A 56,571-nucleotide genomic window follows, 5' to 3' on the forward strand; every position below is an offset into this window, starting at 1 on the left:
TGGAGCGCAAAAAACCGTCGGGAGGAAAGCCAGAGGCTGACCTCTTTAATCGTTTCCGACGATTCGATTGGAGCGCGGAGACTATGTGGAGCCTTCCGCGAAAGCAAGGAGTTTTTGAACTCCTCGTTTCCTCCTGGTCCGTGGCGACTTGCGTCTCCGCGGCCCCGGTGGCCGGCCCGTCTCCGAGCGAGGGGGCGATATACGGAGGCCTCACTTCGTCCGCAAGCGGCATTTTCATGGCGGTCGAAGATTCCCGCCGGCACCCCTTCGGTCACCCGCCTCAGCCGGCCGCGATATAGGTCCTCAGACTCTCCGCCTCCTGTGTTGCCTCTGCGATCTGGCACTTCACCACATCCCCGATGGAGATCACGCCCACCAGGCGACCGTCGTTCAGAACGGGAAGATGCCGTATCCGGCGATCGGTCATCCGCCCCATCAGGGTGGCGACCGTCTCGCCCGGGTCGGCAAAGATCACATCCTTCGTCATGTAGCGGGACACAGGTCTATCCAGCCCCGACGCACCGTCGGACGTTACGGCCTTCACCAGATCGCGTTCGGAGAAGACCCCGACCACCCGGTCACCGTCGCAAACGATCAGCGCTCCGATCTTGCGGCGGTCCAGCTCGCTGCAGGCATTGGCCAGGGTCGTGTCGGGGGTGATGCCGAAGACATCGCCACCCTTCGACTTGAGGATTTCTGCAACCAGCACGGCGCGGCTCCTTCCCTTGAGGTTTCTGGAGACGGCCGTGGGCCCGAAGGACGCAAGGCCGCTTCAGGCGGGAGGATCACCCGGGCGGGCCGACGAATCAAACCTTTCGTCCGGCCGGGCGAATAATCGCGCCGCCGGGCCGATCGCCAGAATGCCGAACAGGAAGCCAAAGGCATGGGCTTCCCAGGCGACTCGCGCGCCTTCCACACCGGGCGCGAACCCGATCAGGCCAAGCACCCCATTCACCGCCATCCAGGCGATCGACATGGTGATAACGGCCCGGTCGGTCAGGGGAAGCACCCGCCCTCCCCCGCCCAGCAGTCGCGTCGCCGCCCCGATCAGGCCGAACACCGCGCCGGATGCGCCGACCAGGGGATCCATGCTGCCCCAGTGGACCAGTCCGTATCCCAGCGTCGCAACGACGCCCGACACAATATACAGGGCCAGAAAAACGAAGACTCCTACGGTGCCCCTGAACAGGCGCGCGACCGGCGTGCCGAATGTCAGCGCCGCCACTGCATTCATCATCGCGTGTGCCCATCCGCCGTGCACGAACATCGATGTCACCAGCCCCGCATACCGCCCCTGGCTCAGGTCGACCGGCGCGAACGCCAGCTCCAGCCAGTAGGTGTGGGCGCGGCTCTGAAAGAAATAGAGCCCGGGCATGGATGCAGCCAACAGCACAGCCAGCAGCGGTGCCTTGAAGACGGGTTCTTTCCGGCGTGGGCCGTCGAATCGGCCGAGGAGTGGCTCCATCCGGATCAAATGCGCGGCGTCGTCCGCGATCTCAAGTGGTTCTTAATAACCAAGTCCCACTTTGGAACGCGGATCGCGCCTGGCGATCCGCTGTCTGGTTCGCGTGGGATCTGCCGAAATGACCCGGAAAAGGATGCTCGCTGCGCTCATTCCCCTCGGAATCGTCGCTGTCGGCCTGCCCGCCGCCGCCCAGACCGCAGGGTCCGGCGGCCTGTCGTCGTTTCAGAACGGCTATGGCGGCGCGCGCCAGTCGGTCACGACGGCCCAGACCGGCTCGAGCCGGGACCAGAACGGCAATCGCCTGATCGTCGACGGCATCATCCAGGCCGGGGCCTCCGCCTATTCCGCCCAGTCCGGGGGCGTCTCGCAGACCTATTCAGGCTCTGGCAGCAGCGGTGGTGGCTCGGCCATCGGCGGCTCGACGGCCATCGGCAACAATCTGAATGTGGTGGTCCAGGGCAACCACAACACGGTCATAGTCAACTCACGTCAGACCAACACGGGGAATGTGTCCGCCCGGACCGATCTGACCGGCACCCTGACAGGCTTCTGATGACGACCACTGCCCTCACCCGTCGGCTGAAGGTCGGCGGCGTCGCCCTCGCCGTCATGGCCATGCTCGGCGCCTGCGTGAGCCCGTCGGCCGGGCCGAACGGCATGTATGCGACGCCGATCGGCAATGCGCCGGTGACATCGAACCCGACGCCCTATTCCACGGCCCTGTATTGCCTGGCCGACTATGCCCGCCGCTACAACCTGCCCTCGCCGCGCATGGCCGTGGGCCGGATCAGCGACTACACCGGCACGGTCTCGTCCGACGGGGGACGTCAGGTCACGGGCGGAGCCTCCCTGATGGCCTTCAGCGCCCTGGCCAAGGCCGGGGCCCAGATGGTCGAGCGCTACGACACCTCCATCTCCGAAATGGAGTTGCGCTACGCCAACAACCGGCTGATCGGCGACCAGGGCGGCACAGCCGATGATCCCAACTATCGCCGCATCCTGGCGGGCCAGGTGCCGGGCTCGGACTTCTACCTTGTCGGCGGCATCACCGAGGTGAACTACAATATCCGCTCGGCCGGCTTCGACGCCGGGCAGGGCGAGACCGACAGCGCCCGGCCGGGCTCCACCATCGTCCAGGGCAAGGTGTTCGTCATGAACATCGCCATCGACCTGCGCCTGGTCCAGACCACCACGCTCGAGGTCGTTGACGTCGTCTCCTACCAGAAGCAGATCATCGGCCGCGAAATCTCCGCCGGAGTGTTCGACTTCCTGGACGGCAACGTCCTGGATATCTCGGCCGGAACCGGCGGGATGGAGCCGGTGCAGCTGGCCGTCCGGGCCGTGATCGAGCGGGCGACGGTCGAGTTCATGGCCAATCTGTATGGCGCACCGGGTCCGGAAGTTTGCCTGGACGCCTCCAACGACCCGCTCAACACGGTGGGCCCGACCGGGGGCTACTACCCCGCCTACGACAACACGGGAACGAACAATGGCCAGACCCGCGCCGATCCGGACCGCTGGAACGATCGCCGCGACGGCGCTGTTCGTGGCAGCCGCTACTAGCGCTTTCGGACAGACCCAGGATGGCGTCATCGTCCTGAACAACCAGCTGCAGCTGGGCGACGTCATCGCCGGCCAGACCCTGAACGTCGAAGGGGCCTCGGACGAGGTGGGTGCCGACACGGCGGCCCAGGGCAACAACCTGTCCGGCACGGCCCAGGACCGCGACCTCCAGCTGACCTCGACCCAGACGTCCAGGGGAGACGTCCGCTCGACCACCACCCTGAGCGTGGACGGCGACCTGGAAGGCCCGGTCAACGCCACCACCCAGTCGCGCGGCAACTATCTGGCCGCTGCCGCCTATGGGGGCGACGTCGCCATCGAGGCGACCCAGGACGTAGGCCCGACGGAAGTCACCGCCGCCTCGAGCCTGAACGGCCCTTCCGTCCGGATGCTCGGCGGTGCCTCGGTCGGCGTCACCGCCATCGCCAACACCACCTCGATGGCCGCCAGCGCCTCACACGTGTCCGGCATCGTGATCCAGCGTTCCGAGGCCGGCGTTCGGGCCGAAAACTTCGCCGAGACGCGATACATCCCCGCAACTGCCGAGTTCCTCAGCCAGTCGATTGCCAATGCGACTGCCCTGAACTCCGGTCTCGCCTCCAGTCAGGACCTGATCATTCGCCAGCGCTCGGCCGGCGATGCCGTCACCGCATCGACCAGCGCCAATGCCGCCAACGCCTGGGATCTGGCCGGGCGCGCCCGCGCCACCGCCAACCAGACCCTGCTCTACAACGATGGCGGCTCGGTCGTGGCGACGACGGACCAGTCCAACCTGTCCCAGGTCCGCGCCTCGGCCACCGTGACCAGCTACGACTGGGGCGCAGCCGCTGCCGCCGCAGCCGGAACCGGCAACGAGGTCGTCGCCGGCAACAACGACGTCTATCTGGAGATCGACAACAGCCAGGTGAACTCCGGCGGGGTCGAGGTCAGCGCCGATTTCGCGGGAACCAATGGCTATGACGCCTATGTCTCGGCGGACGCGGTCGGCAACTCGGTCACCGGCTATGTCTGCTCGACCTGCCAGGGCAATCTGATCGCCACAAACAATCAGACCAACTCCGGTCCCGTCTCGGCCACAGCGAACACCACCGTCAATGGCACAGGCCGCGCGATCGCTTCGAGCGCCAGCGCTGTTGGCAATACCGCGACCTTCTACGTCTCGCGGCCGGGTCCGTGATCTGCGAGCGAAGGCCCGCCTAACGTAAAGTTCACTTTACGGCTACCAGAGATTGAGGAAGGCTTGTGTCGGGGCAACCGTTGCCTCTGTCCAACCACATCCGGGATGCCAGTGCGGCGCCCCCGACTTCGCCTGGAGCCTTCATGACCCCTCGCAGCCTTCTGCTTGCCGCCGTCTCCGGCCTCGCCTTGCTGACTGGCCCCCTGTCCGGTGCCGCCATGGCCCAGACGACGACCGCCGCACAGCCCTCGGACCCCTGGCCCCAGGCCAACAGCGACATTCCGGCCGATCCCGCGGTCCGGTTCGGACAGCTTCCGAACGGCATGCGCTATGCGATCCTGCGCAACGCCACCCCGCCGGGCCAGGCGTCCCTGAGGCTGCGGATCGACGCGGGGTCGCTGATGGAGAACGAGGATCAGCTGGGTCTGGCCCACTTCATGGAGCACATGGCCTTCAACGGCACGACCAACATCCCGGAAAACGAGCTGTTGCGCATTCTCGAGCGCCTGGGTCTGGCCTTCGGAGCGGATACGAATGCCGCCACCAGCTGGGACCAGACCTTCTACCAGCTGGAACTGCCCCGCACCAACGACGAGACGGTCGACACCGGCCTTCGGATCATGCGCGAACAGGTGTCCGAAGCCCTGATGGAGGCCGACGACATCGATGCCGAGCGCGGCGTGATCGAGGGCGAGGAACGCACCCGCAATACGCCCGGCCTGCGCTCGGCCAAGGCCCAGTTCGCCTTGCTGGCCCCGAGTCAGCGCGTGTCGGAGCGGTTCCCGATCGGAGACCTGGATGTCATCCGAACCGCGCCGCGCCAGCGGTTCGTCGATTTCTACCACGCCTACTACCGGCCTTCCCGCGCGACGATGTTCGCCGTCGGTGACTTCGACGTCGATGTCATGGAGCAGAAGATCCGCTCTGCCTTCGAAAGCTGGCAGCCCAAGGCTCCCGACGGCCCCGAGCCAGATCTCGGCCAGGTCGCACCGCGTCAGGAGGAAACCCGCATCCTGGTCGAACCCGGCGTGCAGTCTTCGGTCCAGCTGAACTGGGTCACCAATCCGGACCGGGACCCTGACACCGTGGCCGAACGACGCTCTCGAATCCTGCGTGGTCTGGGGCTGTCGGTCCTGAACCGTCGCCTTGGCGAGCTCGCCCGTGCGGACAATCCACCCTTCATTGCGGCCGGCGCGGGAAGCAGCACCCTTTTCGACAGCATCGACATCTCGACCCTGACAGCCAACTTCAACCCCGGCGGCCTGCAGCGCGCGCTGGAGACGGCCGAGCAGGAACAGCGTCGCCTGGTTCAGTTCGGCGTCACCGAGGCGGAACTGCAGCGCGAGATCACCGATACCCGGACCAGCCTTGAGAACGCGGTTGCCTCCGCCGCCACTCGCACCACACCGGGACTGGTCAACGGACTGCTGACCGCCACCAATGACGACCGCGTCTTCACCACGCCACAGACCAACCTCGACATCTTCAATGCCGCAGTCGAGGGCCTGACTCCGGCCGAGGTGGATGAGGCGGTCAAGCCGGTGTTCGAAGGCCAGGGCCCGCTCGCCCTGGTCATCACGCCCGAAGCGATCGAAGGCGGTGAAGCCGCGGTCACGGCCATGCTACAGGCGTCGGAAGCGGTCGCCGTCACGGCCCGCGCCGCCCAGGCCGCCGCGGAATGGCCCTATACGAGCTTCGGCACGCCCGCCCGGCCCACAGAGCGCCGCGAGCTGACGGAAGTCGGGGCAACGCAAGTCACCTTCGCCAATGGCACGACCCTGGTGGTCAAGCCCACCACCTTCCGCGACGAACAGATTCTGATCAGCGTCCGCACAGGTATCGGCGAGCTCGGCATGCCAACCGACACCCCCCAGGCCCAATCCCTGGCGGGCTTCACCTTCGCAGCCGGCGGCCTCGGCAAGCTGACAGCCGACGAACTGGCGCGGGTCCTCAGCGGCAAGATCTACGGGGCCAGTTTCTCCACCGACGCCGACGCGTACCAGCTGGCGGGCTCGACCCGACCGCAGGACCTGGCATTGGAGATGCAACTCCTGACCGCCTATCTGACCGACCCCGGCCTGCGTCCAGCCCCGTTCGAACAGATCAAGGCCGTCTTCCCCCAGATCATCGCACAGCAGTCGGCGACACCGGGCGGGGCTTTCGCGATCCAGTCCAGCGGACTTCTCGCCTCGGGCGACGCCCGTCAAACCTTCCCCACCGCCGAACAGGTGGCGGGATTCACCAACGATCAGCTGAAGGCGCAGGTCACCTCGGGCCTGTCGCAGGGCCCGCTCAGCGTGGTGATGGTCGGCGATGTGACGGTGGACGATGCCATCGCCGCCGTCGGTGCGACCCTGGCTGCCCTGCCCGCTCGCCCGGCCGCGCCCGCGCCCCTGCCCGGCTCCGACACGCTTCGCTTCCCCGCAGGTACGCCGACACCCGTGACCCTGACCCACAATGGTCCTCCGGAACAGGCCCTGGGCTATGTCGCCTGGCCCACGACCGACCAGATTGCCGATCGCACCGAAGCTCGTACGGTCGGCATCCTGGCCGATGTCATGGAACTGCGGGTGCTGGATGAAATCCGGGAGCGTCAGGCCCTGGCCTATTCCCCCTCGGTCGATGACAGCGCGTCCGAGGTCTATCCCGGCTACGGTTCGATCTTCGTCACGGCCCAGACGACGCCCCAGAACCTGGGGGCCTATTTCAGCGCCGTGGATGCCATCGCAGCCTCGCTGCGGGACACCCCCATCACGGATGACGAGTTGAACCGCGCGCGGGCCCCGACCGTCGAGGCCCTGCGTCGCAGCCAGGCCGGAAACGAATACTGGCTCGGCCAGCTGGAGGACGTCGCCGCCCACCCTGAAAGCCTGCAGCAGACCCTGACCCACATCAGCGATCTGGAGGCACTGACTCCGGCAGACATCCAGGCAGCGGCCCGGAAATATCTGGTGCCAGACAAGGCCTGGCGCGCTTCGGTGGTCTCTGCCAACGCACCGGCGCAATAGACCGAAAAAAGGCCCCGGGGCTTTCGCTCCGGGGCCTTCAGTCTTCTCAGGATCGTCGGCGATGAACCCGACGATCAATGTCTATCCCACCCGCCAGTCGCACAGGCTGAACGGGCCGTTGTCCGCCATTCAGCCTGGAGACTGATCGGCTGGGATGGAATCGCATCGCGATTTCGCGGATGGCGTAAATCGGGCTCTGGCTCTTCAAGCGGAGCCATCTATCGCTGCATCGCAGCCTGACAGCGCACGTGGTCATGGCGCAGCCACAGAGTGTCTGGCCCATAGCGCCTCCGGGAATGCAGGGCCAACTTGACTGAGTCCTCCACACCGGAATTGAATAACTTGACTGATGGTGCCATTCCATCGAATGCACCAATCTCAAGTAAATCATTTGGTTGGTTGTTGAGGCAACCAGCCAAAAGAGCAGGCATTTTTCTATGCTGGGCCCGAACTGCTGGCACAGGCTGTCATCTCATAAAAAACCGGCCCATTGATGATGAGGTGGTCTTCCACCTCGCCGATAAATCATCCGCTTTCGCGCATGCGCCAAACCGCCCCACGCAGCAACCCTTGGCGCAAACATGACTTACAGCATTTGTCGACAAATGACCAAAAAAACAAATAGCTAGATCGGAAATCGAGAGCGAGACAGGCGACCATTTTCCTGCGAAATCAAGCTCTGCGGTGTGCATTCCAATTCTATCAAACCAGGATGAATGGAATTTATTCACGATAATTGACAGCAGTTTTACAAGTTCTTTTTAGCGTGCCGTTTCTGCTCTGTACCGGGAGGTAATTTGTCAAATCCTTGCCTGAAATGCCCAACAAATCAAAGTTGCTGTCGTGAGCTTAATGGCCTGACGATCAACTACGCTGAATACAATCGACATTTTGAGAACAAAATTACACACCTAACCGTTTCTCGAAAAGGCAAGCTCTTTGAGATATCGTCTCTTGGAAACGGCCCATGTCCAAATTGGGACCAACAGTGCCAAGTCTATGGAAACCGGCCTATGGACTGTGATCTTTATCCCTACACGATGGGCAAGATTTTTGAAGGGGATGGGGAGGTTTATGCGACCTATCACAGCCGCACCGAATGTCCATTGACAAACCAGCTCCTGGGCCCTCGCGAGAACGCAGAGAAGCTGATACGAAATTTTCTTGAAAACACATATGGCGAGCATTGCAAAATCACTGTTCGCTATGATGAAGGGGCAGCAAGAATCTACCATCTGGCACGCCGAGCTGCGTCCAAGGCCAAGAGTCTACTTGTTGGAGATGCGACCTAATCAAAAATCCGGAGGTATATATTATAGCGTGATTTTTTTCCATGTTGCTTGGCTCCAAACCCGATTACCTGCCTTAAGATTTATGGCAAATCATGATTTCGATGCATTCTGGTCGCGTCCGAGCCGGTGATAGGCAAGCTGTTTTGGCTGTCGGATGATCCAATGGAACCAGTCGAGCCGCATTTGTCCAGGAACCAGGTGGGCGCTCGGCGGGTCGATGACCGGGGAATGGTCTCGCGCATCATCCACATACCCAGGATGGGCAGCCGATAGCAGGATCGCCCTGCCGGCTACGGCACGTCCACGACGATCTACAACCGCTTCCACCTCTGGCCACGCGACGGTTCTGGCTGAAGCGGCTGGAAGCACAGGTCGGCTTCAGGGCCGTTCCCGTCAGGCCCGTCCGCATCAACCGAAGGCGCGCGGTCGTCTACGACAAGGCCCGGTACACCGAGCGGCACCGCGTCGAAAACACAGTCTGCCGGATCAAGGCCTATCGCCTTTTCGCCACCCGCCAAGACTAACGCGCGGCCAAGTTACTCTCCGGCGTCGCCGTCGCATTCCGCTTCGCCTGCCGGCCATGAATGAGTCTGGGGCCTAGAACACCCGCCCGCCGACGCCGCCGTCCAGCATGATCGAGGCCCCGGTGATCGCGGCACCCTGCGCCTGGACGACCTCATCGCGGTATTCGGTGTAGATTTCTTCCTTGACCCAGACGAGCACCTTGATGCCCGCGCCGTAGCGGCGAAGCAGCGAGCGCTCGTTGCAGTCGCGCTCCACCAGCTGGGTCTTGCACCGCAGGTCGCCGGAGCTATCGCGCCACAGCGCCTCGCCCTTCTGGCAGGCAAAAGTCTGTCCGCCTTCGAAACTGACCTGACCGGTCCATTCCGACCAGGTCACCTGCAGCCGCGTCCCGGCGATGCAGCGATACAATTCGCCCTCATAGCCGTCATGGATGTCCCGGTCTGGCGTCACCTGGGACGCCGGGTGAGGGATGTCGCGGTCGTCGATACAGAAGGCCTGGATGACGACGCGCTTTTCCCAGCGGCGGCGCGACTCGTAAGGCACGCGGACGACCTGGGTGCCAACCCCGGCCTCGACGGTCAGGCCCTGGATCACGGTCGGATAGGGCTGCTCCACGCTGAAATAGGCACCGCCACCACCGCCGCCGCGGATGTTGCCGTAGCCGTTCACGCGGGCATTGATCCCGGCGCGGGCCCCCGCTGTGGCTCCGGAATTGGCATTCGCATTGATGTTGACGTTCACATTGATGTCGCCACCCCCCGGCGGATAGCTCGGCGGCGGGGGCTGGGTGCAGCAGTCCGGCGGCGGAGGCGGAGGGGGCGGCGGCGGGGGCGGCTGGCACGATCCACACGGCGGAGGCGGCGGCGGCGTACAGCCCGAGCTGCACTGGGCCGAGGCCGGTCCGGCCAGGCTGAGCAAGGCCATGGCACCCGTAAAGGCACCGGCCACCGCCGGCAGCCAGATCTTGATCGCCACCCGCATGGGTCAGGCTCCTGAAGAATCGATCGCCGACCCCAACGAGACGCAGGTCAGTCCAGCGGCCCATCTGCGGGCAAAACCCTTGCGTTTCCGTTGCCAAGGGAATGGCCCGGCCCTTGCGCCGCTGGCTCCGAAAGGGAGACGCATGTTCCATCCCGGCACTCAGACCCTGATCGATCACTGGGCCGCATTGCCCTCTCCGGGCCCTATTCCTCCACGCGCCGGGCTCGATCCTATGCGGCTGGGCCGGCTGGTGCCCCAGTTGTTCACGGCCGACCGCAGCCCTGACGGCGTGAGCTTCCGGCTTGCGGGAGCCTGGATCGAGACCCTGCATGGCCGGCCCATGCGGGGTGTCGGCTGGCTGGACCTGTGGGCTTCCGAAAGCCGGACCCTCGTCGCCGCCGCCGTCGTCCAGACGTTCCGCGAAGCCCGTCCGGTCGTGATGGTGGCCGAGGCGGCGCGCCTGCGTGGCGTGCTGGAAATCGTCATCGCCCCCATGCGCGGCCCCGGCGGCGAGGCCGACCAGCTGCTGGGTCTCTATCAGCCCGCGCTGGATCAGGAGCGGCGTCGCGATGCGGTCGGCCCGCTGACCGCCCGTCTTTCGGTCGGCGTCGGCGTGACCGGACGGCCGCCGCTAACCCTGGCCACCGTTGACGGGCGACGGATCGCCTAACGGAAAAACGGTCGCGCCAGAGCCGACGCCGAGGCAAAGGGCTCGGCTCGCATTAAATACCATGACTGTTGCAGTTCTTGTCCGCCTGCCTATGTTACCGTCTTCGCAATGGCGCTGCGGGACGTCCTGCGGCCGGAGAGACTTCGATGATCGAGCGCAGACCGTTCGACAGCCTGGGTGGTGCCAACCACGGATGGCTGAACGCCAAACACCATTTCTCCTTCGCCGGCTACTACGATCCGGCCCGCATGAGCTGGGGCAATCTGCGCGTCTGGAATGACGATGAGATCGCAGCGGGCTCGGGCTTTCCGCCCCACCCCCACTCGGACATGGAGATCATCACCTACGTGCGCGAAGGCGCGATCACCCACGAGGACAGCCTGGGCAACAAGGGCCGCACCGAGGCCGGCGACGTCCAGGTGATGAGCGCCGGCACCGGTATCCGCCACGCCGAATACAATGCCGAACCGGTGCTGACCCGCATCTTCCAGATCTGGATCGAGCCGACCCGTCGCGGCGAAAAGCCCGCATGGGGGGCCAAGCCCTTCCCCAAGGGCGACCGCGCCGGTCAGTTCGTGGTCCTGGCCTCAGGCTTCGAGGGGGATAGCGATGCCCTGCCGATCCGCACGGACGCCCGCATTGTCGGCGCGACCCTGAAGGCCGGCGAAAGCGCGACCTATCCTCTGGGAGCGACCCGCCGTGGCTATCTGGTGCCCGCCAGGGGCGAGGTCGAGGTCAACGGCGTCCATCTTAATGCCCGCGATGGTGCCGCCATCACCGGCGAGGACACCCTGACCGTGACCGCGGTCAACGATGCCGAGATCGTCCTGGTCGACGCAGCCTAGGTCGCCATGGCGGTCTCCCTCCCCTGCGGGGGAGGGAGACCCCCGGTGGCCGCTAAAGAACCCCGATCATGCTGGCGACCAGGGGGTGACGGACAATGTCGCCCTCCGCCAGGCGCACGACCGAAATTTCCGGCACGGCCTCCAGGCGCGTGGCGATGTCGGCGAGTCCGGACAGGGAAGGCAGCAGGTCCGTCTGGCCCGGATCGCCCGTCACCACCATGTTGGAATGCCATCCCAGCCGCGTCAGCAGCATTTTCAGCTGCACATAGGTGCAGTTCTGGGCCTCGTCGATGACGATGAAGGCGTTGTTCAGGGTGCGCCCGCGCATGTATCCGACCGGCGCGATCTCGATCAGGCCCTCGGCCATCAGGGCTCCCACCCGCTTCATCGACAGCCGGTCCGACAGGGCGTCGTAGAGCGGACGCAGATAGGGAGCCAGCTTGTCTTCCATGGCACCGGGCAGGAAACCGATGGATTCGCCGGCCTCGACGGCGGGGCGGCTCAGCACGATGCGCCCGACCTTGCCGGCCTCCAGTGCCTCGACCGCCTTGGCGACGGCCAGATAGGTCTTGCCGGTGCCTGCGGGACCCAGCGCCAGGGTCAGGTTGGAGGTGTCGATCGCATTCAGCAGTGCCGCCTGCCCCTCGGACTTGGGCTTCAGCGTCTTCAGGTATCCCTGCTCTCGATCGTCGTTCGACGGATGCGGCGACCAGCCCCCCCGGCTCTGGGCGACGGGCAACCGGCGGACCTTGGCGTCCTGGCCATAATCGGGGCCGTCGAAGGCTCCACCTTCACGGGATTGACGCTTCAGGGCGGCGCGCTTGGTCATGGCAGGCTCCGAGACATGAAAAAAGGCGACGCCGGAATGGCATCGCCTCGATCGAGGGTGGGGAGGGAAAAGAAGATGCCGACAGGCCGTCCGGGGTCGGAGATGTATCCCACATCCAGCGGGAAGACCCGCCGCATACCCGAACGCGTCACGCACGCTCTCCAGGGTTCTGACCGGACCGGGGTTGATCCGGCTTCTGATCCGGGGCCGAAATGAAGGCCTCGAATCGCATCAACAGTTTGATGCTAACGTGGTTTCCAAAGGCTTAAAGAGCCTATTTCGTTCAGTCCAGATGAGGGTTTCATGACGATCTATTCGCTTGCGGACAAGAAACCGCGACTGCCGCCGCAGGGTGAATACTGGATCGCCGACAATGCGGTCGTGGTCGGCGACGTGACGCTGAAGTCCGGGGCCAGCGTCTGGTTCGGCGTCACGGTGCGCGGCGACAACGATCCGATCGTGATCGGAGAGAACACCAACATCCAGGACGGCAGCGTCCTGCATTCCGATCCGGGCGAGCCGCTGACGATAGGGGACAATGTCACCGTCGGGCACATGGCCATGCTTCATAGCTGCACGATCGGCGACAACACCCTGATCGGCATCGGGGCGGTGATCCTGGGGCGCGCCGTGATCGGGAAGAACTGCCTGATCGGCGCGAACGCCCTGATCACCGAGGGCAAGGTCATCCCTGACGGCTCTCTGGTCATGGGACAGCCCGGCAAGGTGGTGCGGCAGCTGGACGAGGCCCAGATCGGTGCCCTGACCGCCTCCGCACACCACTATGTGCAGAACTGGAGGCGGTATGCGCAGGCCCTGAAGCCCTCTCCCGCTTAGGGAAAGGGCCAGGTGCCATCATCGACCCAGGTCGTAGGTGCCCGTGATGTCGATGCGGACGGACAGCTCGCCCGCCGCGACGGGCGTTGATGCGCTGTCGGCCATGGCCATGCGTGCCATCATCGGCATGGGTTGCGGGGCCTGATAGCCGCCGCCCTCGTTCAGGGTGCGAATGGACCCGAGCTCGACACCCAGCGCCCGGGCATAAAGGCGCGCCTTGTCCTGCAGTGCGCGCACGGCCAGGATGCGAGCCTCGTCTTCGGCGGCCCCGGGATCCTTCAGACCGAAGGAGATGCCGTCGATCTGGTTGACACCGGCCGAGACCACCGCGTCGGCCGTCGCGCCGACCTTCGTCAGGTCCATGATGTTGACGGTCACCCGGTTTGACGCCTGATAGCCGCGCAGCCGGGGCGGCTCGTTCTGGACATAGTCGTACTGCGCCGACAGGTTCAGACCCGAGGTCTGGATGTCGCGGTCGACGATCCCGGCGCGGCCCAGGGCGGCAAAGACCTCCTGCATCCGGCGGGCGTTGTCGGCCATGGCGGCCTGGGCCGTCGGAGCTTCCGTCGTCACGCCGAAGGTGATGGTGGCCATGTCGGGCGCGACCTTGACCTCGCCATAGGCCGACAGATTCAGCGCAGGCGCTGCGGTCATGGCGTGCATCCCCATCGGAGCCGATTGTGCCAGCGCCGCGGGCGCGGACAGGCCGACGAGGGCGGTGCCCAGCAGGAGGGCGGGAAGGGTGCGGGTCATGGATAGCCTCATCGAGAACGATTCCTGGGACGGCCCTCAGTTCTCCGCGAGGACCGTGGCGGAACCCTGACCCTGAACGCCTGAACGGGGGACAGGTCGCATCCGCAGGAACCGTTCATGTGCATGACATCGACGACAGGAAGCGGACTTTCCCCTGCGCGCCGCCCCTGCTAGGCGATGCCGTTCGGCGGGCGCGTAGCTCAATGGTTAGAGCCGACCGCTCATAACGGTCTGGTTGGGGGTTCGAGTCCCTCCGCGCCTACCACCCTATCGACGGCGGCGTCCGTCGCGCCAGCGGTCCTCTCCGCGGGGCGTCCGCTGGTCCACATACTGTCCCTGGCCGGTGTACCAGCCATAACCTTGCTGGAACCGGTCATAGCCGGTCGGGCTGTAGGCAAAGTCCTCGTAGGGATCGCCGTAGGCACCATCCATCTCGTCCCACCAGTCGCGCGGATAGGCTGAACGCTGGCACTCGTAGCCCTGGCCGCCCTGATCCCAGTAGGGGGCGTAGCGGTCCTGATAGACCGGGCGATAGGTCGGCCGGCATAGACTGTCGGACCAGACGCGGTTGCCGCTGGCGGTCAGCTGTGCGCGGTATTCCTGCTGGAATACCGCGGCAACGCCGACGAAGATATTGTCGGTGACCACCGCCCGCCCGGAGGCGAGACCGACGCCGACGGTGTCGGCGCGGATACGGCTGTTGGTCAGGCTGAGCTCGCCATTGTACAGCACCACACCCTTGTCGGACTGGCAGATCTTGGAACCATCGATCGTAACCGACGCCCCCTCGATGGCCACCCCCTCGACATAGCCGCAGACCTTGGTGTTCGACACCTCGACCCGGCCATAGTCGCGGCGGGAGCGGACCGAGATACCGATCGAGCGGGGACCATAGTTGTTGGGACTCTCAACCCCGACCAGAGTGGTCGAGTCGATGCGCGAGGGATCGCCGGCGCCCGGCGTCAGTTCGATGCCGGACTGGGCACCGGTGACCACCGTCTCCCACGTCGTCAGGGTCGCGCCGTCGGCGATGATGGCCGGCGCTATGGTCCGGGCGTCGATCACCACATCGCGCAGGTCGACCAGACCACCGTCCGACAGGATGGCCGGCTCGTCCCCGGAGTGTCGGATGCCTGACCGGCTCATGATGACCTGACCGCCATAGTTGACGATACAGGCCGCATCGCCTCCGTGGGGAGACGACAGGACCAGGTCGCGGACCTCGAGCCGTACGCCCGAGGCCACGGTGATGCAGGGCAGTCCGTCGGGAGCCTGGAGGCTGGCGGACGGGTTTTCGTTCCAGCGTCGCGGATCGAACCCGCCCTCGCCGATGAGGGTCAGGGGTTTGTCGATGTTCAGCCAGCCGACACAGGCCCCGCCGCGGGCACGGATGACCAGGGTGCCGCCGGGGCGCACGCGCTGGACCGCGGCCTCGACAGCCCCGGTGCCGGGATTGCCGCCGCAGTCGACCAGGACGATCTCTTCGGAGCCGCCGGGCTGGTGGATCGGCGACGGCGCGCCGTTCCAGCCGGGATGGTGATTGCCATAGGACCAGCGGCGATGGGCACCCGAACGGCTGCGCTGGCTGGCAGGAGGATCCAGCAGCAGGCCAAAGTTGGGTCGGGTCTGGCTTTCGACGCGGGCGGCGGTCTGGGCGGACGCTTCGGGTGCCGACGACAGTGTGACGGCCAGGGCGGAGGCGGCGAGGATCAGCGTCTTCATGTGGTCAGCCCCTCCTAACGGCGCTGCGAGCGGGAAACTTGCGACAGGACAGCCTGCAACCGCGAAGCGGAGGGACCGAAACCCGCGAGCGCCGAATCGATACGGGATGCGACGGCCTCGGCCTTGTCCTGATCCGCGACCCCGGCGACGCCGAGCGCGAAATAGGTCGATACGGCGAATTTGGCCTCTGGCGACCCCTGTTTGTCGGCCTGGGAATACCAGTGGAACGCGCGGGCATAGTCGGCGGGGACGCCGATGCCCTCGGAATACATGACGGCCAGAACCAGCTGGGCCTCGGACGAGCCATTGACGGCAGCGAGCTGGATGGCGCGGACCATCTCCAGCCACGACAGGCGCGAGTCCATGTCGTGGCCGAGCATGGCTTCCAGCGTCTGGATCTGCCGGGTGCTGAGGTCGGCCGGTCGGCTTACGACCGTCTCGGTCACGCCGAGGTAGCGCAGGGCACGCCCCACATGGACAAAGGGCAATTCGGTCATGCGGCCCAGCGCATATTCGTAGGCGTCACCGCGCGGGCGGCTCTCGTCCGAGAAGGGCACACCCGAGGCCGGGGCGTCGTTCGGATAGAATTCGAACGGCGGCACCCACTGGCGCGCCTTGGCCTCGACGAAGGACCCGTATTGCGACCGGCCGGGCGAGGACCGCTCGAAGTCCTTCAGCAGGACATAGGATCCGACATCCCCCGTTTGGGTCGCCAGGTAGTTGTAGAGGTAGGCGTCGACATCGTTGCGGGGAAACAGGGACGCCGCCGAATAGAATCCGCCCCGGCCCTGCCCGCCGCTGGCATTGCGTCCGATCGCCTCGCGGGCTTCGCGATTGTCGGAAGGCTCGCCAAAGGGGCCATAGAGGGCGTCATGCAGACGGGCCAGGGTGCGGAACCCCTCGGCGTCCTGGGTGGACAGGACGTAGATCATGCGATCGCGGACGGCGGCCTGTTCGTCGATGGTCATCTGGCCCAGTTGGCGGTTCAGCCTCTGATAGGCGACGTGGCGCTCCCAGGCCCGGCAGTCGTCATAGCGCGAGCCTGAGCGGAACCCGCCCCAACCCGGGCGATTCACGCGATTGATGGGCGCATAGCCCTCGTCATTTGCCAGCGCCAGGCCGGTCCAGACCGCGCTCTCGATCGGATCCTCGATATTCTTGTCGGTGGCGCGGCTGGCCGCATAGCGCGATCCGAGTTCAAGCTGCGCGAAGAAGTCACCCCGGAACGCTTCGCGCCGCAGCAGGCGCAGACCGGCTTCCTGTGCGTTGAACTCCGAGCCCGTGATCGACTGTGGCCGGGGACATTGATTGGCGGCGGCGTTGTCGGCGCGCCGCCAGAAGGCCGCACCGTTGTCACCGCAACTGGCCAAGGCGCCGGCGGTCAGGGCCAGCAGGGCCACGGCCGACACGACCGCAACCGGGCCACCGAGGCGACGACGCGGGCTTTCGTCATGGCTGGCGTCGCGATCGCGCATTCCCCTCATCCCGTTCCCTGCCAGCGGATCCACACTCTGACCGCGTTAACCATTTCCGAAACCGGCGCTCCGGTCCAGTGAAGTTCCGGACATGGTTAACAGCGTTCGACGACAAAGCGTTGCGGCAGGCTGGCGGAAATATGGCGCGGCCAAGCTTCGTCCACAGAAAACAGGGGTTTACCCCTTCCACGCGAACCAGTGTCTCGCGGTCGCGACGTCGGCGATCTATATCCGCGTCGCGATCCCGACCTCAGACGGACCCGATTTGATGAGCTATGTCCCGCGCGCCGACCGCCCGATCGACAAGGCCGAGGCCTATCTTGAAGTCGAATCGGAAATTCTGGCGGTTCTGGAGGGCGAGACGGATCGGGTGGCCCGCATGGCAACGGTCGCATCGATGCTGGCAGACGCCTTCGACGACTATTTCTGGACCGGCTTCTACGTCGTCGATCCGGCCCGGGACCGCGAACTGGTCGTCGGCCCCTATCAGGGCACGCTGGGCTGCCTTCGGATCGCTTTCGGGCGAGGCGTGTGCGGAACGGCAGCGGAGACCCGACAGACCCAGATCGTCCAGGACGTCCACGCCTTTCCGGGCCACATCGCCTGCGACGGGCGTTCGGAGAGCGAGATCGTGGTCCCGGTGTTCGACGCCTCGGGGGTCCTGATCGCGGTATTCGACGTGGACGCGACGACGAAGGCGGCGTTCGACACGATCGATGCGCAGGCGCTGGAGCGGCTGATGGCCAGGGTTTTCGGAGCAGACGCTTGAAGGCCCCGCTGGTCCGCAGTGTCCTTTTTCTGCCGGCGTCAAACCCACGGGCGATCGAGAAGGCGCGCGGGCTGAACTGCGACCTGGTTGTGCTGGATCTGGAAGACGCCGTCGCGCCCGATATGAAGGCCGAGGCCCGCGCGGCAGCCGTCGATGCAGTCCGGGCAGGCGGATTTCGCGGCCAGGTCGGGGTGCGGGTCAATGCGCCCGGCACCGCATGGGGCGAGGCCGATCTGGCGGCGCTGACAGGAGTCACCCTGGACTGGATCGTGGCCCCCAAGGTCGAGGAGGCCGGGACCGTCGATGCCTATGAGGCGCGAATGGCCGAGGGCGTTCGCCTGTGTGCGATGATCGAGACCCCTCGCGCCCTGCTGGACCTGCGCCGGATCGGGGCGGCGGGCGGTCCGCTGGGGGCCTTGATGCTGGGCGTCAACGATCTGGCCAAGGCGCTGGGAACCGGCCAAGCACCGGACCGGGAGCCGCTGAAGCCCTGGCTGGCGGCGACGGTGGCGGCTGCGAAGGCGCATGGGTTGCTGGCCATCGACGGCGTCTTCAACCGGCTGGACGACGCAGAGGGTCTGGCGGCCGAGTGCGCCCAGGGGCGTCTGTTTGGCTTCGACGGCAAGAGCCTGATCCATCCAGAACAGATCGACACCGCACACGCGGCCTTCTCACCCACCCCGGCCGAGGTGGCGGAGGCCCGGGCTGTCGTCGCGGCTTTCGCTGCCCCCGAGGCCGAAGGCAAGGGCGCGATCCGCGTGAATGGGGCGATGGCCGAGCGCCTGCATCTGGTCCAGGCGCAGGCGTTGCTGGACCGCGCGGCAGCGTGTGGGTAGGAACGCGCCTTCGCTCGCGTGTCGCGGCCGATGAACGGGCCAGCCGTCGAAAGTGCCTGAGTTGCAAACACCCCCCCTTCGCCGCGCCTGGGTCTGCTCGCCCGGCATATGGGACGTGCCGTTCCTGAGGACGTTTCTTGACGATCTGTCGCTGCGGGCCAGCCCGCTGGCACCGGTGGAGACCGTTGTCGGTTGGGGTCTGAAGCCATCATCCCGAAGCGGACGCCGGCGCGCGGCACAAACAGGACTGCCCTATCTGGCGCTGGAGGACGGATTTCTGCGCTCCATCGGCCTGGGCGAGACCGGGGCGGCGTCGGTCAGTCTGGTCGTCGACGACCTCGGTATCTACTACGACGCGACGCGGCCCTCGCGGCTGGAGCGGTGGATCGAGACGGCGGATGACTGGTGCGACGCCGCCATGCGGATACGGGCACGGGCGCTGATCGACCGGATCGTCGAGACGGGAATTTCCAAGACCAACATGGGCGGGCCGCTGGACCGTTCGATCCTGCAAGACCGGCCGCGCATCCTGCTGGTCGATCAGACCGCGGGCGATGCCTCCATCGCCTGCGGTCTGGCCGGGCCGGAGAGCTTCGCGGACATGGTACGCACGGCCAAGGCCGAGCACCCGGACGCCCAGCTGATCGTGAAACGGCATCCGGCGGTGGCCGCGGGCAAGAAGAAGGGATGCATCGTCGAGGCGGACCTGGAGGGCACCACGGTCCTTGACGCCGATGTGTGCCCGGCCGACCTGCTGGCCGAGGTCGATCAGGTCTGTTGTGTGACCTCGGCCCTGGGGTTCGAGGCCCTGATGCGCGGCCTGCCGGTCCGGTGTTTCGGGGCCGCCTTCTACTCGGGCTGGGGCCTGACCACCGACGACGTCACGACCGGGCGGCGGGGCCTGGCGCGCGACATCGAGACCGTCGTGGCGGCGGCGATGATCCGGTACCCCCGATACGTCGATCCGGTCACCGGCCGCCGATGCGAGGTCGAGACGGCACTGGAACGGCTGGTCTCCCTGCGCGGCCGCGCCGAGCGACTTTCCGGATACTGGGCCGGGGTGGGGTTCTCTCCCGCCAAGCGGCCGCCTGTCCGGCGGCTGCTGAACGGCCCGCGCACGCGGCTGAGCTACTTTGGTAATCCGGTCAAAGCCGAGCAGAAGGCACAGGCCAGGTCGGGGCGGCTGATCTATTGGGCCGGCAAGGAAACGCCGGAAATCGCCGCGGTGGCGGCGGCGACGTCCGTGCCGGTTGTGCGGATGGAGGATGGCTTCATCCGCTCACGGGGGCTGGGCTCCGACTTCTTCGGCGCGCTGAGCGTCGCCCTGGACGACCAGGGCGTCTATTACGACCCGACCGGCCCGTCGCGGCTGGAGACCCTGATCGAGGGTGGCGGACAGTCACTGGACCTGCTGGCCCGTGCGGCGCGGCTGAGGGCGCGGGTCGTCGAGGCGGGGCTTTCGAAATACAATCTGGCAGGTGCCGCGGCGCGGCCGGACTGGCCTGCGGACCGGCGCAAGGTGCTGGTCGTGGGTCAGGTCGAGAACGACAGGTCGATCCTGAAAGGCTGCGGCGACATCCGCACCAACTCGGGCCTGGTCGCAGCGGCACGCGCGGACTTTCCCGAGGCCTTCCTGATCTATCGCAACCACCCCGACGTGATGAATGGCAACCGGCCGGGGAGGCTGGATACCTCGGCCATCCAGGCGGTCGATGCGACGGCGGACGGGCTGGACATCGTCGACTGCCTGGACGCCTGCGACGTGCTGGCGACGCTGACCTCCCTCTCCGGGTTCGAGGCACTGCTGCGCGGCAAGGCGGTGGCGACCTATGGCCGGCCCTTCTATGGCGGCTGGGGCCTGACGACGGACGCCATGACCTTTGAGCGGCGGACGCGGCGAGTTGGTCTGGACGCGCTGGTCGCCGCGGCCCTGATCGAATACCCGATCTACGTCACGCCGGAGGGCTGGCCCTGCGAGGCGGAGGATCTGGTCGAGGCCCTGATTGCGGCGCGGAACGATCCGCCTCCGGCCGCGCCCTCGAACCAGATCGCCCGCTGGTGGAAGGGCATCAAGGCCAGTCTCGACCAGCGACCGCCACCGGCCTATTGAAGCACATCAGATCGACCCGAGCGGACGCCAAACGTCCCTCAAGTAGCGAGCCTCCGCGAGGCGAGCGTTAGGGACAACCACTTGCCACACGCTGTTATCGCCGCCACCGGACTGTTCACCCCCGAACAGTCCATTTCCAACGCCGAACTGGTGGAGGCCTATAACGCCTGGGCCGAGCGATGGAACGCCGCCCATGCGGGCCAGATCGCCGAGGGCGATGTCGCGGCCCTGACGCCGTCGTCGGAGGCCTTCATCGAGAAGGCGTCGGGCATCAGGAGCCGGTTCGTCCTGGACAAGGCGGGCATCCTGGACCCCGAGCGGATGGCTCCGCACCTCGCCGAACGGTCCAACGACGAGCTGTCGATCATGGCCGAAATGGCCGTCAAGGCGGCGCGGCAGGCGATCGAGGCCTGGGGCAAGCCGGTCAGCGAGATCGGCGCGGTCCTGTGCGCGGCCTCCAACATGCCCCGTCCCTATCCAGCCCTGGCGGTCGAGATCCAGCAGGCGCTGGGCATCGAGGGCTTCGGCTTCGACATGAATGTGGCCTGCTCCTCGGCCACCTTCGGTATCAAGACGGCGGCCGACTTCCTGGCCAACGACCCCACAAGGGCCGTGCTGATGGTCAATCCGGAGGTCTGTTCGGCGCACCTGAACTTCACCGATCGCGACAGCCACTTCATCTTCGGCGACGTCTGCACCGCCGTGATCGTGGAGTCGTCGGAGACGGCCGGGCCGGGCGGCTGGGACATCGTGGGTACGCGGCTGAAGACGGTGTTCTCCAACAATATCCGCAACAATTTCGGCTTCCTGAACCGCTGGGCCGGGGAGACGGGCGCGGCCGTCGGATCGGACCGCCCCGCTGGCCAGCAGGACGACAAGCTGTTCATCCAGCAGGGCCGCAAGGTCTTCAAGGACGTCGTGCCGATGGTGTCGGACATGATCGTCGACCATGCGGGCGATCTTGGTCTCGACCCCACGGCCCTGAAGCGCCTGTGGCTGCATCAGGCCAACATCAACATGAACTCGATGATCGGCCGCAAGGTCCTGGGCCGCGACCCGACCGAGGCCGAGAATGTGATCATCCTGGACGAATACGCCAACACATCCTCCGCCGGATCGATCATCGCCTTCCACCTGCACAACGACGGGTTCGATGCGGGCGAGACCGGGCTGATCTGCAGCTTCGGGGCCGGCTATTCGGCGGGGACGGTCTTCGTCCGGAAGCGCTGATCGCTCCGGCCATCACGAATAGATGAGCCACCGAACACAGGGATGGCTTGCACTTCCGGTCGCAGTCTGTGACGTATCGGCCACCAAGACACCGAGCGGCACGGAGTCCCTTGATGAGCGCAGCGCCCGCCAAATCCCCCGGCTTTCTGGAATCGCTCGCGCGGGACGTCGCGCTGGTGCTGAAATCGCTTGGCGGATCGGCCCATCAGGACACGGTCATCGACTGTGTCAGGGCCCTCAAACGCTCGCGCGGCGAGCCGGTGACCCAGGACCTGGGCCCGGCCATCGTCCAGGCCTTCGAGGCGTTTTCGGACTGGTTTGCCCGACCGTTCGGTGACGGATCGCGGCGCTGGGCGCTGATCGCCGAGCCCACCTGACGAATGCCTCGCCCCTGCTGTGGACGGGGCTTCATCTTCTGTTCTCGACGGCGGTGCCGCCTGCGACCCGATCCAAGTGCGAGCCGGCGAGGGTCCTACCGATCCTTCTCGCGCTCCACGTTCAGCGCCGCCTGCGCCGCCGCCAGCCGTGCGATCGGCACGCGGTAGGGGCTGCAGCTGACATAGGCCAGGCCCACCTGCTCACAGAAGGCGATCGAGGCCGGGTCCCCGCCGTGCTCGCCGCAGATGCCCATCTTGATGTCCGGACGGACCGCCCCGCCCCGTTCGGCCGCGATGCGGATCAGGTCGCCGACGCCGTCCTGGTCCAGACGGACGAAGGGGTCGGTCTCGAAGATGCCCTTGTCCAAATAGGCCTGCAGGAAGCGGCCGGAGTCGTCCCGGCTGATGCCGAACGTCGTCTGGGTCAGGTCGTTGGTGCCGAAGGAGAAGAATTCGGCGTATTCGGCCAGGTCGCCGGCGCGCAGGGCGGCGCGCGGCAGTTCGATCATGGTCCCGACCAGGTAATCGACCGTGTCGCCGGCCTTGTCGAACACGTCCCGGGCCGTCCGATCGGTCAATTCGCGCAGATATTTCATCTCCAGACCCATGGCGACCAGCGGGTGCATGATCTCCGGGATCGGGGCCTGTGCAGCCGTCTTCTTCACCTCCAGCGCGGCCTCCAGGATCGCGCGGACCTGCATTTCATAGATTTCGGGATAGGCGACGCCCAGCCGGCAGCCGCGGTGGCCGAGCATGGGGTTGGTCTCGTGAAGTTCGCGGGCCCGGCGCTTCAGCTTGGCGGCGTCGATCCCGGAGGTGGCCGCGAGCGCGTCGATGTCCTCGTCGGTGTGAGGAATGAATTCGTGCAGCGGCGGATCCAGCAGCCGCACCGTGACGGGCAGGCCGGCCATGATGGTGAACAGCTCGACGAAGTCCGATTTCTGGAAGGGTTCGATCTTGGCCAGCGCCGTGCGGCGACCGGCCTCGTCGTCGGCCAGGATCATTTCGCGCACGGCGGCGATCCGGGCCTCGTCGAAGAACATGTGCTCGGTCCGGCACAGGCCGATGCCCTCGGCCCCGAAGCCGCGCGCGGTCCGGGCGTCCAGCGGGGTCTCGGCATTGGCGCGCACCTTCAGGCGGCGGACCTTGTCGGCCCAGGCCATCAGGGTCTGGAAATCGCCGGTCAGCTCCGGCTCGATCATCGCGACCGACCCTTCGAGCAACTCGCCCTTCGAGCCGTCGATGGTGATGATGTCGCCCGCCTTGAAGGTGCGACCGTGGGCGGTGAAGGTTCCGGCGTGCTCGTTGATCGACAGGGCGTTGATCCCGCACACGCAGGGGCGACCCATGCCGCGCGCGACCACGGCCGCGTGGCTGGTCATGCCGCCGCGCGCCGTGACGATGCCGCGCGCCGCGTGCATGCCGTGGATGTCTTCGGGGCTGGTTTCCTCCCGGACCAGGATGACGGCGTCGCCCAGCTGACCCAGCCGCTCGGCCTCATTGGCGTCGAACACGATCCTGCCGGTCGCGGCACCCGGGCTGGCGGGCAGGCCGGTGGCGATCACGGAGCGGGTCGCGTTGGGATCCAGGGTCGGGTGCAGCAGCTGGTCCAGCGCCGACGGCTCGACCCGACTGATCGCCTCTTCCTGCGAGATCACGCCCTCTGCCGCGAGGTCGACGGCGATCTTCAGCGCCGACTTGGCGGTGCGCTTGCCGTTGCGGGTCTGCAGCATCCACAGCCGGCCCTGTTCGACCGTGAACTCGATGTCCTGCATGTCGCGGTAGTGGGTTTCCAGCTTGCCGACGACGTCGACGAACTGGGCGAAGACCGTGGGCATGGCCTCTTCCATGGAGGGGGCGGTCTCGCCCATCTCCTCGCGGCCAATCCGGGTCAGCGATTGCGGCGTGCGGATGCCGGCGACGACGTCCTCGCCCTGGGCGTTGATCAGGAACTCGCCGTACAGCCGCGCCTCGCCGGTCGAGGGGTTGCGGGTGAAGGCCACGCCGGTCGCCGAGGTCTCGCCCATGTTGCCGAACACCATCGACTGGACGTTGACGGCCGTGCCCCAGCTTTCGGGGATGTCGTGCATGCGGCGATAGAATTTCGCCCGGTCGTTCATCCAGCTGGCGAAGACGGCCGAGACCGCCCCCCACAGCTGTTCGTGCGGATCCTGGGGAAACGGCTGGCCCAGCTCGCGCTCGACCACGGTCTTGTACGCTGCGACGACCTTTTCCCAGTCGGCGGCTGACAGGTCGGTGTCGACGGTGACGCCGAGGCGGTCCTTGTGGTCGTCCAGCACCTCCTCGAAGTCGTCGTGGGACAGGCCCAGCACGACGTTGGAATACATGGTGATGAAGCGGCGGTAGGAATCGAAGGCGAAGCGGCGGTCGCCCGACAGTTTCGCCAGCCCCTCGACCGTCTCGTCGTTGAGGCCGAGGTTCAGCACCGTGTCCATCATGCCGGGCATGGAGGCGCGGGCGCCGGAGCGGACGGAGACCAGCAGCGGGTTGGACGCATCGCCGAAGGTCTTGCCGACCACGGTTTCGACCTTGGCCAATCCTTCGGCGACCTGGTCATGCAAACCGTCGGGGTAGTTCTGGCCACTGGAATAGTAGTGGACGCACGCTTCCGTCGTGATGGTGAAGCCCGGAGGAACGGGCAGCCCCAGGGACGACATCTCCGCCAGATTGGCCCCCTTGCCCCCCAGCAGGTTCTTCATCGACGCGTCGCCATCGGCGGACCCGCCGCCGAAGCCGTACACCCACTGTGTCATCCATAGTCCCCTGAGGTCGCGTCGAGATCGGCGGGTAGGCCCCGCTCGGTCGGCCTGACTAACGCGCCCGGCGCGCGAAGGCGAGACCGGGATGTAACAAAGGGTGATGAGGAGGGTTGGTTCCGTGCTGAACCCTCTCCCAGAGGGAGAGGGCTTGAGCGCATGAGCGCGCAGCGATCATCCTTGCGCGAAAGGGTGAGGGGTCATGCCCTCACCGGTTCGCACCTTAACCCCTCACCCTTTCGGCTGGCGCATCGCTGCGCTCCGCGAGCCTCAAGCCCTCTCCCGCCAGGAGAGGGTCAGCCGGAAACCTGCCCGAAGTCCGCCACCCGCCCCATGACGTCGCGCACCTGGCCCAGCAGTTTCAGGCGATTGTCGCGTTCGGCGGGATCGTCGGAGTTGACCATCACATCGGTGAAAAAGGCGTCGACGGGGGCGCGGAGGCGGGCCAGTGCCGTCATGGCGGCGGCGAAGTCCTCGGTCGACAGAGCCGTGTCCACGGCCGAGCGGGCCTGTTCGACGGCGAAGGCGAGTGTCGTCTCGGCCTCAGGCTGGTTCGGCAGGCCGGTCTGGACCATGCCGGTGGGGACCTCGCCCTTCTTCGCCTCGGCCTTCAGGATGTTGGACGCGCGCTTGTAGCCGGCCAGCAGATTGGCCCCGTCGTCGGCGGCGAGGAAGGCGTCGAGCGCCTCGACGCTCGCGATGAGATCGACAGGTTTGAAGCCACTTAAAGTCCGTCCAAAAGCAGCTCGAACGATTTCGATATTGGTGCCGCGGTCACGGAGAAAGACCTCCAACCGATCGCTGAGGAAGTCGAACGTGATTGAATCTAGAATCGGTGCCACCTGCAAATAGGTGGCTTCGGCCATGTTTGGCATTCGCTTGATATGGTTGAAGAGCAGATCATTGCCCCTCAGTTCGATCGGTACATTCCCCGCCTCGATTAGCCGGATCACCCCCAGCGCCGCCCGCCGCAGAGCGAACGGGTCCTTCGAACCCGTCGGCTTCTCGTCGATGGCGAAGAAGCCGACGAGGGTGTCGAGCTTGTCGGCCAGGGCGACGGCGACCGTCAGGGGCGCGGTCGGGACCGTATCCGCCGGGCCTTGCGGCTTGTAGTGATCGCGGATGGCGTCGGCGATCCGGTCACGCCTCCCTTCCCCCTCGAGGGGAAGGGCTCTCGCGTAGTAGCCGCCCATGATGCCCTGCAACTCCGGGAACTCGCCGACCATCCCGCTGGCCAGGTCGGCCTTGGCGAGGCGGGCGGCGGTTTCGGACTGATCCGGGTCGGCACCCACGAGCGGGGCGATCTCGCGGGCGAGGGCGGCGATGCGATCGACGCGCTCGGCCATCGTGCCCAGTTTGGCGTGGAAGGTGACGCCCTTCAGTTTCTCGTTCCAGGCGTCGAAGCCGGTCTTCCTATCCTCATCCCAGAAGAAGCGGGCGTCGTTCAGGCGGGCGGACAGGACGCGGCTGTTGCCGGCGGCCAAGGCCACGCCGCCGTCGGAGGCCTCGACATTGGCGACGACGATGAAGTTGGGGGCCAGCTTGCCGGTCGCCGGGTCGCGGACGGCGAAATACTTCTGGTGCACTTTCATGGACAAACGGACCACCTCGGGCGGCAGGTCGAGGAACTGCGGGTCCATGTCGCCAAGGATCGGCGTCGGCCATTCGGCGAGGCCGGCGACCTCCTCCAGCAGGCCGTCGTCGTCGACCAGTTCGAGCCCGCGCGCGTGGCAGGCGGCGCGGGCGGCCTCGAGGATCTTCAGCTTGCGGTCGGCCGCGTCCAGCAGGACGAACTGCTGTTCCAGCTTGGTGCGATAGTCGGCGAAGTCCTTCACCGCAAACGGCTGGCCCGACCCCATGAAGCGGTGGCCCTCGGTCACGTCGCCGGATTGGATGCCGTCGATCTCGAACGACACCACGGCCCCGTCGAACAGGGCGATGATCCGCTTCAGCGGGCGCACCCAGCGCAGGGTGCCGGAGCCCCAGCGCATCGACTTGGGCCAGGGGAAGGCGCGGACGATCGCGTCCACGGTCTCGGCGATCACCGTGGGCGTCGGGCGGCCGACCTCATTGATGACGGCGAACAGAACGCCGTCGCGTTCGGTCAGCTGGTCCCGCGTCAGGCCGGTCTTGCGCAGGAAGCCCTCCAGCGCCTGTTCCGGCGCATTGGCGCGCGGGCCCTTCAGCTCTTCCGAGCGATCCGGGGTGGCGGCGGGCAGGCCCTCGATCACCAGCGTCAGGCGGCGCGGGCCTGCGTAGGTGGTCAGGGCGTCCCAGGTCAGGCCGGCAGCCTTCAGCCGTTCGCTCGCCATGCGTTCGAGGTCGCGCGCGGCCCCCGCCTGCATGCGGGCGGGGATCTCTTCGGAGAACAGTTCGAGAAGGAGTTGGGGCATCAGGCGGATCGCTTGCGTTGGATCGACAGGCTTAGGTCGCGCACAGCGCCTGTCTCGTCGGCATAGAAGCCGATCACGATATCGAATGGGACGGCGCTAAAGGCTGCGCCCTGAATCAGATCGGCAAAACCGGGGCCGACCACAAACTGAGCGTTGACGCCGTGTTCATGCAAATCCGCGTTGCCCATCGGGGCATCTTCGTCAAAGGGGGCCGCGAGAAATGACCCGGAAATGGGGCAGCCCTTCTCACCCGCCAGATCGAAGGTTGAGCTGAAAGCCCATTGCACTTCGTGGGAGGCGGTCTTGCTCATGGGGATGTAGAGTTGGTCGTTGCCGATGATCACGCCGCCGCCGATCGGCTCGACACGTCTTGGCCGACGCTCCGCAAGCGAGACGATGACATCGTCGCTCACGCCCCTGCCCTTTCCTGCTGGACGTAGGCCAGGGCGCAGGCCTTGCACAGGTCGCGGATGCGGCCGATGTAGCTCTGGCGTTCGGCAACGGCGATGGCCCCCCTCGCGTCCATCAGGTTGAACAGGTGCGAGGCCTTCAGGACCTGGTCGTAGGCGGGCAGGACCAGAGGCTGACCCTGCGGCCCGGTCATGGCCAGCAGCCGCGACGACTCAGCCTCCATGTCCTCGAACCGGCGCTTCAAGCCCTCGACGTCGTATCCGTGGAAATTGGCCTGCGACTGCTGGCGCTCGTTCTCCAGGAAGACCTCGCCATAGGTGGTGCCGTCCCTGGTGAACTTCAGATCGTAGACGTTGTCGACGCCCTGCACGTACATGGCCAGACGCTCCAGCCCGTAGGTCAGCTCGCCCGAAACGACGTCGACCTCCAGCCCGCCGACGCCCTGGAAATAGGTGAACTGGGTCACCTCCATGCCGTCGCACCAGACCTCCCAGCCAAGGCCCCAGGCCCCGACGGTGGGGTTTTCCCAGTCGTCCTCGACGAAGCGGATGTCGTGCAGGGCCGGATCGATGCCGATGGCCCGCAGCGAGCCGAGATACAGTTCCTGAAGGTTCTCCGGGTTCGGCTTCAGAATGACCTGGAACTGGTAGTAGTGCTGAAGGCGGTTGGGGTTCTCGCCATAGCGGCCGTCGCCGGGCCGGCGGCTGGGCTGGACATAGGCGGCCTTCCAGGGCTTGGGCCCGAGCGCACGCAGCACCGTCGCCGGATGCAGGGTCCCCGCTCCCACCTCGATGTCATAGGGCTGCAGGATGGCGCAGCCCTGATCCCCCCAGTAGCGCTGGAGCGTGAGGATCAGATCCTGGAAGGCGAGCGGTTCGGCCACGGCAAGTCTTTGGGCAAGGAGAAAGGCGGCGGACCCTAGGGTCTGCCGCCTTCCAACTCAACTCACTGCGAAGGTGAGATTACGACTGCGGCGTGGAAACCGGAGCGTCCGTCTGGCCGTCGACCGGCGGCGGTGTGGTCTCGCCATCGGTGGTGGCCGGGTCGTTGTCCATGTCATCGCCCGTCATGGTCTCGTCGGTCGGGGGCGTGGCTTCATCCATCGCCGCGTCGGCGGGCGGTGCCTCCGTGGTGGTGTCGTCAACGGCGGCAGCTGCATCCTCGTCGGCGTCACCGGCGGCGACCTGGCTGTCGGCGGGGTTGAGGACGCGGTCAATGGCGAAGATGGCACCGTTGGAGGCTTCGATATCGGCCGTGGTCACGGTCGCTTCATCCACCTTGATGGCCGATCCGGTGCCATCCAGCTGGACCTGGGTGCGAGCGGCCGTTTCGACGCCACCCTTGGTGCCCTCGATCTGGCTGGAGTTCACGTCGGCGACGACCACATGATACAGCAGCAGCTGGCGCAGCTCGTTGACGTTGGCCGGGTCCATCAGACGGGTCCGGTCTTCCTCGGACAGCGCCGCGAATGCGGCATCGGTCGGGGCGAAGATCGAGATCGCGGGTTGGGTCTTCAGGGTGTCCGTCAGCTGGGCGGCCTCAAGCGCGGCCAGCAGGGTCGTGAACTGCCCATTGGACGCCAGGACATCGATCACGGTGTTTGCGGCCGCAGGCGTTGCGGCCTGGGGCGGCGCGACGGCTTCATCGGGAACCGTGGCAGGAGCCGACCGGGTCGGGGGTGCGGCCGGAGCCGTGGCGTCCTGGGCGAAAACGGAGCCGGCACCGAACAGGGCGATGGCGGCGGTGGCGGTCAGAAGGCGAGTGCGAAGCATGTCAGTTTCCTTTTCAATGCTGCACGGACCAGCGGGGAGGAATTGAACGCGGCCCGTAACTGAGTGTTACGAGGCATAAGAAGCCTCGACACCGTCTGCGGGTTCCATTTCGGATAGAGGCCTGTTCAAACAATGCGAAGCGTCCGGTCAACTTGTGACCATTGCCTAGCGGAGGTCGGCACGACGCCGTTACATGGCCTTATTGTCTAGCGACTGGCCGCTTTACAGCCCAGTATACAGGCAACGGTCCAACCGGGGCCATTAATACTGCCAAGCTTCCCGGCCGCCTGTCGCGCTTCGGTCGCGCTGTCGAACAGGCCGAAGACGGTGGCACCGGATCCGGACATCCGGACGAACCGCGCACCCGGCTGGGCGGCCAGGTCCTGCAAGGCGATCGCGATAGCCGGCTCAAGCCGGGTGGCAGGAGCTTCCAGATCGTTGCGCGTCCGGGCCAGCCAGGCGATGACGGTGTCCGGACTCCAGTCGGACGGCGGATGGGGACACACGGCATCGCCCGACGGATCGGCATCGTAGGCGCGATAGACGGCACCGGTCGGCGACGGGCGACCCGGATTGTAGAGAACCGCGTGCAGGGACGGGACCTGGGGCGCCTCGGTCAGGCGTTCGCCGATCCCTTCCGCCCAGGCCGGGCGCGCGCGCAGACACATGGGGCCGTCGGCCCCGACGACACGGGACAGGTCTTCGAGCGCGGACCCGGACAGGCCGAGGCCCAGCGCCTGATTGGCCAGATGGAGCGCCGCGCCCGCGTCGGACGAGCCGCCGCCCAGACCGGCGGCAATGGGCAGACGCTTGTCCAGGGTGACGTGCAGCGGCAGGTCACTCATGCCCCGGTCGGCGGCCAGGGCCCGCAAGGCCTTCAGGATCAGATTGTCCCCCTGCCCGTCCAGACCTCCGGCGAAGGGACCGGTCACGGTCAGGGACAGCCGATCGGCCGGCTCGACCGAGACGATGTCGCCGACGTCGGCGAAGGCCACCAGGCTGGACAGGGGGTGGTAGCCGTCCGGCTGCACCGCCCCGACGTGCAGGAACAGATTGACCTTGGCCGGGGCCAGCCGCGTCAGGATCGCCAGATCAGCCCCCGGTCGGCGGCGCGACGTCGGTCAGGCCCTGTTCCAGCTTCTTTTCCACCTCGGCCCTGCGTTCGGCGTCGGGGTCGAGCGTCAGGACGCGGTTCCACTGGAAACCGGCCTCGCGCCGCCGTCCGACCTGCCAGTAGGCGTCGCCCAGATGGTCGTTGATCTCGGCGTTGGCGGGCTCCTTGGCCACAGCCTGTTCCAGGGTATCGACGGCCGTTTCATACTGACCCTGGCGATACTGGGCCCAGCCCAGACTGTCCTGGATATTGCCGTCCTCAGGATCGGCGGCGTGGGCGCGCTGGATCATGGCGGCCCCCTCGGCAACGCGGGTGCCCTTGTCGACCCAAAGGTAGCCGAGATAATTCAGGAACGACGGTTCGTTCGGCTCGGCCTGAAGAGCGGCCCAAAGTTCGCCCTCTGCCTCGGGCACCCGGTCCAGGGATTCATAGGCGACGCCCCGCAAGAACCGGACATTGGCCGATTGGTCGGCGGTGTTCAGAAGCGGGCCGTTCAGCACCGTCAGCGCCTCTTCCCAGCGTTCCAGCTTTATCAACTGACTGGCGATCAGGCCGGCGATACGGGGATCGGAGGGCGTCGCCCCCTCGGCCTGACGGAAGGCGACGAGGGCCTCTTCCGGCCTATCGGCCTTGTCGAGCGTCAGCCCCAGAGCGACGCGGGCTGCGGCATAGACGGCCGGATCCTCCTCCGGCACCGCCTGCAGGGTCGCCTGCGCCGGGCCTTTCAGATTGGCCTGGGAGAGCATCGAGCCCAGGCGATAGAGCGAGGCCGGATCGCGATCGAGATTTAGCGACAGACGCAGATAGACGACCGCAAACTCATTGGCTCCCTCTTCCGAGGCTTGCTGGGCGGCGATGGTCAGGGCTTCGGCCGCGCCTTGGCGAAGGCTGGGGAGTTGAGGTGCCCGACCGCCCGTGGCGGCACGGGCAAGGGCAGCGGTCAGGGCGGGATCTGTCGCTCCGGCCGCCAGACCCGCATCATAGAGCGCCAGGGCCTCCTCACGACGGCCGCGTCGCTCAAGGAAATTGCCGTAGGCGACGCGGAACGTCCCGCCGATGCGGGCGTCCTCTGCCAGAGCCTTCAGGACGACCTCGGCCTCGTCATATCGCCGGCGTATCTCAAGCAGGCGCGCGCGGTCGTAGCGGCCCAGAAAGACGATCAGGCGATCGGCGGTGGGATTGGGCTCGGCCAGCGCGGTTTCCCAGTCCCCGGCGGCGGCGGCGACCCAGGGCGCGATCAGGGCTCCGGCGCGCGCATGGGGCGCACCGATCGGATGGGCCTTCAGCGCGGCGTTCGCCTCGCGCGCCTCACCGGCACCCAGCTTCTGCACCACCGAGACCAGGACCCCGGCCTCCGAAATCACCGGTGAAACGCCTGCATCCGGCGAAATGCGCGCGGCCAGGTTCAGATCGCCAGCCAGCAGTGCGGAGGTGAAGGCCTGCTCGCGCACGATCGGCTGTTCGGGGGTCAGGCTCTCGACACGGGCCATCAGATCGGCCCCTTCGGCGGACTCGCCCGAACTCAGGGCGGACCGGCCCGACAGGTAGAGGCCATAGGCGCTGCGGCCCTGGGCGTCGCGCGGGGCGGGCGACCAGACGCGAGGGATGGCCTCGATGGTCGGGGCGGAGGGTGGAGAGGCGTTTGCCCCGTCCACGATCAGGGGGGGCGACGACTGGGGAGCGACGACAATGTTCGGTCGGCGCGGGGCCGGGTCGGATACGGCCGGCGCGTTCTGGGCGGCCGCGGCTCCAGCACTGGCAAGGGCGATGAAGGAGACCGAAACGAGAAGGATGCGCATGGATATGAACGTCGCGAGTTTGTGGCCCGTCCGCAAGGGGGAAGAGAATGCGGGGTCAGGCCGCCGTTGCCTCGGCCAGGTCGGCGAGCCGCCGGGCGGCGTCGGGGATGGCGACGGAGCGGGCTGCGGCGCTCATGGAGGACAGGCGGGCCGGGTCGGCGAGGACGGCTGCGACGGCGTCGGTCATGGACTGCACCGTCACATCATCCTCCAGGATCATCCCGGCGGCATGCACGTCCGTCAGCAGTTTCGCATTCAGACGCTGGTGATCGTCGGTGGCGATCTTCAGCGGGATCAGGATCGACGGCATGGCCGCCACCGCCAGCTCGGCGCAGGTCGAGGCCCCTGCCCGGCCGATGACCAGATGGGCCTGCGACAAACGGCCGGCCATGTCGCGGAAGAACGGCGCGACCTCGGCATCGATCCCGGCCTCGAGGTAGATCTGGCGGGCGGCTTCAAGGGTTTCGGGGCGCGACTGCTGCTGAACCTTCAGGCGACGACGGATGGCGTCCGGCAGGGCCGCGAGCGCGCGGGGCGTGGTCTCCGACAGGATACGAGCCCCCTGACTGCCGCCGGTGACCAGGATGCGGATGGGACCGTCTCCGGGCGGGGCGTAGGCGCGGTCATAAAGGGCGCGAATGTCCGCGCGGACGGGGGCGCCGACGACGTGGCTGCGGGCCTTCAGGGCAGGGCTGGCCCGTTCCAGCGTCGGAAAGGATGAGGCCACATTGCGCACATAGGGGGCCAGGATGCGGTTGGTGCGACCCAGAACGGCATTCTGTTCGTGGATCAGGGTCGGGCGCTTCTGGAGGATCGCCGCCAGCAGGGCCGGGGCCGACGGATAGCCGCCGAAGCCGACGACGACATCGGCGTTCAGACGGGTAAAGGCAGAGCGCGCCTGCTGCACGCCGCGCACGATGGCGACACCCGCCTTGACCAGGGCGATCGGGCCGGAGCCGGTGGCAGCGTCCAGCGCCAGGCGTTCCTCGGCCGGAAAGGCATGGGCGTACTGCTCGCCCCGATGGTCGGTGGCCAGCACCACGCGCCAGCCGCGCCCTGCCATCTCGCGGGCCAGGGCCTCGGCGGGGAACATATGGCCCCCGGTACCCCCGGCGGCGACGACGCAAAGTCTGCTCATGATCGCGGTGTTAGCCGACCCCTCTGCCTTCGTCATCCTGCCCGCCAGAAGTTCCGCGCCATGATGTCCCGTTACGCCACGTTCATTTGACCGCAACGCACCGCCCTCTATGGTCAAGCGTGGCCGACGTGGCCGCTTGATCGGACCGCCGCCTCCCCATGAAGCAGTTCTTCCTGACCGTGCTCGGTGTCTTTACCGGCCTGATCCTGTTCGTCGTCGTCCTGCCCATCGTGCTGATCGTCGGCGCCGCCGCATCGGCCAAGGAGCCGGCGACGCCGGTCAATGCCGTGCTGGAACTGGACCTGCGTGAAGGCCTGACCGATCAGGCTTCGACCAATCCGTTCGCGGCCTTCGGCGGCGGCGGGCTGTCGGTGATGCAGATCGTCGACACCCTGGCCCAGGCCGAGAAGGACAGTCATGTCAAAGTCCTGCTGATCCGCCTGCCGGAAGCCGGGATCAGCCCCGCCTCCGCCGACGAGATCCGTCAGGCCGTTCGCCGCTTCCGCGCCTCGGGAAAGCCGGTCATCGCCCATTCGCAGGGCTTCCAGCCGGTCGGCACCGTGATCTCCAGCTATATGGTCGGAGCCTCGGCGTCCGAGCTCTGGATGCAGAATACGGCCAACTTCCAGGCCACGGGTTTCTCGGCCGACTCCGTGTTTCTGGGCCGCGCCTTCGACAGATATGGCGTCCGCGCCGAGTTCGAGCAGCGCTACGAGTACAAGAACGCCGTCAACGAATACACCCAGTCCGACTACACCGGCCCGCACCGCGAGGCGATGACGGCCTGGATGACGTCCATCTATGACAGCGCCATCGCCAATGCCGCCTTCGACCGGAAGGTGACCGCGGCCGCGCTGAAGACCACGATCGAGGCCGGGCCCTATTCGGCGCCCCAGGCCCTGTCGGCCAAGCTGATCGACAAGATCGGTCAGGTCGAGGAGGCCGAGGCCGAGGCCCGGCGTCGCGCCGGGAATGGATCCGACATCCTGGAGTTCGGCGACTACGCTTCGTCCAAGGGCGAGCGGACCGGTTCGGGCCGCGACGCCATCGCGATCGTGGGCGGCGAAGGGGCCATCGTCACCGGCACGGGCGGCGGAGGTGGTTTTGGCGGCGGATCCTCGATCCACTCCGACGATACGGCCGAGGCCATCTACGACGCCATCGAGGACAAGTCGGTCAAGGCCATCGTCTTCCGGGTGTCCTCGCCGGGCGGATCTCCCGAGGCATCCGAACAGATTCTGGCCGCCGTCCGCGCGGCCAAGGCGGCAGGCAAGCCGGTCGTGGTCTCCATGGGGGACTATGCCGCGTCGGGTGGATACTGGATCAGCTCGGAAGCCAACTGGATCGTGGCCCAGCCCTCGACCCTGACGGGCTCCATCGGCGTATTCGGCGGCAAGTTCGTGGTGTCCGAGGCCCTCGGCCGCTTCGGCGTCGATCTGCGCGGCCTGTCGGTCGGCGGCGACTATGCCGATGCCTTTGCGCCGAGCCGGAGCTTCACCGAAAGCCAGCGTGCCGCCTTCTCTGCCTCGATGGACCGAACCTATGAGGAGTTCGTCCAGCGGGTCTCGACGGGTCGTCGCCTGCCCATCGCCCGCGTTCGCGAAATCGCGCGTGGCCGTGTGTGGACGGGGGCGCAGGGCAAGACCCTGGGTCTGGTCGACCAACTCGGCGGCCTGACCGAAGCAATCGGCAAGGCGCGGGAGCTCGCCAACATCCCGGCAGACACCTCGATCCGCTTCAAGCGATTCCCCGCGCCTAGCTCGCCCTGGGAGGCATTGTCGTCCGCCTTCGGCGTGCAGTCCGAGGCCGCGCAGGCTCTGGTCACGCTGGGCGGCGTCATGTCCGACCCCCAGACCCGCGCCGTGCTCGATCGCGTGGAGATGGACCGGATGCGCAGCAGCGGGGCCTCGGTCCTGGCTGACCAACCCCTCTGAGGGCCGCGACACACTCGCCCGTGAAGCGGTCGGTCATTGACGGTTCATCTCTATGGACCGACATTGGGATTCTGGCGTGCCTATCGATCTCCCCCGGGCGCGCTCGACCAAGGACCAGTGATGATGCAGGACCGCTACGCCTCCCTCGGTTTTGAGAACCGCCGCAAGAACGGGCTTCTGGCTCCGATCATGTGGCTGGGTGGTGTGATCGCGGCCGTGGCGGCCCTGACCGTCGGCGCGATCCTGGCGGTCTTCACGGCCGCCGCTGTCGCCGTGATCGCCCTGTTCGCCAGCGTGCTGGTCTTTTTCGCAGGCCTGGCGGTGCGGGCGCGTCGCAAGGTCACGGTCCACGCCCGTCGCGCCGATGACGTGATCGAGGCCACCAAGGTCGGGGACACCTGGGTGACCTACGGCTGGGAACGTCAGGGCCGATAAGGCGGTCGTGCTTTCGATCACCGAGGCTCCGTCTCCGAACTTCGACCAGCGGCGCGCGCCGCCGGACATGATCCTGCTTCACTACACCGGCATGGAGACGGCCGAGGCGGCCATTGCCCGCCTGCGCGACCCCGAAGCGAAGGTCTCGGCCCATTATGTCGTCGATGAGGACGGATCGATCCTTCGACTGGTCGATGAAGCACGCCGGGCCTGGCATGCAGGCAGGTCGTGGTGGCGGGGCGAGACCGACATCAACGCCGTCTCCATCGGCATCGAGATCGTCAACCCGGGGCATGAATTCGGCTATCGCCTGTTCCCCGACGCACAGATCGAAGCCGTCATCGCCCTGATCGACGACATCCGCACCCGCTGGTCCGTCGAGGACGCCCGCATCCTTGGCCATTCCGACGTCGCTCCGACCCGCAAACAGGATCCCGGCGAACTCTTCCCGTGGAAGCGGCTGGCCGCGCATCGCCAGGGCCTGTGGTTTGAACCCGCCGCCGAACGCATCGCCGCCCTTGGCCCACCCCTGACGATCGGGGACGAGGGTCTGGGCGTCCACGTCCTGCAGGCGGGATTGCATCGGCTGGGCTATGAACCCCTGCCGGACGGGAAATACAGCGACGAGACCCGCATCACGGTCGAGGCCTTTCAGCGTCATTGGCGGCCGGCCAGGATCGACGGCATCGCCGACGGCGAGACACGCGCGACGCTCATGGGCGTGCTGCAGCTTGCCACTGCGGAAAGCATGACCGGCGTCCTGAATTGACCTGCCGTCCCAAAGCGTCCACCTAGCACCGGTCAGACGGCCGGGCGGTCGCGGCGGGGTTCGCTTCGTCGAGGAAAGTCCGGGCTCCACGGTGAAAAGGCGGCGGGTAACGCCCGCCCGGGGTGACCCGAGGGATAGCGCCACAGAAAGCAAACCGCCCCGGACTTGTCCGGGGTCAGGGTGAAAGGGTGGGGTAAGAGCCCACCGCGTGGCTGGTAACAGCGACGGCATGGCAAGCCCCGCCTGGAGCAAGACCGAATAGGGACGTCGCGCGGATTCCGGTCCGCAGGGTTCACCGCCCGAGGCGTCCGGGTAGGTCGCGAGAACCATCCGGCGACGGGTGGTCCAGAGGAATGATCGTCACCGCACTCCGGTGCGGGACAGAACCCGGCTTACAGGCCGTCTGACATTTTTCTTCTGGAGGAGCGGACGACCGTCCGGCTCATCGGGCTTCAGGGCCTGTGCCCTCGGCCTCCTTCCCAGGCACCGAAAACAACTGGGCTGCGGGCGGGTCAGACCCGCTTCGCGTCGGAACGGGCGGGTTTTCCGATGCCCCAATTAACCCCTTGGGCCAAAACGCGACGCAGGCTGCCCACAGCCTGTTAATACTTTTAATGTTCTATGTATGTTCTGTTTTGACCAGTGTAACTGACCAACAACAGGCCGATTGTGGTTAAAGATACCTTCATAATCCCATTGAGACCCAATCAATCCCATGCTATCCCAGTCTCTTGATTTGGGGATGGGCGGCGTCGGCATTTCAGGCGCGGGGTGGATCGGGGAGCGGGCCCAGGCGGGTTCGATTAGGCGGGCGTGTTTCTCGGAACCAGTGAGAAGCAGCTGGACGGCAAGCGCCGTCTCCTGATCCCTCAGGAATTCCGCACGCCCGCAAACGGGGCCGAGCACGGCGTCTTCTGCTTCTTCTCGGTCGAGTCCGATTGCCTCGAGGCCGGCGGCGACAAGCTCATGGCCGAGTACGTCGCCATGATCGAGGCCCTGCCGTTCGGTGACGACTGGCGCACGGCGCTCGAAGAGACCGTCTATGGCGGGCAGAAACAGCTGGCCTATGACGGCGGCGGGCGCATCACCCTCCCCGAAAGCCTGTGCCAGGAAGCGGGTCTGGGCGAAGACGTGGTCATCGTCGGCATGGGCCCCCGCTTCCAGATCTGGGACCGCGCCCGCTGGCTCGCGCGCAAGGATGACCGCCGCGTCCTGGCCCGGAAGGCCATGCGCGAACGCGGCGACACCGCCCGCCGCCGCATGCCGGGGAACGATCAGTGAGCGCCGCGCCCCACGCCCCCGTCCTGCTGTCTGAGGTCATCGAGGCCCTGTCGCCCGCGGCGGGCGACGTGATCATCGACGCTACCTTCGGCGCGGGTGGCTACACGCGCGCGATCCTGGCAACGGGAGCGACCGTCATCGCCCTGGACCGGGACCCGACGGTGCAGCCGCATGCCGACGCTGTCGCCAACGACCACCCCGGCCGGTTCACCCTTGTCCGCACCGCCTTCTCGGGGCTGGCCGAGGCCTTCGCCGACAGCGGCGCGGACCGCCTCGACGGCATCGTCTTCGATATCGGCGTTTCGTCGATGCAGCTGGACGAGGCCGAGCGCGGTTTCTCCTTCATGCGTGACGGCCCGCTGGACATGCGCATGTCGCGCGATGGCGACAGCGCCGCCGACATCGTGAACACCTGGGACCACGGCCCCCTGGCCCACATCCTGAAACAGTATGGCGACGAGCGTCAGTCGGGCCGGATCGCGACAGCCATCCTGCGCCGCCGCACGACCCGGCCCTTCACCCGCACTCTGGATCTGGCCGACGTCGTGGAACGCGCGCTCGGCGGCCGTCGCGGGGCCCCGACCCATCCCGCCACGCGCACCTTTCAGGCCCTGCGCATCGCCGTGAACGACGAACTGGGCGAGCTGACCGCCGGGCTGGAAGCGGCCGAGGCCACCCTGTCGCCGGGTGGACGCCTGGCCGTCGTCACCTTTCACTCGCTGGAAGACCGGATCGTGAAGGCCTTCCTGACCGAGCGGACCGGCAATGCGCCCGGTGGTTCGCGTCACGCACCGATGGCGGTCGAAACCCGCAAGCCCAGCTTTACCCTGCAGTTCAAGGGCGCGCGCGAGGCGGGCGAGGTGGAGCTGGCCGACAATCCCCGCGCCCGTTCGGCCAAGCTGCGAGCTGCCGTCCGCACCGACGCCCCGGCCTGGAGGGCGGCCGCATGACCCGCAATCCGGTGCAGGCCCTGTTCGACTGGAAGGTCCGCGGCATCCGCTGGATCGAGATCATCGGCTTCGTCGTCGTCGGTGCCCTGGTCTTCTCCGTCTACATCGCCAAGGCCGCCGCTGCCCGCGAGGGCGCCGAGATCAGCCGACTGGAACGCGACATCGCCGAGACCCGCCAGCGCGTCCGCCTGTTGCGCGCCGAGGCCGCCCGTCTGGAACAGCCCGGTCGGCTGGAGGCCCTGTCACGCGGCGCTGGCCTGGCCCCCGTCCCCGCCACACGCCAGGCCGACGAAGGTGGGCTGACCGAACTCAAGCCCGCACCCGTCGTACCGGCGGCTGCGGCTCCCGCCACGGCCCCCGCTGCCGACCCCGCGATCCCGTCCGCCCCGGGGGTGCCGCGATGAGCGTTCAGGACCACCGCTTCTATCGCCCGCCGCCGTCCTCCGCCCGGCAGAGCCGCCCCATCGCCTCGACCGTCTCGCCCTGGCTGCGCTGGGCGTCGGAGGCCGTCTGGTTCGTCGAGCACGCCTTCGAGCGCGCCCATGCCGACGCGCGTCCGGAAGAAGACACCCGCGTCCGCATCTTCGTCATTCAGATCGTATTCGCGATCGTGTTCATCGGGCTGGCGATCGGCGCTGCACATGCCGCCCTGTTCACGCCGAGGAACGGCGGCGGGTCCACTGCCGTGGCCGGGGCGCTGACGCGAGGCGACCTGACCGACCGCAACGGCGCCCTGCTCGCCACCAACATCGTCCACTACGGCCTCTATATCGACCCCTCCGAGGTCTGGGACCGCGAGGCAGCCTTCACAGAAATCCGCCGCGCCCTGCCCCAGGTCCCGGCGTCGAAACTACATCGCGTCCTGAACGGGGACCGACGCCAGATCGTCCAGCCCGGGTTGACGCCTGCAGAGCGGCAGGCGGTCCATGCCCTGGCCCTGGGTGGCATCTCGTTCGAGCCCGAAGACCATCGCGTCTATCCGCTGAACGCATCGGCCGCGCATCTGATCGGCGTGGCGGATACGGGTGGACAGGGCGTGTCCGGCGCGGAACTGGCCTTCAATGATGACATCCGCGCGGCCGGCCAGCGAGGCCAGGATTTCGCCCTGTCGATCGACCTGCGGGTTCAGGGGGTGCTGGAGAACGAACTCAATGCCGTCGCCTCGGCCGCCGGGGCCAGGGGAGCGGTCGGCGTCGTCGCCGATGCGAGGACGGGCGAAATTCTCGGCATGGCCTCCTGGCCGACCTACGACGCCAACCGGCGCGGGGCCGCCACCGACGACCAGGCCCTGAACCGCGTGACATCCGGCCATTACGAGATGGGGTCGGTGTTCAAGACCTTCACCATCGCTGCCGCCCTGGACACCGGCCAGGCCGACATCAACACCATGCTGGATGCGTCCCAGGCCTATATGATCGGCAATCGCCGCATCAGCGACTTCCACGCCACCAACAAGGTCCTATCGCTGGAAGAGGTCTATCTGCACTCTTCCAACATCGGCACCTCGCGTCTGGCCGTCGAACTGGGCCCCCAGACGATGCGCGACTATTTCCAGCGCCTGGGCCTGCTGGATGCGGCACCTGTCGAGCTGAAGGAAAGTGCACGGCCACGCACGCCGCGCGACTGGTCGGACTCGACCCGCGCCTCCCTGTCCTTCGGCTATGGCATCATGATCACGCCGCTGCAGATGACCGCCGCGACCGTGGCCCTGGTCAACGGCGGTCTCTATCGTCCGCTGTCGCTTCGTCGCGGCGGCGCGGGCGTCGAGGGTCGCCGCGTGATCCGCCCCGAGACCTCGGCCGAGATCCGCCAGCTGATGCGCGCCAACGTCCTGCGCGGCTCGGGCAAGCAGGCGGATGCGCCCGGCCTGCACGTCGGCGGAAAGACCGGCTCGGCCAACAAGCTGTTCAACGGTCGCTATGACGCCAGCCACGGCATCGGCTCCTTCGCCGCCGTCTTCCCCTCGGACGGGCCGGAGGATACCCAGCGCTATGTCATCTTCGTCCTGATCGACGAGCCCAGCCAGGGTTCACGCCTTGGGGGAGCCATCGCGGCCCCCGTCGTCGGCCGCGTCGCCGACCGCATCGCACCCTTCCTGGGCCTGGCCCGCCGGTTCGATCCGCCAGCCACGACGGTGGCGGCGCAATGAGCACGATCCGCCTGTCCGACCTCCTGCGCCGCGACGTCGCCGGTGACCCGATGATCACCGGCGTCACGGCCGACAGCCGAAAGGTCACCTCCGGCTCCCTGTTCGTCGCCCTGCCCGGCACCGCCGCCGATGGCCGCGCCTTCATTCCCCAGGCCCTTTCGCAGGGGGCTGCCGCGGTGTTGGCCCCCCAGGACACACCTGACGGCGCAGCGCCCCTGCTGGTCCGGTCCGGCGATGTCCGGCGCGCCTATGCCCTGGCCGCGCGGGGCTTCTACGGTGCCCAGCCGGCCACCTGCGTCGCCGTGACGGGAACCAACGGCAAGACCTCGGTCGCCGCCTTCTGCAGACAGATCTGGGCGGCGCTCGGCATCAAGGCCGCCAGCATGGGCACGCTGGGCGTCGTCGTCCAGTCGGGCGCGATCAGCGAAAGCCTGACCCCGCCCGGCCTGACCAGCCCCGACGCCGGAGATGCGGCGCGCCTGCTGGCCACCCTGGCCGAGGGCGGGGTGACCCATCTGGCGCTCGAAGCCTCGTCCCACGGCATCGATCAACGTCGCCTGGACGGCGTGACGCTGAAAGCCGCCGCCTTCACCAACCTGACCCAGGATCACCTCGACTATCACGGCGACATGCAGGCCTACCGGGCCGCCAAGCTGCGCCTGTTCGAGACGCTGCTCCCACGCGGCCGCACCGCCGTGCTCAACGCCGACAGCGAGGCATACAACGCCTTCGCCGCCGCCTCGATCATGTCGGGGCTCGGCGTGATGGGCGTGGGCGAGCGGGGCCGGGATCTGTCGCTGGTCGAACGCCGTGCCGTGCCGGAGGGTCAGCGCCTGATCCTCGACGTACGCGGCGACCGCCACGATGTGTTGCTGCCGCTCGCCGGTGCCTTCCAGGCCTCCAATGCCCTGGTTGCGGCGGGCCTGTGCATCGCCGCCGGCGAGGATGCAGCCCGGGTCCTCCACGCCCTCGAAAAGATCACCGGTGCCGCCGGCCGCTTGCAACGCGTAGCCGGTGGCCGGGGCGAGGCCTATGTCGACTATGCCCACACCCCCGACGGGCTCGAGACCGTACTCAAGGCCCTTCGCCCCCACGCCTCCGGCCGTCTCATCGTGGTGTTTGGAGCCGGCGGCGATCGCGACAAGGGCAAGCGTCCCCTGATGGGCGAGATCGCGGGTCGCCTGGCCGACATCGCCATCGTCACCGACGACAACCCCCGCTCGGAAGACCCCGGGGCCATCCGCGCCCAGGTCCGCACGGGGTGCCCTTTCGCGCTCGAGATCGGCGACCGGCGCGCCGCCATCCGCGAGGCGGTCGGCATGATGCGCGACGGAGATGTGGTCGTCGTCGCCGGAAAAGGGCATGAACAGGGTCAGATCGTGGGTGGGACGACTCATCCCTTCGACGACGCCACCGAACTCGCCGAGGCCTTGCGCGTAGATGCCTGAACCGACACCGCCTCTCTGGACGGCGCAAGATATAGCCGTCGCGACCGGCGGGCGGATCGAAGGCGGGGTCTTCGACGCAGGCGGCCTGACCTACAACAGCCGCGAGATCGAGCCGGGCGACCTGTTCCTGGCTCTGAAGGGTGCGCGCGACGGCCATGACTTCGCCTCCGGTGCCTTCGCTGCCGGAGCCTCGGGCGCCCTGGTCGAACGCCCGGTCGACGGCGGCCCCTGCATCGTTGTGCCCGACACGCTCCACGCCCTGGAGGCCCTCGGAGCCGTCGCCCGCGACCGGGCACCCCACGTCCGGCGCGGTGCCGTCACCGGCAGCGTCGGCAAGACCAGCGTCACCCAGGCCATCAAGGCCGGGCTCGACCTCGCCGGCCCGGCACACGCCTCGATCAAGAGCTACAACAACCACATCGGCGTGCCTCTGACGCTGGCCCGCATGCATCCGTCGGTCGAGCGCGCCGTGTTCGAGATCGGCATGAACGCGCCGGGCGAGATCGGCCCACTGGCCAGGATGGTCCAGCCCCACGCCGCCTGCGTCACCACGGTCGGCCCGGTGCATATCGAGGCCTTCTTCGATGGCGAGGCCGGGGTGGCCGCCGAAAAGGCCGCCATCTTCCAGGGCCTGGGCCCCGGCGGCCTGGCGGTCATCAACGGCGACAATCCGTGGGTCGAGATGCTGCATCAGGCCGCGCTCCGCGTCGGGGCCCGGGTCGCGACCTTCGGCTCCGAGCCTGCGCACGACGCACGCCTGATCGACTTCACGCCGGGCACCGAGGGTGCTCGCGTTACGGCCGAGGTCTATGGGCGGACGCATGTCTTCCCGCTCCGACAGTCCGGCTTCCACTGGGGCCTGAACAGCCTGGCCGTCATCCTGATGCTGGATGCCCTGGACGTGCCGGTCGAGACGGCGCTGGAGGCCCTCGCCCATTTCGAGCCTCTGAAGGGGAGAGGCGAAACGCGCCTGGTGCATCTGCCGAAAGGGGCATTCACCCTGATCGACGAGAGCTACAACGCCAATCCGCTGTCGATGAAGGCGGGGTTCCTCAGCCTGGGCGCAAAGCCGGTCGAGCGAGGCGGTCGCCGCGTCGTGGTCCTGACCGACATGCTGGAACTGGGGGACCAGTCCATAGCCCTGCACGCGGGTCTCGCCACGGCCATCGAGGCCGCTGCCATCGATGTGGTCCATGCGGCGGGCCCCCAGATGCGTCACCTCTACGATGCGATAAGCCCCGAGCGCCGGGGAGTCTGGGCCGGGACGGCGACGGCCCTGGCCGATCAGGCGGCCGATCTGGCCGGTCCCGGCGACATCGTCATGGTCAAGGGCTCGAACGGGTCCAAGGCATCGCTTGTCGCGGCGGCGCTGCTACGGCTAGAGCGACAGGATACCGGGGGCGTCTGAGACCATGTTCTATCTGCTCTATCTCTACTTCGGCGACGCGGCGAAGGATTACCCGCTGCTGAACCTGGTCCAGTACCAGACGGTGCGCATCGCCCTGGCGATGGCCACGGCCATGATCGTCGCGGTCATGATGGGCAGCCGCTTCATCGCCTATATGCGGGTCAAGCAAGGCAAGGGTCAGCCGATCCGGGCGGATGGCCCCGTCAGCCACCTGTCCAAGGTCGGCACGCCGACGATGGGCGGGCTGATGATCCTGGCCGGTATCGCGGTGGCGGTGTTCCTGTGGGGCGACCTGACCAACCCCTATATCTGGATCGTCTCGGGTGTGACGCTGGCGTTCGCCGTCCTGGGCTTCGTCGATGACTATGCCAAGGTGACGAAACAGACCTCGGCGGGCCTGACCTCGAAACAGAAGCTGGTGGCCCAGATCATCGTCTCGGTCATCGCCGGGGTCCTGTTCGTGCTCTGGACGACCCGATCGCCCACCTCGCCGGGGCTGGAGACCTCGATCGCCTTTCCGTTCTTCAAGAACGTCCTGCTGAACCTCGGCTGGTTCTACGTCGCCTTTGCCGCCTTCACGATGGTCGGGTTTTCCAACGCCGTGAATCTGACGGACGGACTGGACGGCCTGGCCATCGTCCCGGTGATGATGGCGGCGGCGGCCTTCGGCATCATCGCCTATCTGGTCGGCAACTTCATCTTCTCGGACTATCTGGGCGTCCACCATGTGCCCGGATCGGGCGAACTCGCCATCTTCTGCGCCGCCATCATCGGCGGGGGGACCGGGTTCCTCTGGTACAACGCCCCGCCGGCCAAGATCTTCATGGGCGACACCGGATCGCTGGCGCTGGGCGGCGCGCTCGGCTCCATCGCCGTGGCCACCAAGCACGAACTGGTGCTGGGCATCGTCGGCGGCCTGTTCGTGGTCGAGGCCGCCTCGGTCATGATCCAGGTCGCCTATTTCAAGGCCACGAAGAAGCGCATCTTCCTGATGGCTCCCATCCACCACCATTTCGAAAAGCTGGGCTGGCCGGAATCGACGGTGGTCATCCGCTTCTGGATCGTCGCCGCCATGCTGGCCCTGGTCGGGCTGACCACGCTGAAGCTCCGCTAGGCCGATGATCCCCGTTCCGGGATTCGAGGGCCGCCGCGTCGCCGTCTTCGGTCTGGGCCGGTCGGGCATCACGGCGGCGCGCGCGCTCAAGGCCGGCGGAGCCCTCCCCATCCTGTGGGACGACGGCGTCTCGGGCCGGATGCAGGCACAGGCCGAGGGATTCGTCGTCGAGGACCTGACCACCGCCGACTGGTCGGGGTTCGCGGCCCTTGTCCTGTCGCCCGGCGCGCCCCTGACACACCCCAAGCCCCACTGGACGGTCGACAGGGCCAGCGCCGCCGACGTGCCGGTGCTGGGCGACATCGAGCTTTTCGCCCGAGCGCTTGCCGCCCTCCCGGACGGGCAGCGGCCCCGCGTCGTCGCCATCACCGGCACCAACGGCAAGTCGACCACGACCGCCCTGATCGGCTGGGTGCTGAAACAGGCGGGCATGACCGTCCATATCGGCGGCAACATCGGCATCGGCGTCCTGGCGCTGCCGACTCCGAGCCCGGACGCCGTCTATGTCGTCGAGGTCTCCAGCTACCAGCTGGACCTGACCACGACCTTCGCGCCCGACGTCGCGATCCTGACGAACATCAGCCCCGACCACCTCGACCGCCACGGCGGGATGGAGGGCTATGTCGCGGCCAAGACGAGGCTGTTCCAGCAGATGGTATCGGGTCAGCTCGCCGTGGTCGGCGTGGACGAAGGTTATGGGCAAGCGGTCGCGCGTGATCTAGCCACATTACGGGGTCGGCGGGTAACGGTGGTCTCCACTTCGCCCTATGGTGTTCCCCTCGTGGAGACCGCCATGTCGGCTCTGGCTGCGCCTCAACGGGTGCTGTTCGAGAACGGTGAGCCGGTCGTCGATCTGACCGCCGCCCGCTCGCTCCCCGGCCGTCACAACGGCCAGAACGCCGCCTTCGCCTATGCCGCCGCCCGGGCCGTCGGTGTGTCGCAAGCCACCGCCGTCGAAGGCCTGATGACCTTCCCAGGCCTCGCCCACCGCATGGAGACGGTCGGCCACCTCGGCCCCGTCCGCTTCGTCAACGACTCCAAGGCCACCAATGCCGACGCCGCCCGTCAGGCCCTGATGTCCTGGCCGACCAGCTACTGGATCGCCGGGGGCCGGGCCAAGGACGGCGGGATCGAGGACCTGCGCGATCTCTTTCCCCGCGTCGCAAAGGCCTATCTGATCGGCGAGGCCGCCGCCGACTTCGCCCGAACGCTCGGCGACACGCCCCATGTCATCGCCGGGGACATGGCCACGGCCGTCACGCTCGCCGCCGCCGATGCCAAGGCCGCCGGTGGCGATCCGGTCGTCCTGCTCAGCCCCGCCTGCGCCAGCTTCGACCAGTTTCCCGATTTCGAGGTGCGGGGCGAGGCGTTTCGGGCCGCCGTTCTTAACCTCGGGGCTACCCCTTCGGTTCATGGTTGAGAAACCATGACCGACGCGACCGCCCCCTATAGCCATCCGTTCTCGCGCAACGACCCCAGCCCGATCGCCCAGTGGTTCTGGACGGTCGACCGGGCGCTGCTGGGTGCGGCCCTGATCCTGATCGGCCTGGGCGTGGCGCTCAGCTTCGCCTCCTCGCCCGCCGCCATCCTGGCCGACGAATCCCTCACTGACCCCTTCCACTATTCCTGGCGGATGATCGTCTTTTCGACCGGGGGTATCGCCGGCATGCTGACGCTGTCGCTACTCAGCCCCCGCGGCGTCCGCCGGATCGCGGTCCTGGCCCTGCTGGGGGCCATCGTCGTCATGGCCCTGCTGCCCTTCATCGGCGACACGGTGAAGGGAGCCGCCCGCTGGGTGAATCTGGGGCCGTTCAGCCTGCAGCCCTCCGAGTTCGCCAAGCCGAGCCTGATCGTCTTCGCGGCCTGGATGTTTGCGGAAGGGAAAAAGGGCCAGGGCGTGCCCGGCGTCTCCATCGCCTTCGGCTTCTACATGGTCGTGGTCGCCCTGCTGTTGATCCAGCCCGACATCGGTCAGACCCTGCTGATCACCACCACCTTCATGGCTGTTTTCTTCATGGCCGGCGTGCCGCTGCGCTGGGTCGCGGTGCTGATGGGCGCGTTCACGGCCGGCATGACCGCCATCTATCTGCTCTTCCCCCACGTCCAGGCGCGCATCGCCAAATTCGTCTCGCCCGGCATCGAGGACACCCACCAGATCGACCGTGCCTCAGAGGCCATCCGCGCCGGCGGCCTGGTCGGGCGCGGCATCGGCGAAGGGGTCATGAAGCGCTCGGTGCCCGATCTGCATACCGATTTCATCTATTCCGTCGGGGCAGAGGAGTTCGGCCTCGTGCTCAGCCTGACGATGATCGCGCTCTATGCCTTCATCGTCATCCGGGGCATGCGCCGGGCGATGAAGCTGAACGATCCGTTCGAGCAGACGGCGGCGGCCGGCCTGTTCATGCTGATCGGGCTTCAGGCCTCGATCAACGTCGCGGTGAACCTGAACCTGATCCCGACGAAGGGCATGACCCTGCCTTTCGTCAGCTATGGCGGCTCCTCCATGCTGGCCATGGGCGTGACCATGGGTTTCGCCCTGGCCCTGACGCGGCGTCGCCCGGGAGCCTACGAGCCGGGAGCCAGCCTGGCCCGGCCGCGTCGCCTCCTGATGTCGTAGCGGGTCGGCGTCGCGATTGATGCCGCACTGCAAAATCCCTATATGAGCCGCCTGCGAGCGGGGGCCTATCGCCCCGCGTCACGATCGGACCGCACTCCCCATGCTGGTCACCATGATGAAGGCCAAGCTGCACCGCGCGACGGTGACGCAGGCGGACCTCGACTATGAAGGCTCCATCGCCATCGACGGCGATCTGCTGGATGCGGCCGGGATCTTCCCCAACGAACAGGTCGATGTGCTGAACATCACCAATGGCGCGCGCTTCACCACCTATGCGATCGAGGCCCCGCGCGGGTCGAAAGTGATCGGCGTGAACGGCGCGGCCGCGCGGCTGGTTCAGAAGAACGACAAGGTGATCGTGGTCACCTATGGCCAGCTGCCGGTCGAGGAGGCGCGCCAGTGGTCGCCGACGGTCGTGCTGCTGGACGACGGCAATTCGGTGAAGAAAGCCGCCTGAGGTCTTCTCACCCCGAGGGGGAGGGAGACGGCGTGACTACGCCCTCACCGCCCCCCGCGCCGCCGCGACCCCCAGCGCCTTCAACGCGGCGGCGGCGATGTGGTCGGCGTCGAGGCCAGCCGTGACGTATTGGGCGGCGGGGCTGTCCTGGTCCTGGAAAACATCGGGCAGGTGCAGGGTGCGGATCTTGAGGCCGGCATCCAGCGCCCCTTCCGACGCCAGGAATTGGAGCACGAAGGCACCGAAGCCGCCCATCGCCCCCTCCTCGACCGTGATCAGCGCCTCGTGCTCGCGCGCCAGGCGGCTGATCAGGTCGTGGTCCAGGGGCTTGGCGAAGCGGGCGTCGGCGACGGTGGCGGAAATGCCGTGGGCGGCCAGCAGGTCCGCGGCCCTGAGCGATTCCTGCAGCCGCGTGCCGAACGACAGGATGGCGACGGCGGTGCCCTCGCGCACGATCCGGCCCTTGCCGATCTCGAGCGGGGCGGCCAGCTCGGGAATCTCCACGCCCACGCCGTCACCGCGCGGATAGCGGAAGGCGGAGGGGCGGTCGTCGATCTCGCAGGCAGTGGCGATCATGGCGGCCAGATCGGCCTCGTCGGCCGCCGCCATCAGGACCATGCCCGGCAGCGCGCCCATATAGCCGATGTCGAATGACCCGGCGTGGGTCGAGCCGTCGGCCCCGACCAGGCCGGCGCGGTCCATGGCGAACCGGACCGGCAGCTTCTGGATCGCCACGTCGTGGACGACCTGATCATAGCCCCGTTGCAGGAAGGTCGAATAGATGGCGCAGAACGGCTTCATGCCGTCGGCGGCCAGACCGGCGGCGAAGGTGACGGCGTGCTGTTCGGCGATGCCCACGTCATAGGTGCGCTTGGGGAAGGCCTGACCGAACAGGTCCAGCCCGGTGCCGGACGGCATGGCCGCAGTGATTGCGACAATGGACGGGTCGATCGCGGCGCGCTTGATCAGTTCGGTGCCGAACACCTTGGTGTAGCTGGGCGCGTTGGAGACCGATTTCGACTGCTTGCCCGAGACGACGTCGAACTTGACGACCGCATGCAGCTTGTCGGCGCTGCTCTCGGCGGGGGCATAGCCCTTGCCCTTCTGCGTCACGACATGAACCACCACCGGACGGTCGGTGATGGCGGCTGCGTTCTTCAGGATGGGGACCAGGTTGTCCATGTCGTGCCCGTCGACGGGCCCGATGTAATAGAAGCCCAGCTCCTCGAAGAAGGTGCCGCCGACGATCATGCCGCGCGCGTATTCCTCGGCCTTGCGCGCGGCCTCGCGGAAGGGGCGGGGCATGTGCTGGACCACCTCGCGGCCGAACTTGCGAAAGTTCTGGTACGCACCGCCCGAGACCTGTTTGGCCAGATAGGCGCTCATGCCGCCGACCGGAGGGGCGATCGACATGTCGTTGTCGTTGAGGATGACCGTCAGCTGGCCGGTCGTCTCGGCCGCGTTGTTCATCGCCTCATAGGCCATGCCGGCGGACATAGAGCCGTCGCCGATCACGGCCACGACCTTGTTCTTCTTGCCCTGCTGGTCCCGGGCGGCCGCGAACCCGAGCGCGGCGCTGATGGAGGTCGAGGCGTGGGCCGCGCCGAACGGGTCGTATTCGCTCTCGGACCGCTTGGTGAAGCCCGACAGCCCACCGCCCATACGCAGGGTGCGGATGCGGTCGCGGCGGCCGGTCAGGATCTTGTGCGGATAGCACTGGTGGCCGACGTCCCAGATCAGAATGTCGTCGGGCGTGTTGTAAACGTGGTGCAGGGCGACGGTCAGCTCGACCACGCCGAGGCCAGCGCCCAGGTGCCCGCCGGTGGTGGAGACCGCATCGATCGTCTCGGCCCGCAGCTCGTCGGCCAGCTGGCGCAGCTGGGCGGCATCGAAGCCGCGCATGTCGGCGGGGACCTGAACCTTGTCGAGAAGCGGAGTGTCGGGCATCGAACGCGCAAACCTTGGCTTTATTGGCTGTTTGTCGGCCGGTCTGACGCCGGACGTTTCCTCACTACGACCTTCGATTTAGCACGAAGTCCACGCTGGCCTTGAGGTTTTCGGCGTCGGGGCCGAACACGTCGAGGTGTCCACGCGCCTGATCGGCCAGTTGCGCGACCCGATGACGCGCCTGTTCGACGCCCAGCAGGGTCACGAAATTGGTCTTGCCCTGGGCCGCGTCCTTCTGGGCCGCCTTGCCCAGCACCGCCTCGTCTCCGTCGAAATCCAGCAGGTCGTCGACGATCTGATAGGCCAGACCGATGTCGTGGGCGAAATCGGTCAGAGCCTGGCAATGCCGCTCACTGGCCCGGGCGACGATCAGCGGAATCTCGAACGCATAGGAGAACAGGGCACCGGTCTTGAGCCGTTGCATCCGGGCGACGCCTTCCAGGTCGTCGCGGACGCCCAGCAGATCGACCATCTGCCCCCCCGCCATGCCCCGCGCGCCCGAGGCCAGCGACAGGCGGGCCGCGAGCGCGCACCGGATGTTGGCGTCCTCGTGGGTATCCTCGTGCAGGATGATGTCGAAGGCGGCGGTCTGGAGTGCGTCTCCGGCCAGGACGGCAGTGGCTTCGTCATAGGCGCGGTGAAGCGTGGGCCGGCCGCGACGCATGTCGTCGTCGTCCATGCAGGGCAGGTCGTCATGCACAAGACTGTAGGCGTGCACGCATTCGAGAGCACAGGCGGCGCGCAGCACCGGCCGTTCCTCGATGTCGAAAAGCCGCGACGCCTCCATGGCAAAATAGGGTCGCAGGCGCTTGCCGGGACCCAGCGCCGCATAGCGCATGGCCTCGGTCAGGCGAGACTCTGGCCCGTCGGCACGTGGCAGGAGCTCGTCGAGCGCCACGGTGACCAGATCGGCGACCTCGGCCACACGGTCGGCGACGCTCTGGACGGGGGCATTGGCAGCCAGTCGCATCAGAACAGCCTTCCCCCCAGCGGCACGTCGCGATCCACGCCGATTAACACGACCTCTCCCGCAGCATCCGGAAAGCCCAGGGTCAGGACTTCGGACATGAAGGGGCCGATCTGGTGCGGGGCGAAATTGACGACGGCAGCGACCTTCCGGCCTGCCAGCTGTTCGGGCGCGTAATGGTGGGTGATCTGGGCCGAGGAGCGTTTGACGCCGATGTCGGCTCCGAAATCGATGGTCAGCCTGTAGGCGGGCTTTCGGGCTTCCGGGAAGGCCTCGGCGCGAACGACCTTGCCGACACGGATGTCGACGGCAGTGAAGGCGTCAAAGTCGATGCGGTCTGCGAGCGCGGTCGCCATCAGCTGAACTCGGCCGGTTCGACGCCCCTGGCCGACCCATCGGCTCCGACGACGATCTTGTCGACGCGCAGTTGGGCGGCCTTCAGACGGTTCTCGCAGTGCGCCTTCAGCCGAGCGCCTTCTTCGTAAAGCGTGATGGATTCTTCCAGCGGGGCCTGACCCGATTCCAGGCGCGAGACGATGGTCTCGAGCCGCGACAAGGCATCCTCGAAGCTGAGATCGGCGGGTATGGAAGGCGTTGCGTCTGACATCGCCCTCGACCCTAGAGGGGCGATGCGCTCGCTTCAACGGGGAAGCGAGTGCAGGAGGGAGCGATTGCAGGCAGTAAGGAAATTCCTTACCCTGTCGCCGAGGAGGTCTCATGGTCACGAGCAAACTGACATCCAAGGCACAGACCACCGTGCCCCAGGCCGTGCGCGCCGCTCTCGGTCTCAGCGAGGGCGACGAACTGCTGTACGAGATCGATGGAGACAGCGTGGTCCTGAAAAAAGTGCGACGGCCGGTCGGTGACGACCCCTTCGCGACCTTCCACGAATGGGATGGAGACGCAGATCGCAAGGCCTATGCCGACTTTTAGGCAGGGGGACGTCGTGCGCGTTCCGTTTCCCTACACCGACCGCAGCACCCGCCAGCGCCGACCGGCGCTCGTCGTGTTGAACGGCGGGGTCGGCGACCAGAGCGCATTCCTATGGGTGCTGATGATCACGAGCGCGGAAAATCGGCCGTGGCCAAACGACGTTTCGTTCGGCCAGGGTTATTCTGCTGCCGGTCTGCCAGCCCCTTCCGTCGTTCGAGCGGCAAAGATCGCGACAATCGACGCGTCGGCGGCCGAGCCCGTCGGGCGAATAGACATGGAAATGATGCTGCGCGTGAGAAACGCGATCGTCGGCATGATCTGATGATCAAACCCGTTCGTAACGGCGCTGGGACCAGTATTTGAAGCCCTGGTTGTGGACCAGCTTCCAGCCGTCGGCTTTCAGCCGGCCTCCGACCATGTGATTGAAATAGCCATGGGCCAGGACAAGCACGTCCTCCCCGGCCTCGGCGCGGGCGATCAGCTTTTGCGCGGCGCGCCCGGCGCGAGCCTCGGCCTGCGCCCGGGTTTCCTGGCCGTCGTGATGATCGAAGGCGTGCCACCAGAAGCGGGCGACGGCCCCCCAGTATTTGGGCGGCAGCTTGAACCACGATGGGAACCGGGGTGGCGGCAGCGGTGCCTCGATGAACATTACGTCCGAGGTGATCTCGCGCCCGGCCGAGATGGCGGCCGCGGTCTCCTGGGCGCGCTGGCGGGTGGAGGCGAAGATGACACCGGCACCCTCGGCGGTTTCCAGCAGTTCGCGCGGAGGCGTCTGGCCGGCCAGCAACCCGCCCAGCTCATACTTCGCCCACCAGTCGCGGTACTGGTCGGACGTCAGCAGGCATTTGCGCGACAGGGCGGGCTCGCCATGACGGGCCAGGGTGATGGAACCGGTCCGTGTCGGGACCGCCCGCGAGGCCGCCGTGGCGTGCGTTCGCGAGTCGGCCGAAGGATGATCGAGGGTGTCTGGCATCATGGTGCGGACGGAAGATACGGGCGGCGCAACCGCCTGGACCCCTTCGTTACGCCTCCCCCAAAGCCCGGACATGAGCGAGGGCCGAACGGCCCAGTCCTTCAAGGTCGTAACCGCCCTCGAGCGAGGAGACAACCTTGCCGCCGCATCGACGGCGCGCGACCTCCAGAACCGCTCGGGTCGCCCAGGCGAAATCATCGGGCTCCAGCGACTGGTGGGCCAGCGGATCGCGACGGTGGGCGTCGAACCCGGCGGAGATCAGGATCAGGTCCGGGGCGAAATCATCGAGCGCCGGCATCAGGCCGCCGGCGAAGCTCGCGCGCCACGATTCGCGCGCGGCATGGGGCTCGACCGGGACATTGACGATGTTGCCGACCCCGGTCTCCGACGGGGCACCCGTGCCGGGATACAGCGGCATCTGGTGGATGGAGGCCAGGAACAGGCTGTCGTCCGCCTCGAACGCCTCCTGCGTGCCATTGCCGTGGTGCACGTCGAAATCGACCACGGCGACGCGGTCCATGCCGAGCGTCCGGGCGACCCGGGCCGCGACGGCGACGTTGGAGAACAGGCAGAACCCCATGGCCCGGGCCGGTTCCGCGTGGTGGCCAGGCGGGCGGACGGCGGCGAACGCCCTGGCGGTCTGGCCCTCCGCCACGGCGCGAACGGCATCAATAACGGCCCCGGCCGCAAGACGGGCCGCACGGACGCTTCCGGGGGAAAGGACGGTGTCGGCGTCCAGCTGGGCCAGTCCCCGCGCGGGTGAGGCCTCGATCATGCGTGTGACATAGGCGGCCGGATGAATCCGCTCCAGATCGGCGACAGCGGCCTCGGTGGCGGCATGGCGGTCGAGCGACAGGTCCGAATCATCGAGTGCGGCCAGGACGGCAGACAGTCGTTCGGGGCGCTCCGGGTGACCCGCACCGGGCGCATGGGCGATCATGTCGGGGTGGGTGAACAGGGCAACGGACATCGACGGCAGACTATCCGCGACATGGCGAAAACAACATGGGGGTTGAGGTCGCCCGCATCCCATTCCACAGGGACGGAATGACAGACGCCACGATCCGCCCTGCCCGCCCCGATGATGCCGCAGCCCTCGGCGTGCTGGGCCGCCAGACGTTTGTCGATACATTCGTGACCGGCTTTGCGATCCCCTATCCGGAGGCCGATCTGGCGGCCTTCCTCGACGCCAGCTTTGCCGAAGCAACCATCGCAGCGAAACTGGCCGAGCCGGGCGCGGCCTGGTGGGTGGCGGAGCGGGACGGGGCCTTGCTGGCCTTCGCCAACGCCGGGCCGAACACCCTGCCCCACCTGGACGGAAAGGCCAGCCACGCCGAGCTGCGTCGTCTGTATGTCGGCCGGGGTGCCCAGGGACTGGGTCTGGGGACGCGACTGCTGAAGGTCTCGCTGGACTGGATGGAAGCCAACACAGACGGCCCGCTCTGGATCGGTGTCTGGAGCGGTAACGAAAAGGCGCAAAAACTCTACACTGCCTACGGCTTCGAAAAGGCGGGCGAATATCAGTATCCGGTCGGCAACTGGCTGGACGACGAGTTCATCTTGCGGCGCGGCTGATCGAGGCTCAGGTTCGGATCATGCTCCTCCCCTTCTTCACCGCCCTGCGGCAGGCCAAGGTGCCCGTCTCGACCAAGGAATGGCTTCATCTGATGGAGGCCATGGACAAGGATGTGGCCGGAGGGCGGGTCGAGGACTTTTATCACCTGTCGCGTGCGGTCCTGGTCAAGGACGAAAAGCATTACGACCGGTTCGACCAGGTGTTCGGGACCGTGTTCAAGGGTATCGAGACGATCGGTGCCGGCGAGGAGCCGGGCCTGGATGTGCCCGAGGACTGGCTGAAGCTGCTGAACCAGAAATTCCTCACCGACGAGGAAAAGGCCGAGATCGAGGCGTTGGGCGGCTTCGAAAAGCTGATGGAAACGCTCAGACAGCGGATGGAGGAGCAGAAGGAGCGTCACGAGGGCGGATCCAAATGGATCGGCACCGGCGGGACCAGCCCCTTCGGCCACGGCGGCTACAACCCCGAGGGCGTGCGAATCGGCGGGCCGGCCAAACAGGGCCGCGCAGTCAAGGTCTGGGAGAAACGCGAATACCGGAACCTGGACGACACAGTCGAACTGGGGACACGCAACATCAAGGTCGCCCTGCGCCGCCTGCGCCGGTTTGCGCGCGAGGGCGCGGCCGAGGAACTGGACATCGACGGGACGATCGACGGGACGGCGCGGCAGGGCTGGCTCGACATCCGGATGCGCCCGGAACGGCGCAATACGATCAAGGTGCTGCTGTTCCTGGACGTCGGCGGGTCGATGGATGGCCACATCAAGCTGTGCGAGGAGCTGTTCTCGGCGGCCCGGACCGAGTTCAAGAACCTCGAATTCTTCTACTTTCACAATTGCCTCTACGAGGGTGTCTGGAAGGACAACCGCCGCCGGCATTCCGAGAAGATCCCTACCTGGGACCTGCTCAATCGCTACAATGGCGACTGGCGCGCGATCTTCGTCGGCGACGCAACCATGAGCCCGTACGAGGTCACCATGCCCGGTGGATCGGTGGAGCACTGGAACGAGGAAGCCGGAGCGGTCTGGATGCGGCGCGCGCGGCTACAGTGGGACAAGTCGGTGTGGCTGAACCCGGTGGCCGAACGGTACTGGAGCTACACAGCCTCGGTGAAGCTGCTCAGCGAGGTCATGGACGAGCGGATGTATCCGCTGACACTGGACGGGCTGGACCGGGCGATGCGGGCGTTGACGCGCTAGCCTGTGCGGTGACGCAGAGGTGAGATGCGCTGCGCGGCTATCCGTGTCACTGTGCACGGGATCTGGAGGCCACCGATGCTGACCGCCCTGATGATGGCAACGATGCTGCAACAGACGGTGCCCATATGGGACACGCCGCAGGCGGAGCCTCCGGTCGTCAACGAGGCCGTCGCACCCGCCGCGAACCTGCCCGCCTGGGCCCTGGACGATCCGTTCGGCTGGGAGCGGTCGCAGTGCAGTCCGCTTCTCAGGAAAGAGGCTTCCCTGGAGATTTGCCAGGCGCGCGTGCGGGGCGAATTGTCGGCCGCCCTGGGGGATCGCCTGCCGGCGGGCCTTCAGCCGCCGGGCGAGCCGGTGCCGTGTCTGGCCACGCCGGACACTACAGGGGCCTATCCGCTTCAATGCGGACTGCCGGAGCGGCGCACGGCACAGACCGTGACGCCCCGCATCGCCGAATGCCGCTCGCGGCCCACGCGGCAAGGCGGATCAGTCGCTTTCGTGACGGAATGCGAGCCGGAGGCGGCAGAGACCCGCGGCCTGACCTTCC

General features: G+C 67.0%; 52 protein-coding genes, 1 tRNA gene and 1 other RNA gene (1 of these 54 cut by a window edge). 33 read left to right on the top strand and 21 right to left on the bottom strand.

Features of this window, described 5'->3' with window-relative positions:
• Positions 1 to 280 precede the first annotated feature (280 nt).
• Both O3139_RS12475 and O3139_RS12480 read right to left on the bottom strand, forming a co-directional pair.
• Positions 281 to 709: a CBS domain-containing protein gene (locus O3139_RS12475; RefSeq protein ID WP_269514375.1), complete on the bottom strand. Its 429-nt coding sequence runs from the start codon at positions 707 to 709 to the stop codon at positions 281 to 283.
• 63 nt (positions 710 to 772) lie between these two features.
• Entirely contained in the window at positions 773 to 1,375 is a 603-nt protein-coding gene (locus tag O3139_RS12480) for a rhomboid family intramembrane serine protease (RefSeq protein ID WP_269514376.1), read from the bottom strand.
• 223 nt (positions 1,376 to 1,598) lie between these two features.
• On the opposite strand from O3139_RS12480, the gene hfaA reads away from it, so the two are divergent.
• The 5 genes from hfaA to O3139_RS14770 all read left to right on the top strand — a co-directional run bounded on the left by hfaA (position 1,599) and on the right by O3139_RS14770 (position 8,505).
• On the top strand, positions 1,599 to 2,018 hold the full coding sequence (gene hfaA, locus O3139_RS12485; RefSeq protein WP_269514377.1) for a holdfast anchoring protein HfaA: 420 nt from the start codon (positions 1,599 to 1,601) through the stop codon (positions 2,016 to 2,018).
• Positions 2,018 to 3,028 carry a holdfast anchoring protein HfaB gene (gene hfaB / locus O3139_RS12490; RefSeq protein WP_269514378.1) on the top strand — a complete coding sequence of 337 codons (1,011 nt, stop codon included), beginning with the start codon at positions 2,018 to 2,020 and terminating at the stop codon, positions 3,026 to 3,028. The genes hfaA and hfaB overlap by 1 nt, the downstream gene beginning before the upstream one ends.
• Positions 2,955 to 4,205, top strand: a complete 1,251-nt coding sequence (hfaD, locus tag O3139_RS12495; RefSeq protein WP_269514379.1) for a holdfast anchor protein HfaD — start codon at positions 2,955 to 2,957, stop codon at positions 4,203 to 4,205. The genes hfaB and hfaD overlap by 74 nt, the downstream gene beginning before the upstream one ends.
• A gap of 143 nt (positions 4,206 to 4,348) precedes the next feature.
• Complete coding sequence (locus O3139_RS12500; protein WP_269514380.1) at positions 4,349 to 7,213, top strand: M16 family metallopeptidase; 2,865 nt, start codon at positions 4,349 to 4,351, stop codon at positions 7,211 to 7,213.
• 797 nt (positions 7,214 to 8,010) lie between these two features.
• Positions 8,011 to 8,505, top strand: coding sequence for a YkgJ family cysteine cluster protein (locus tag O3139_RS14770; protein WP_420022321.1), 495 nt, complete (start codon positions 8,011 to 8,013; stop codon positions 8,503 to 8,505).
• Positions 8,506 to 9,102: 597 nt separating this feature from the next.
• Here O3139_RS14770 and O3139_RS12505 read toward each other — a convergent pair.
• On the bottom strand, positions 9,103 to 10,011 hold the full coding sequence (locus O3139_RS12505; RefSeq protein WP_269514381.1) for a hypothetical protein: 909 nt from the start codon (positions 10,009 to 10,011) through the stop codon (positions 9,103 to 9,105).
• A 142-nt stretch (positions 10,012 to 10,153) separates the two neighbouring features.
• On the opposite strand from O3139_RS12505, the gene O3139_RS12510 reads away from it, so the two are divergent.
• Entirely contained in the window at positions 10,154 to 10,681 is a 528-nt protein-coding gene (locus O3139_RS12510; protein WP_269514382.1) for a PAS domain-containing protein, read from the top strand.
• Between the two features lie 146 nt (positions 10,682 to 10,827).
• Positions 10,828 to 11,526, top strand: a complete 699-nt coding sequence (locus tag O3139_RS12515) for a pirin family protein (protein ID WP_269514383.1) — start codon at positions 10,828 to 10,830, stop codon at positions 11,524 to 11,526.
• A 52-nt stretch (positions 11,527 to 11,578) separates the two neighbouring features.
• On the opposite strand, the gene O3139_RS12520 is transcribed toward O3139_RS12515, so the two are convergent.
• Entirely contained in the window at positions 11,579 to 12,355 is a 777-nt protein-coding gene (locus O3139_RS12520) for a PhoH family protein (protein WP_269514384.1), read from the bottom strand.
• A gap of 303 nt (positions 12,356 to 12,658) precedes the next feature.
• Here O3139_RS12520 and O3139_RS12525 point away from each other — a divergent pair, with 303 nt between their 5' ends.
• Positions 12,659 to 13,192, top strand: coding sequence for a gamma carbonic anhydrase family protein (locus O3139_RS12525; RefSeq protein ID WP_269514385.1), 534 nt, complete (start codon positions 12,659 to 12,661; stop codon positions 13,190 to 13,192).
• An 18-nt stretch (positions 13,193 to 13,210) separates the two neighbouring features.
• On the opposite strand, the gene O3139_RS12530 is transcribed toward O3139_RS12525, so the two are convergent.
• Positions 13,211 to 13,945, bottom strand: a complete 735-nt coding sequence (locus O3139_RS12530; RefSeq protein ID WP_269514386.1) for an SIMPL domain-containing protein — start codon at positions 13,943 to 13,945, stop codon at positions 13,211 to 13,213.
• A 189-nt stretch (positions 13,946 to 14,134) separates the two neighbouring features.
• On the opposite strand from O3139_RS12530, the gene O3139_RS12535 reads away from it, so the two are divergent.
• Positions 14,135 to 14,210, top strand: a tRNA-Ile gene (locus O3139_RS12535).
• 2 nt (positions 14,211 to 14,212) lie between these two features.
• On the opposite strand, the gene O3139_RS12540 is transcribed toward O3139_RS12535, so the two are convergent.
• Both O3139_RS12540 and O3139_RS12545 read right to left on the bottom strand, forming a co-directional pair.
• Positions 14,213 to 15,667 (bottom strand): hypothetical protein, encoded by a 1,455-nt coding sequence (locus O3139_RS12540; RefSeq protein ID WP_269514387.1) that lies wholly within the window; start codon positions 15,665 to 15,667, stop codon positions 14,213 to 14,215.
• 14 nt (positions 15,668 to 15,681) lie between these two features.
• Positions 15,682 to 17,151, bottom strand: coding sequence for a tetratricopeptide repeat protein (locus O3139_RS12545; RefSeq protein WP_269514388.1), 1,470 nt, complete (start codon positions 17,149 to 17,151; stop codon positions 15,682 to 15,684).
• A 259-nt stretch (positions 17,152 to 17,410) separates the two neighbouring features.
• Here O3139_RS12545 and O3139_RS12550 point away from each other — a divergent pair, with 259 nt between their 5' ends.
• The 5 genes from O3139_RS12550 to O3139_RS12570 all read left to right on the top strand — a co-directional run bounded on the left by O3139_RS12550 (position 17,411) and on the right by O3139_RS12570 (position 22,464).
• Positions 17,411 to 17,911, top strand: coding sequence for a GAF domain-containing protein (locus O3139_RS12550; protein ID WP_269514389.1), 501 nt, complete (start codon positions 17,411 to 17,413; stop codon positions 17,909 to 17,911).
• Positions 17,908 to 18,747 (top strand): HpcH/HpaI aldolase/citrate lyase family protein, encoded by an 840-nt coding sequence (locus O3139_RS12555; protein ID WP_269514390.1) that lies wholly within the window; start codon positions 17,908 to 17,910, stop codon positions 18,745 to 18,747. Before O3139_RS12550 ends, O3139_RS12555 begins: the two co-directional genes overlap by 4 nt.
• Positions 18,748 to 18,799: 52 nt before the next feature.
• Positions 18,800 to 20,857, top strand: a complete 2,058-nt coding sequence (locus O3139_RS12560; protein ID WP_269514391.1) for a capsular polysaccharide biosynthesis protein — start codon at positions 18,800 to 18,802, stop codon at positions 20,855 to 20,857.
• Between the two features lie 81 nt (positions 20,858 to 20,938).
• Entirely contained in the window at positions 20,939 to 22,087 is a 1,149-nt protein-coding gene (locus tag O3139_RS12565) for a beta-ketoacyl-ACP synthase III (RefSeq protein ID WP_269514392.1), read from the top strand.
• Between the two features lie 113 nt (positions 22,088 to 22,200).
• A complete protein-coding gene (locus tag O3139_RS12570) occupies positions 22,201 to 22,464 on the top strand; it encodes a hypothetical protein (protein ID WP_269514393.1) in 264 nt (87 codons plus the stop codon).
• Between the two features lie 95 nt (positions 22,465 to 22,559).
• Here the strand turns inward: O3139_RS12570 and ppdK are convergent, their stop codons facing one another.
• The 8 genes from ppdK to murG all read right to left on the bottom strand — a co-directional run bounded on the left by ppdK (position 22,560) and on the right by murG (position 33,868).
• Positions 22,560 to 25,238, bottom strand: coding sequence for a pyruvate, phosphate dikinase (ppdK, locus tag O3139_RS12575; protein ID WP_269514394.1), 2,679 nt, complete (start codon positions 25,236 to 25,238; stop codon positions 22,560 to 22,562).
• Between the two features lie 299 nt (positions 25,239 to 25,537).
• A complete protein-coding gene (gene glyS, locus O3139_RS12580) occupies positions 25,538 to 27,634 on the bottom strand; it encodes a glycine--tRNA ligase subunit beta (RefSeq protein ID WP_269514395.1) in 2,097 nt (698 codons plus the stop codon).
• Positions 27,634 to 28,047 carry a hypothetical protein gene (locus O3139_RS12585; RefSeq protein WP_269514396.1) on the bottom strand — a complete coding sequence of 138 codons (414 nt, stop codon included), beginning with the start codon at positions 28,045 to 28,047 and terminating at the stop codon, positions 27,634 to 27,636. The genes glyS and O3139_RS12585 overlap by 1 nt, the downstream gene beginning before the upstream one ends.
• A complete protein-coding gene (locus O3139_RS12590; protein ID WP_269514397.1) occupies positions 28,044 to 28,928 on the bottom strand; it encodes a glycine--tRNA ligase subunit alpha in 885 nt (294 codons plus the stop codon). Before O3139_RS12590 ends, O3139_RS12585 begins: the two co-directional genes overlap by 4 nt.
• A 79-nt stretch (positions 28,929 to 29,007) precedes the next feature.
• A complete protein-coding gene (locus O3139_RS12595; protein ID WP_269514398.1) occupies positions 29,008 to 29,817 on the bottom strand; it encodes a fasciclin domain-containing protein in 810 nt (269 codons plus the stop codon).
• A gap of 206 nt (positions 29,818 to 30,023) precedes the next feature.
• Complete coding sequence (locus O3139_RS12600; RefSeq protein ID WP_269516485.1) at positions 30,024 to 30,908, bottom strand: 4-(cytidine 5'-diphospho)-2-C-methyl-D-erythritol kinase; 885 nt, start codon at positions 30,906 to 30,908, stop codon at positions 30,024 to 30,026.
• A 1-nt stretch (position 30,909) separates the two neighbouring features.
• Entirely contained in the window at positions 30,910 to 32,730 is a 1,821-nt protein-coding gene (locus O3139_RS12605) for a tetratricopeptide repeat protein (protein ID WP_269514399.1), read from the bottom strand.
• A gap of 55 nt (positions 32,731 to 32,785) precedes the next feature.
• Positions 32,786 to 33,868, bottom strand: coding sequence for an undecaprenyldiphospho-muramoylpentapeptide beta-N-acetylglucosaminyltransferase (murG, locus tag O3139_RS12610; protein ID WP_269514400.1), 1,083 nt, complete (start codon positions 33,866 to 33,868; stop codon positions 32,786 to 32,788).
• 158 nt (positions 33,869 to 34,026) lie between these two features.
• Between murG and sppA the strand changes: the two genes are divergently transcribed.
• From sppA to panD, 14 genes are all read left to right on the top strand, one after another.
• Positions 34,027 to 35,802 (top strand): signal peptide peptidase SppA, encoded by a 1,776-nt coding sequence (sppA, locus tag O3139_RS12615; protein ID WP_269514401.1) that lies wholly within the window; start codon positions 34,027 to 34,029, stop codon positions 35,800 to 35,802.
• A 120-nt stretch (positions 35,803 to 35,922) separates the two neighbouring features.
• Complete coding sequence (locus O3139_RS12620; protein ID WP_269514402.1) at positions 35,923 to 36,237, top strand: hypothetical protein; 315 nt, start codon at positions 35,923 to 35,925, stop codon at positions 36,235 to 36,237.
• A 7-nt stretch (positions 36,238 to 36,244) separates the two neighbouring features.
• A complete protein-coding gene (locus O3139_RS12625; RefSeq protein ID WP_269514403.1) occupies positions 36,245 to 37,006 on the top strand; it encodes an N-acetylmuramoyl-L-alanine amidase in 762 nt (253 codons plus the stop codon).
• A gap of 32 nt (positions 37,007 to 37,038) precedes the next feature.
• Positions 37,039 to 37,417, top strand: an RNA gene (gene rnpB, locus O3139_RS12630) — RNase P RNA component class A.
• Positions 37,418 to 37,819: 402 nt separating this feature from the next.
• Positions 37,820 to 38,287: a division/cell wall cluster transcriptional repressor MraZ gene (locus O3139_RS12635; RefSeq protein WP_269514404.1), complete on the top strand. Its 468-nt coding sequence runs from the start codon at positions 37,820 to 37,822 to the stop codon at positions 38,285 to 38,287.
• Entirely contained in the window at positions 38,284 to 39,237 is a 954-nt protein-coding gene (rsmH, locus tag O3139_RS12640) for a 16S rRNA (cytosine(1402)-N(4))-methyltransferase RsmH (protein ID WP_269514405.1), read from the top strand. The genes O3139_RS12635 and rsmH overlap by 4 nt, the downstream gene beginning before the upstream one ends.
• Positions 39,234 to 39,641 carry a cell division protein FtsL gene (gene ftsL, locus O3139_RS12645; RefSeq protein ID WP_269514406.1) on the top strand — a complete coding sequence of 136 codons (408 nt, stop codon included), beginning with the start codon at positions 39,234 to 39,236 and terminating at the stop codon, positions 39,639 to 39,641. Before rsmH ends, ftsL begins: the two co-directional genes overlap by 4 nt.
• Positions 39,638 to 41,386, top strand: a complete 1,749-nt coding sequence (locus O3139_RS12650) for a peptidoglycan D,D-transpeptidase FtsI family protein (RefSeq protein ID WP_269514407.1) — start codon at positions 39,638 to 39,640, stop codon at positions 41,384 to 41,386. Before ftsL ends, O3139_RS12650 begins: the two co-directional genes overlap by 4 nt.
• Complete coding sequence (locus O3139_RS12655; RefSeq protein WP_269514408.1) at positions 41,383 to 42,834, top strand: UDP-N-acetylmuramoyl-L-alanyl-D-glutamate--2,6-diaminopimelate ligase; 1,452 nt, start codon at positions 41,383 to 41,385, stop codon at positions 42,832 to 42,834. The genes O3139_RS12650 and O3139_RS12655 overlap by 4 nt, the downstream gene beginning before the upstream one ends.
• Positions 42,827 to 44,242 carry a UDP-N-acetylmuramoyl-tripeptide--D-alanyl-D-alanine ligase gene (locus tag O3139_RS12660; protein WP_269514409.1) on the top strand — a complete coding sequence of 472 codons (1,416 nt, stop codon included), beginning with the start codon at positions 42,827 to 42,829 and terminating at the stop codon, positions 44,240 to 44,242. Before O3139_RS12655 ends, O3139_RS12660 begins: the two co-directional genes overlap by 8 nt.
• 4 nt (positions 44,243 to 44,246) lie before the next feature.
• Positions 44,247 to 45,356 carry a phospho-N-acetylmuramoyl-pentapeptide-transferase gene (gene mraY / locus O3139_RS12665; RefSeq protein ID WP_269514410.1) on the top strand — a complete coding sequence of 370 codons (1,110 nt, stop codon included), beginning with the start codon at positions 44,247 to 44,249 and terminating at the stop codon, positions 45,354 to 45,356.
• A 4-nt stretch (positions 45,357 to 45,360) separates the two neighbouring features.
• The gene (gene murD / locus O3139_RS12670) at positions 45,361 to 46,776 is read left to right on the top strand and encodes a UDP-N-acetylmuramoyl-L-alanine--D-glutamate ligase (RefSeq protein WP_269514411.1); all 1,416 of its coding nucleotides are present in this window, start codon (positions 45,361 to 45,363) and stop codon (positions 46,774 to 46,776) included.
• Between the two features lie 6 nt (positions 46,777 to 46,782).
• Positions 46,783 to 47,973, top strand: a complete 1,191-nt coding sequence (locus O3139_RS12675) for an FtsW/RodA/SpoVE family cell cycle protein (RefSeq protein ID WP_269514412.1) — start codon at positions 46,783 to 46,785, stop codon at positions 47,971 to 47,973.
• Between the two features lie 100 nt (positions 47,974 to 48,073).
• Positions 48,074 to 48,430 carry an aspartate 1-decarboxylase gene (panD, locus tag O3139_RS12680; protein ID WP_269514413.1) on the top strand — a complete coding sequence of 119 codons (357 nt, stop codon included), beginning with the start codon at positions 48,074 to 48,076 and terminating at the stop codon, positions 48,428 to 48,430.
• Between the two features lie 36 nt (positions 48,431 to 48,466).
• Here the strand turns inward: panD and dxs are convergent, their stop codons facing one another.
• From dxs to O3139_RS12700, 4 genes are all read right to left on the bottom strand, one after another.
• Positions 48,467 to 50,377, bottom strand: coding sequence for a 1-deoxy-D-xylulose-5-phosphate synthase (gene dxs / locus O3139_RS12685; protein WP_269514414.1), 1,911 nt, complete (start codon positions 50,375 to 50,377; stop codon positions 48,467 to 48,469).
• Between the two features lie 64 nt (positions 50,378 to 50,441).
• On the bottom strand, positions 50,442 to 51,347 hold the full coding sequence (locus O3139_RS12690; RefSeq protein ID WP_269514415.1) for a polyprenyl synthetase family protein: 906 nt from the start codon (positions 51,345 to 51,347) through the stop codon (positions 50,442 to 50,444).
• Complete coding sequence (locus tag O3139_RS12695; RefSeq protein ID WP_269514416.1) at positions 51,347 to 51,700, bottom strand: tRNA-binding protein; 354 nt, start codon at positions 51,698 to 51,700, stop codon at positions 51,347 to 51,349. The genes O3139_RS12690 and O3139_RS12695 overlap by 1 nt, the downstream gene beginning before the upstream one ends.
• The gene (locus O3139_RS12700) at positions 51,700 to 51,951 is read right to left on the bottom strand and encodes an exodeoxyribonuclease VII small subunit (protein WP_269514417.1); all 252 of its coding nucleotides are present in this window, start codon (positions 51,949 to 51,951) and stop codon (positions 51,700 to 51,702) included. Before O3139_RS12700 ends, O3139_RS12695 begins: the two co-directional genes overlap by 1 nt.
• Positions 51,952 to 52,061: 110 nt before the next feature.
• On the opposite strand from O3139_RS12700, the gene O3139_RS12705 reads away from it, so the two are divergent.
• Both O3139_RS12705 and O3139_RS12710 read left to right on the top strand, forming a co-directional pair.
• Positions 52,062 to 52,277, top strand: coding sequence for an AbrB/MazE/SpoVT family DNA-binding domain-containing protein (locus O3139_RS12705; protein ID WP_209322684.1), 216 nt, complete (start codon positions 52,062 to 52,064; stop codon positions 52,275 to 52,277).
• A complete protein-coding gene (locus O3139_RS12710; RefSeq protein WP_269516486.1) occupies positions 52,264 to 52,599 on the top strand; it encodes a type II toxin-antitoxin system PemK/MazF family toxin in 336 nt (111 codons plus the stop codon). Before O3139_RS12705 ends, O3139_RS12710 begins: the two co-directional genes overlap by 14 nt.
• Positions 52,600 to 52,602: 3 nt before the next feature.
• On the opposite strand, the gene O3139_RS12715 is transcribed toward O3139_RS12710, so the two are convergent.
• On the bottom strand, positions 52,603 to 53,253 hold the full coding sequence (locus O3139_RS12715) for a histidine phosphatase family protein (protein ID WP_269514418.1): 651 nt from the start codon (positions 53,251 to 53,253) through the stop codon (positions 52,603 to 52,605).
• Between the two features lie 46 nt (positions 53,254 to 53,299).
• A complete protein-coding gene (locus O3139_RS12720; protein ID WP_269514419.1) occupies positions 53,300 to 54,220 on the bottom strand; it encodes a histone deacetylase family protein in 921 nt (306 codons plus the stop codon).
• Positions 54,221 to 54,297: 77 nt separating this feature from the next.
• On the opposite strand from O3139_RS12720, the gene O3139_RS12725 reads away from it, so the two are divergent.
• The 3 genes from O3139_RS12725 to O3139_RS12735 form a co-directional block, all read left to right on the top strand.
• Complete coding sequence (locus O3139_RS12725; protein ID WP_269514420.1) at positions 54,298 to 54,825, top strand: GNAT family N-acetyltransferase; 528 nt, start codon at positions 54,298 to 54,300, stop codon at positions 54,823 to 54,825.
• A 20-nt stretch (positions 54,826 to 54,845) separates the two neighbouring features.
• Positions 54,846 to 56,024: a vWA domain-containing protein gene (locus tag O3139_RS12730; protein WP_269514421.1), complete on the top strand. Its 1,179-nt coding sequence runs from the start codon at positions 54,846 to 54,848 to the stop codon at positions 56,022 to 56,024.
• A gap of 75 nt (positions 56,025 to 56,099) precedes the next feature.
• On the top strand, positions 56,100 to 56,571 hold the 5' portion of the coding sequence (locus O3139_RS12735) for a hypothetical protein (RefSeq protein WP_269514422.1). The gene runs 20 nt beyond the window's last position; only the first 472 of its 492 coding nucleotides appear in the window; it begins with the start codon at positions 56,100 to 56,102; its stop codon lies beyond the right edge, outside the window.

It is taken from the genome of Brevundimonas subvibrioides (assembly GCF_027271155.1).
Classification (GTDB): domain Bacteria; phylum Pseudomonadota; class Alphaproteobacteria; order Caulobacterales; family Caulobacteraceae; genus Brevundimonas; species Brevundimonas subvibrioides_D.

Bases quoted from the DNA above. Each gene is read 5' to 3' on its own strand.
- O3139_RS12480 (WP_269514376.1), bottom strand. From the start codon at position 1,375: ATGCCCGGGCTCTATTTCTTTCAGAGCCGCGCCCACACCTACTGGCTG.
- hfaA (WP_269514377.1), top strand. From the start codon at position 1,599: ATGCTCGCTGCGCTCATTCCCCTCGGAATCGTCGCTGTCGGCCTGCCC.
- hfaB (WP_269514378.1), top strand. From the start codon at position 2,018: ATGACGACCACTGCCCTCACCCGTCGGCTGAAGGTCGGCGGCGTCGCC.
- hfaD (WP_269514379.1), top strand. From the start codon at position 2,955: ATGGCCAGACCCGCGCCGATCCGGACCGCTGGAACGATCGCCGCGACG.
- O3139_RS12500 (WP_269514380.1), top strand. From the start codon at position 4,349: ATGACCCCTCGCAGCCTTCTGCTTGCCGCCGTCTCCGGCCTCGCCTTG.
- O3139_RS12505 (WP_269514381.1), bottom strand. From the start codon at position 10,011: ATGCGGGTGGCGATCAAGATCTGGCTGCCGGCGGTGGCCGGTGCCTTT.
- O3139_RS12510 (WP_269514382.1), top strand. From the start codon at position 10,154: ATGTTCCATCCCGGCACTCAGACCCTGATCGATCACTGGGCCGCATTG.
- O3139_RS12515 (WP_269514383.1), top strand. From the start codon at position 10,828: ATGATCGAGCGCAGACCGTTCGACAGCCTGGGTGGTGCCAACCACGGA.
- O3139_RS12520 (WP_269514384.1), bottom strand. From the start codon at position 12,355: ATGACCAAGCGCGCCGCCCTGAAGCGTCAATCCCGTGAAGGTGGAGCC.
- O3139_RS12525 (WP_269514385.1), top strand. From the start codon at position 12,659: ATGACGATCTATTCGCTTGCGGACAAGAAACCGCGACTGCCGCCGCAG.
- O3139_RS12530 (WP_269514386.1), bottom strand. From the start codon at position 13,945: ATGACCCGCACCCTTCCCGCCCTCCTGCTGGGCACCGCCCTCGTCGGC.
- O3139_RS12540 (WP_269514387.1), bottom strand. From the start codon at position 15,667: ATGAAGACGCTGATCCTCGCCGCCTCCGCCCTGGCCGTCACACTGTCG.
- O3139_RS12545 (WP_269514388.1), bottom strand. From the start codon at position 17,151: ATGAGGGGAATGCGCGATCGCGACGCCAGCCATGACGAAAGCCCGCGT.
- O3139_RS12550 (WP_269514389.1), top strand. From the start codon at position 17,411: ATGAGCTATGTCCCGCGCGCCGACCGCCCGATCGACAAGGCCGAGGCC.
- O3139_RS12570 (WP_269514393.1), top strand. From the start codon at position 22,201: ATGAGCGCAGCGCCCGCCAAATCCCCCGGCTTTCTGGAATCGCTCGCG.
- ppdK (WP_269514394.1), bottom strand. From the start codon at position 25,238: ATGACACAGTGGGTGTACGGCTTCGGCGGCGGGTCCGCCGATGGCGAC.
- glyS (WP_269514395.1), bottom strand. From the start codon at position 27,634: ATGCCCCAACTCCTTCTCGAACTGTTCTCCGAAGAGATCCCCGCCCGC.
- O3139_RS12595 (WP_269514398.1), bottom strand. From the start codon at position 29,817: ATGCTTCGCACTCGCCTTCTGACCGCCACCGCCGCCATCGCCCTGTTC.
- O3139_RS12605 (WP_269514399.1), bottom strand. From the start codon at position 32,730: ATGCGCATCCTTCTCGTTTCGGTCTCCTTCATCGCCCTTGCCAGTGCT.
- murG (WP_269514400.1), bottom strand. From the start codon at position 33,868: ATGAGCAGACTTTGCGTCGTCGCCGCCGGGGGTACCGGGGGCCATATG.
- sppA (WP_269514401.1), top strand. From the start codon at position 34,027: ATGAAGCAGTTCTTCCTGACCGTGCTCGGTGTCTTTACCGGCCTGATC.
- O3139_RS12620 (WP_269514402.1), top strand. From the start codon at position 35,923: ATGATGCAGGACCGCTACGCCTCCCTCGGTTTTGAGAACCGCCGCAAG.
- ftsL (WP_269514406.1), top strand. From the start codon at position 39,234: ATGACCCGCAATCCGGTGCAGGCCCTGTTCGACTGGAAGGTCCGCGGC.
- O3139_RS12650 (WP_269514407.1), top strand. From the start codon at position 39,638: ATGAGCGTTCAGGACCACCGCTTCTATCGCCCGCCGCCGTCCTCCGCC.
- O3139_RS12655 (WP_269514408.1), top strand. From the start codon at position 41,383: ATGAGCACGATCCGCCTGTCCGACCTCCTGCGCCGCGACGTCGCCGGT.
- O3139_RS12660 (WP_269514409.1), top strand. From the start codon at position 42,827: ATGCCTGAACCGACACCGCCTCTCTGGACGGCGCAAGATATAGCCGTC.
- mraY (WP_269514410.1), top strand. From the start codon at position 44,247: ATGTTCTATCTGCTCTATCTCTACTTCGGCGACGCGGCGAAGGATTAC.
- murD (WP_269514411.1), top strand. From the start codon at position 45,361: ATGATCCCCGTTCCGGGATTCGAGGGCCGCCGCGTCGCCGTCTTCGGT.
- O3139_RS12675 (WP_269514412.1), top strand. From the start codon at position 46,783: ATGACCGACGCGACCGCCCCCTATAGCCATCCGTTCTCGCGCAACGAC.
- panD (WP_269514413.1), top strand. From the start codon at position 48,074: ATGCTGGTCACCATGATGAAGGCCAAGCTGCACCGCGCGACGGTGACG.
- dxs (WP_269514414.1), bottom strand. From the start codon at position 50,377: ATGCCCGACACTCCGCTTCTCGACAAGGTTCAGGTCCCCGCCGACATG.
- O3139_RS12690 (WP_269514415.1), bottom strand. From the start codon at position 51,347: ATGCGACTGGCTGCCAATGCCCCCGTCCAGAGCGTCGCCGACCGTGTG.
- O3139_RS12695 (WP_269514416.1), bottom strand. From the start codon at position 51,700: ATGGCGACCGCGCTCGCAGACCGCATCGACTTTGACGCCTTCACTGCC.
- O3139_RS12700 (WP_269514417.1), bottom strand. From the start codon at position 51,951: ATGTCAGACGCAACGCCTTCCATACCCGCCGATCTCAGCTTCGAGGAT.
- O3139_RS12705 (WP_209322684.1), top strand. From the start codon at position 52,062: ATGGTCACGAGCAAACTGACATCCAAGGCACAGACCACCGTGCCCCAG.
- O3139_RS12710 (WP_269516486.1), top strand. From the start codon at position 52,264: ATGCCGACTTTTAGGCAGGGGGACGTCGTGCGCGTTCCGTTTCCCTAC.
- O3139_RS12715 (WP_269514418.1), bottom strand. From the start codon at position 53,253: ATGATGCCAGACACCCTCGATCATCCTTCGGCCGACTCGCGAACGCAC.
- O3139_RS12720 (WP_269514419.1), bottom strand. From the start codon at position 54,220: ATGTCCGTTGCCCTGTTCACCCACCCCGACATGATCGCCCATGCGCCC.
- O3139_RS12725 (WP_269514420.1), top strand. From the start codon at position 54,298: ATGACAGACGCCACGATCCGCCCTGCCCGCCCCGATGATGCCGCAGCC.
- O3139_RS12730 (WP_269514421.1), top strand. From the start codon at position 54,846: ATGCTCCTCCCCTTCTTCACCGCCCTGCGGCAGGCCAAGGTGCCCGTC.